Below are 57,671 nucleotides of genomic sequence, written 5' to 3'. Positions count from 1 at the left end.
TATTTCACGGTGCTCACCCACGCCGGCCTTGACCATTTCGGCCGGTACCGCGACACGCTGGTGCCCGACGGCGACGCCTGGCTGATCAGGCATCGCAAGGTGTCAACCGACTGGGCCGCGCCCGACTCGGCCATGGCGAGGCGGACGGCGCGGGGCTGAGTCCTGCGCGCCGGTGAACGCCGGTGGCGATTTCGTTAAATGTCTCGCTCACATGTTTGCCCGAGACGGCGAAACGGCTACAGATAGAGATCACACCTAGAGATTGCGGTCGACCCTGATTGCGTTCGCCGGTGGCACCCGGCGCTGACCAGAGGTCATGTGACCAGCGGTCAGAGCGCACAAAAGATACGAGCGGATATGCAACGACTCAGTGGGTTAGACGCGTTCTTCCTCTACCTCGAATCTCCGACACAGCCGCTGAATGTTTGCTGCGTGTTGGAGCTCGACCCGAGTGACATGCCGGGCGGCTACACCTTCAGCCAGTTCCGGAGGGCGCTGGCGGCGCGAGTGGACGCGGTGCCCGAATTCCGTCTCAAGCTGGCGGACAATCAGCTGAACTTCGACCATCCGGTCTGGGTCGACGACGATCGTTTCGACCTCGCGCGGCACCTCCAACGAGTCGCGCTGCCGGCACCGGGCGGGTCGAGGGAGTTAGCGGAGATCTGCGGGCACGTCGCCGGGCTGGCACTGGATCGCGATCGTCCGCTGTGGGAGATGTGGGTGATCGAAGGCCTGCACGGCGGCGACGCGCTTGCCGTCGTCCTCAAGGCCCACCATGCGGTGATCGACGGGGTGGGCGGCGCCAATCTCCTGGCCCAGTTGTGCAGCACCGCGCCGGACGCCCCAGCCCCCAAGCCCGCCGCCCGGTCCGGCGGGGCGAATCCCCTGCAGATCGCCGCGTCCGGACTCATCGGCGCCGGGTTGCGGCCGTGGCGCCTGGCCAAGGTGTTGCCGGCAACCGCGCTGACGCTGGCGCAAACGCTGTTGCGGGCCCGCGGTGGCGGGCAGACCATGGCCGCCCCGTTCGCGGCGCCGCCGACGGCGTTCAACGGCCCATTCACGCGGCGCCGCAACGTCGCCCTGACCACCCTTGATCTCGACGACGTCAAAAAGGTGAAGAACAGGTTCGGAGTCACCGTCAACGACGTGGTGACCGCCCTATGCGCCGGCGCGTTGCGGCAGTTCTTGGTGGACCGCGACGAACTGTCGGACAGCCCGATGGTGGCCAGTGTGCCGGTCTCGGTGCGGGGCAAATCAGACCGGCCGGGCCGCAACCAAACCACGTGGATGCTGTGCCGGCTGGAGACCCATATCGAGGATCCGGCCGAACGGCTGAGTAGCATCGCGCGGGGCAACGCCGCGGCCAAGGACCACGCCGCCGCCATGGGGTCCAGCCTGCTGCAGGACTGGACGCAGGTCGCCGGACAGACCATGTTCGGCACGGCGATGAAGCTACTGCCCCGGATACCGCTGCCTGATAAGCCGCCGCACAACCTGGTGCTGTCCAACGTGCCCGGACCACAGGAACAGCTTTACTTCATGGGCTGCCGGGTCGACGCCATGTATCCGCTCGGTCCGATCATCGCCGGCGCCGCACTCAACATCACGGTCATGTCGCTCAACGGCCGCCTGGGCATCGGCCTCATCTCCTGCCCCGACCTCGTTGCCGACCTCTGGGACCTCGCCGACACCTTTCCCGCAGCGCTCAAAGAGCTCCTGAATTGCAGTGAATCGAGCCACCAGCAGAGCTGACCGCCACGGCATGGCAAGGTGACACCCGTGGCCGACACCGTTACCCAGCAAGACCTGCGCGAAATCAGCACTCCCAAGGGCGCTTTGCGCTACTACGACTGCGGCCCGGAATCCGCCCCGGTGTTGCTGTTCCTGCACGGCTCCGGACCGGGCGTCACGGGGTGGCGCAACTTCCGCGGCATACTCCCCTCGTTCGCCGCGCGATTCCGCTGCCTGATCCTGGAGTTTCCCGGGTTCGGCGTCAGCGACGATTTCGGCGGTCACCCGATGGTGACCGCGTTCGGCACCGTGCCGCCCTTCCTGGACGCGCTCGGCGTCCAACGCGCGCACATCGTCGGGAACTCGATGGGCGGCGGCGTCGGCATCAACTTCGCCACCAATAACCCGGACCGCGTCCACCGATTGGTGACCATCGGCGGCATCGGGACGAACATCTTCAGCCCCAGCCCCAGCGAGGGCATCCGGCTGCTGCAGGAGTTCGTCGAGGATCCCACGCGGCAGCGGCTGGTCGACTGGCTGAAATCGATGGTCTACGACCAGGCGCTGATCACCGAGGAGCTGGTCGAGGAACGCTGGGAGCTGGCCACCGACCCGGACACGCTGGCCGCCGCGCGCCGCATGTACGGGAAAGCGGCCTTCGGCGCGATGAACGCCGCCATGGCCGCGTCCGACCGGCCGATGCCGTGGGCCGTCATGCACAAGCTGACCGCGCCCACCCTGCTGACCTGGGGGCGCGACGATCGCGTGAGCCCGCCGGACATGGCGCTGATCCCGATGCGCACCATCCCCAATGCGGAGCTGCACATCTTCCCGAACTCCGGGCACTGGGCGATGATCGAGGCCAAGGAGGCGTTCGAGAGCACCGTGCTGGCGTTTCTTACCAGGGACTAGCGGCGATCGCGAGCGCGGGCGAATCTCACTCCGCCGCGACCGACCCCGCCAGGCCCGCGGTCAGCAACTCGTGGGCGGCGGGATTGCCGTCCAGGATTCGGCTGGTGCGCGCACCGATCCGCCATTGCCCCTCGACCCGGACCATCACGAAATGGTTTGCGGTACAACGCCATACGCGATATCCGTCGCCGTCGCGGATCAGCACCAGGGACTCACATAGCGCCACCGCCGAATCGCCGGTGACGGTGACGACGCATGGCCCCAAGAAATGACAGCACCCCTTGGCCACCAGGTTCTGGTGGGCCGACGACTCGACCATGGCGTGCACGGCGGTCCGGCCCTCCATGCGCCAGCCATCGACGTCGTAGCTGCCGTCGCTCGCCCACAGGCGCGCAGTGGCCTCGGCATCCCCGGCATCCACCGCAGGACCGTACGAGGCGATGAGACGGGCGATGTCGCGCTCGTCCTCGAGTCGGCGCAGCCGCGCGGACAGGTCGTCGATGTCACTCATGGTTGCTCCTCGTCGCCGGGATCGCGGCAGCGGACCACCGCTGATCCCCACACGTTAGGACGCACGGCACGACCATCGAGGGCGTGCCGGCTTCCTTCCGGAGCGGGCGTAACCACCTCGGCCTATGGGGGTTTGCTCAATCTGCGAATCAGGTGGCCCGAACATTTTGATCGAGCGGCCCTAACAGCCGCGATCACTTGTTACATGTTCTTTACCAGTACCCGTCTCAAGTTGCTGGGTCCCTGACCCCGAGTTAGGTTGGTCGGGTTTGCAGTCGTCGGCCAGCGTCGGTCGGCGGCCTTCCCTCGCGGAGAACCGCGAAGCAACCATTCGTCATGTGCGTGAAAGGGGTTGCGCGTGCGACAGCTTTCGCCGCTGCGGGTGGTGTCGACGGGGCTCGGCGCCGCCGCGGGACTTGGCGACGCGGTCGGCAGGCTGGCGACCGCCGGTCTCGAGGCTGTCGCGCTGCCGGTCCGGGTCGGCGCAAAAGTGGTCTCGGGTGAGGTATCTCGCTCCACGCTGACCCGACGGTGCGGGCGCGGTGACGGGCGGCTGTGGATCGAGGTACGCGGCCTCGACGGCACGGGCGGGGCGACACGTGGCCGCGCCGCCGTCGATGCGCTGCGGGCACAGCCCGGTGTCACCAAGGTCAGCCTGAACCGTCCGCTGTCGCGGGTGGTTGTTGAGATCGACGACGGCGGGGCGTCGCTCGACGAGCTTTGCTCCGCGCTTGACAGCGCTGAAACAGCCTACGGTGCAGGCGATTCCACGCGCGCCGAAAGCCTGCCCGGCGACGGGCTGCTGTTGGTCACCCGCGGCGCGATGGTGGCCGTGAACGCCGCCGGGTTCGCGGTCGCGGTCGCCGGCCGGGCGTTGCGATTGCCGGCTGCCCCGATCGCCGTCGAGGCGGTGTCGGCGATCGCGAATCACCAACCGTGGCTGCGCCGCGCGCTCGAGAGCGGCATCGGCCCCGGTGCGACGGACACCGCATTGTCGGTGTTCGGCACCGCCGCGCATGTCGTCACGTTGTCACCGGCGAAGCTGTCCGTCGACCTGGCGATGCAAGGTTTCAAGGCCGCGGAGTCCCGGGCCGCCGCGCGGGCATGGGCCCGCTATGAGCCGGAATTGGCCCGGCACGCCGACGAGCCGGAGATGCAGCGGTTGGCGCGCCCGGTTCCCGCGCCGGCCGGTCCGATCGACCGTCACGGGAAGCGCGCAGCGTGGGTTCAGCTGATTGGCGTCGGGCTGACGGGAGCCCTCACCCGCAACGTGACGATGGCGTCGAACGCGGCGCTGGCGGCCTCGCCCAAGGCCATGCGCACCTCGCACGAGGCGTTTGCGGCCACGCTGGGCAGGGGCTTGGCGGATAAGCACGGGGTGCTGCCGCTGCGGCCGGAGGGTTTGCGCCGACTCGACAGAGTCGACGCGCTGCTCATCGATCCGCGCGTGTTGTGCGACCAGAGGATGCGGGTGGTGCGGGTGCGCGGCGCCCGCGACGGCGAGTTGCTCGGCGCCTGGACCCGCGCCCAGGACCTGCTCGACGACGGTGCGGCCCCGGGCTGGCACCCGATTCCCGCGGCCGCAACCGACGAGCAGGGGGCCAGCGATACGGTCGAGGCGCTCGTCGCACCGGCCCCTCACCCGCTCGCGCCGGCTCTGATCACCCGGGCGCGTGACTCAGGCGCGCGCCTGGTGTCGGTCGACACCGACCTGCTCGGCGACTTGCGTCCCGCTTTCGACGATGTCCTGCCAGTCCGTGACGGCGGCATCGATCATGCACTCGCCGATGCGGTTTCGCGCCTGCAGCATGACGGGCACACCGTCGCGGTGCTGTCCTCGCTTGGCGCACAAGCGCTTTCGGGCGCCGACCTGGCGTTGGGAATCAAGCCCAGTGCCGACGGCCCGCCGCCTTGGACTGCGGACCTGATGCTCGACGACCTGGCCGGAGCGTGGCGGGTGTTGCATGCGTTGCCCGCGGCCCGGTCGGCAAGTCAGCAGGGTATCGCGATATCGGTGGGAGCTTCGGCGCTGGGCGCGGTGTTCATGGTGCCCGGGGTGCGCCGGTTGCGCGGGCCCGGCCCGGTGACCATCGGTGCCGTCGCGGGGATCCTGTCCGGATACCTGTTGGCCCGCGGCGCGATTCACACTTCGACACCCCGGCCGGCCCCGGCCTACGAGTGGCACGCGATGTCGGCTGAGCAGGCCCGCGAGGTGCTGGCGGCATTGCGCGACCCCGAGGAGCCCGCTGCCGCAACCGAACCCACACCGGGCGGCACGCGGTTCCCGGCCGCGGCGTGGGAGTTCGCCAGGGCCGCCGCCGCCGAACTAACCGGTGATCCGTTGACGCCGATCCTCGGGCTGTGTTCGGCGGCAACAGCCCTGCTGGGCTCACCGGCCGACGCGATCATGGTCGGGGCCGTGCTGACCGGAAATGCCTTGCTGTCGACCGCCCAACAGCTACGGGCCGAGAACCGGTTGAACCGCCTGCTGGCCCAGCAGGCCCCGCCGGCCCGCGTCGTCACCCCGGGGACCGATGCCGCGCGGGGCTACCGCGAAGTCCTCGTCGAGCAACTGCGGCCCGGCGACGTGATCGAGGTGCGCAGCGACGAGGTGGTGCCCGCCGACGCTCGGGTGATCGAGGCGCACGACCTCGAGGTCGACGAGTCGTCCCTGACCGGTGAATCCCTGTCGGTGCAGAAGCAGGTCGAGGCCACGCCCGGGGCCGAACTGGCCGAGCGCCGCTGCATGATCTACGCCGGAACCACCGTGGTGGCCGGCACCGCGGTGGCGCTGGTGACCGCCGTCGGGGCCGACACCCAGACCCGCCGCGCGGCCGAACTGGCCTCCGGTGACCTGCCGACCGTCGGCCTGCACCATCAACTCAGCCAGCTGATGCGCCGCGCGTTCCCGTTCAGCGCGGGCGGCGGCGTTGTGGTCGGCGGGCTCGGCCTGTTCCGCGCAGGCGGGCTGCGCCAAGCGCTGGGCAGCGCCATCGCGGTCGCCGTGGCGGCCATCCCCGAGGGCATGCCGCTGATGGCCACCCTCGCCCAATCGGCGTCGGCGCAGCGGCTGGGCGAATGCGGGGCGCTGGTCCGGGTCCCGCGGGCGACCGAGGCGCTCGGTCGCGTCGAGGTGGTCTGCTTCGACAAGACCGGAACGCTGAGCGAGAACCGCCTTCGCGTCGCCGAGGTCCACCCCATGGCGGGCCATTCCCGCGAGGACGTTTTGCGGTGCGCCGCCCAGGCCGCGCCGGCCGACGACGGCAACCCGCACGTGCACGCCACCGACGAGGCCATCATCAAGGCGGCGGACGCGGTGCCGGACTCCGGTTCGCGCCCCGACCCCGACGCGCATCTGCCGTTCCGGTCCGGCCGGGCGTTCTCGGCCTCGGTGACCGGCACCCAGTTGACCGTCAAGGGCGCACCCGAGGTGGTCTTGGCGGCGTGCGGTGAGGTCGGCGCAGTCGTGGACGACGCCGTCGCCGCGCTGACGACCGCGGGACTGCGAACGATCGCGGTGGCCCAGCGGCGCCTGACCGCGGCACAGGCGCGAGCGTTGCGCAAAGACCCGGACGCCATCACCGGATTGTGCGAGACGGGCTTGGCGCTCACCGGATTTCTGGGCCTCTCGGACACCCCGCGCCCCCAGGCGCCGCAGCTGCTGGCGGACCTGGCCGACCGGGGCGTCGCGATCCGGCTGATCACCGGCGACCATCCCGTCACCGCCACCGCCATCGCCCGCGAGCTGGGGGTCACGGTGAGCGCCGACGAGGTGATCACTGGGTCGGAATGGAACGCCCTGTCCCGGCAGGATCAGCAGCGCGCGGTGACCGAGCGGGTGATCTTCGCCCGAATGTCGCCGGAGAACAAGGTGCAGGTCGTTCAGACGCTCGAGCGCGCCGGGCGGGTGTGCGCCATGGTCGGCGACGGCGCCAACGACGCCGCCGCGATCCGGGCGGCAAGCGTCGGTGTCGGTGTGGTCGCGCGCGGCAGCGACTCCGCGCACACGACCGCCGACCTGGTGCTCACCGACGGCCGCATCGAGACGCTCGTCGCCGCCATCGACGAAGGCCGCCGACTCTGGCGTGGAGTCCAGGCGGCCGTGGCCGGCCTGCTCGGCGGCAATGCCGGCGAGGTGATCTTCTCCGTCATCGGCACGGCGATCGCCGGGACCTCGCCGCTGAACACCCGCCAGTTGCTGCTGATCAATACGCTCACCGACGCGCTACCCGCGACCGCTGTCGCCGTCAGCACGCCCGCGGGGCCCGTACAGCGCGTCGGGAGCGGCATCGACGAACGCGCGCTCCTGCGAGCCGTGGCCGCGCGCGGAGCACTCACCGCCACCGCCGCCACGTCGGCGTGGGCGATGGCCTCGGTCACCGGGCTGCCGCAGCGGGCCGCCACCGTCGCGCTGATCTCGTTGGTCGCGGTCGAGTTGGGCCAGACGGTGGTCGACTCGCACGCGCCGCTGGTGCTGCTTACCGCGGCCGGCTCGTTCGCAGCATTCACCGCGATGATCAGCACCCCGGGGATCAGCCAACTCCTGGGCTGCACACCGGTCGGCCCTGTGGGCTGGGCACAGGGGCTGGGCACCGCCGCGGCCGCCGTCCTCGCCGTTGCCGTCATGAATCAGTTGCGGTCGGGCCGCCGAGGCGATGAGCCTCCACTCACCGCTGCCACGGAACACGACGAGCCCGCAAACTCAGACCCGCATTTATCGCAGCACCGCGGCCCGCGGGCGCCGCATACCGCATTCCTGCAAGCTCCCGCGAAGGCCGCGCGTGCGCTGAGATTGGTGGACCGAGAACAGCATCGGATTCCGGCGGAGGCCGTCACCGATCGGCCGTGAGTCACTCAGTCACGGTCACCGCGCGGCTTGATGAACACGCCTTCCGCACCGACCGTGATCCCCTGGCTATCGGTGATCTGCCCCTTCGCGAAGGTTTTCACGCCCTCGACGCGGTCGACCCACGCTTGTACCCGCACCGGACCCAGCGGGGTCCCCCGGACATAGCGCAGCGTGAGCGTGCCGGTGTAGGCCGGTCGACCGGGTTCGTGCGCGGTCGCGCCCAGGACGTGGTCGAGGACCAACGCGCACACTCCGCCATGGACGTGTCCCGGTGGGCCTTCGTAAGCGGCGCCCAGTGTGATCTCCGTCCAGACGACACCACCGGCGTCGCGGTGAATGACCAGCGGAGGGGCGACCGGGTTGCGCGCGCCGATCATCACATTGCCGGAGGTGACCGGTTGTCCGTCGGAGGGATGGCGAACACCGAACGAGCCCGGCATGAGAGTTTCGCTCAATTGCTCCACGGCGCAATCGATGTGCCTCTTCGCGGCCGCAACGGTACCCGCGCCGGCCTCGGTGCGGATCGTCGCGTCGATCAGCCGGCGGACGGACTGGGCGAGCGGTTCATATGCCGGCGCGCCGCCGCCGTCGTCTTCCATCATCCCCACCGCCCGATCATGTCGCCTTCTGCGAGAGGCCGGCGTCGACGACGAGCTGGGTGGCCGTGATGTAGCGGGCCTCCTCGGAGGCCAAGAACACCACCGCATTGGCCACGTCGACGGGCTCTACCCAGGGCACCGGCAGCAGGTTGCGCGCCCGCAACACTTCCGCGACATCCGCGGCGGTCGGGTTCTCGAGGTCCGGGCGTAAGCGTCGAAACGTCCCCTCGTTGAGAATCATCGGGGTCGCGACCGGCCCCGGATGAACCGTGTTGACCCGGATGCCGGTAGGGCCGAGCTCGTTCGCGAGAGTGCGCGCCAGCCCGACCACCGCGTGCTTGCTCGCCGTGTACGCCGCGGAATTGGGCGTCCCGCGAAGACCATTGGTGGAACTGATGATGACAATGGCGCCGCCGTCGCCCATGCGCGGTACGCCGGCCTTGACCGTGTGCCACACGCCGGTCAGGTTGATGTCGAGCGTGCGATGCCAATCCCGGGAGTCAAGTTCCCATGTCCGTCCGCCCGCAATGTGGATTCCGGCGTTCGCGACGACGATGTCGAGGCGCCCCAGTGCCGTGACGCCGGCCGCTACGGCGTCGGTGACGGCCTCCAAGTCACTCACGTCGGCAACGCCCGTCACGCAGCGTCGACCGCGGCTTTCGACATCCCTTGCAGTGTCGAGCAACTCGTCGCTCGCCGCGGCGGCATCGAGCGCGATCACATCTGCACCCTCGTCGGCGAGGCGCTGACAATGCACCCGTCCCGTGCCCTTGCCTGCGCCGGTGACCAGCGCGACCTTGCCAACCAGTCTCTTCATCGTCACCTCTCGACCAGATCGAAGGCCGGGTAACCGGCCCCGGCAACCTCGGCGCAGATGTCGTTATAGGCGGCGAAGCCGCCGACGAATAGCATGAATCCCCTTGGCTTTCCGGGCACGTTGGCTCCCATGTACCAGGACTCCGCCTTGGTGAACAACGTGGCGTCGGCGAGGCGGGCGCATTCGGCTCCCCAGCCGTCGACCGCGTCGCGGGTCGCTTCGATCGCGGCCAGCCCGTGGTCATCGAGGTAGGCAATGGCCGCGGCTATCCAATTCACCTGCGCCTCGGCGTGCAGCACCATGTTCGCCAGCACGGCCGGTGCCCCTGGACCGGAGATCAGGAACAGGTTGGGGAATCCGTCGATACCCAGCCCCAGGTAGGTACGCGGCCCGTGCGACCAGTCGTCCCGCAACCGACGACCGCCGCGCCCGATGATGTCCATCTTGGCCAGCGCACCGGTGAGCGCGTCGAAACCCGTTGCGAGCACGATCATGTCGACGTCATAGTGCACGCCAGCGGTGCTGATCCCGGTGGCGTCCACGGATTCGATCGGTGTGTCGCGCACGCTGATCAGCGACACGTTCGGCCGGTTGAAGGTGCTGAAGTAGTTGCTGTCGGTGCAGATCCGCTTCGTGCCTATCGGGTGGTCATTGGGTATGAGCAGCTCGGCCAGGGCAGGGTCGTCGATGACCGCGCGCACCTTCTCCTCGTAGAACTTTCGGGCCTCTTCGTTGGCGGTCAGGTCGGTCATCTGGTCAGGGAACGTTTTCGAGAACAGCACACCACCCAGCTGCCAACGCTTCTCGAACGCGGCCCGACGTTCCTCCGGCGTGAACTCCATCGTCGGCTTGGGCGCCGTGATGTGCGGTGACCCGCCGCCGCTGCGCCACGACAACCGACGCCTTTCGGCATAGTTCGCCTTGATGTCGTCGAGTTCGCGTTCGCTCAACGGCTTGTTGCCGGCGGGGACACTGTAATTGGGCGTGCGCTGGAAGACGAACAGATGCCTGGCGTGTTCGGCGATGATCGGAATCGATTGAATGCCAGACGAACCGGTGCCGATGACGGCGACGCGCTTACCCGTGAAATCGACGGCATGCTGGGGCCACGCGGCGGTGTGGTAGATCTCGCCCGCGAACGACTCGAGTCCGTGGAAGTCAGGCGTCAAAGCCGCCGAGAGCGGGCCCGTCGCCATCAGGCAGAAACGGGCGGACAGGACGTCACCGCCGTCTGTGGTGACCACCCAGCGCAGCGTTGTTTCGTCCAGTGCCGAGGACACGACGCGGGCGCGAAATGTGATGTCGCGGCGCAGGTCGAGTTTGTCGGCCACCCAGTTCAGATAGGCGAGGATCTCGGCCTGGGTGGCGTACTTCTCGGTCCAGTTCCACTCTTGCTGAAGTTCATCGGAGAAGGAATAGCAGTAGTCGACGCTTTCGACGTCACAGCGCGCCCCCGGATAGCGGTTGTAATACCAGGTGCCGCCGAGCTCCGGCGCCGCCTCCAGGACCCGCACCGACAGTCCCTGACCGCGGAGCTTGTGCAGGGCGTAGAGGCCGGCGAACCCGGCGCCGACCACGACGACATCGACCAGCTCCGCGCCACTCACAAGCACGCACGGTATGTCCTATCGCCCGTCGACCGCCGGGCCGGTTCCCGGTCACCGGACACGGCGGTGACGTTGTCCCGGCTATCGGGCGCGCGCACCTTCGGAGGCGGACCGGCCCTGCGACCGGCTGGAGGGCGTCATCCTGGCGTGCCAGGCCCGGCGCGTGCGCGCCGCGTTGTGCAGTCGATTCCGGCCGCATTTTCTTCCGCTCATCGGGAACGGCTTCGGCTGGGGCACGAACTGCGGTAGACCATTACTAAGCCCCCCAGACGTAAGGACACCAACATGAGCGAACGGGTACTCGACCGGGTCGTGGCGATGGCGGATCAGTTGCGCGACCAGGCCCCCGAGGCCGAGCGGATCGGCCGGCTCACCGACGACACGGTCAAGCTGATGAAGGGCGCCGGCCTGATCCGGCTGCTGCAAACCAAGCAGTATCAGGGTTTCGAGGCCCACCCCCGCGAATTCGCCGAGACGACGATGGCGACCGCGGCGCTGGACCCGGCGGCCGGCTGGATCGTCGGCGTGGTCGGAGTGCACCCCTATCAGTTGGCGTACGCGGACCCGAGGGTCGCCGCCGAGATCTGGGCCGAGGACGTCGACACCTGGATGGCCTCGCCGTACGCGCCGCAGGGGGTGGCCAAGCCCGTCGACGGTGGCTACCTCTTCAACGGCCGCTGGCAGTTCAGCTCGGGCACCGACCACTGTGACTGGATCATCCTGGGCGCGATGCTGGGCGACGACAAGGGTGTTCCGATCATGCCGCCGCAGATGCTGCACATGATCCTGCCGCGCAAGGATTACGAGATCGTCGAGGACTCGTGGAACGTGGTGGGACTGCGCGGGACCGGCTCCAAGGACGTCATCGTCAAGGACGCGTTCGTCCCGTCCTACCGGACGATGGACGCGACGAAGGTGATGGACGGCACCGCCCAGCGCGAGGCCGGCATGACCGAACCGCTGTACCTGATGCCGTGGTCGACGATGTTTCCGCTGGGCATCTCGGCGGCCACGATCGGCATCGCCGAGGGGGCCCTGGCCGCGCATCTGGACTACCAGCGCGAGCGCGTCGGCGCCACCGGAACCGCGATCAAGGACGACCCCTACGTGATGTTCGCGATCGGCGAGGCGGCCGCCGACATCAACGCCGCCCGCCAGGAACTGCTGGCCAACGCCGACCGCATCTACGACATGGTCGCCGCCGGCAAGGAGGTGTCGTTCGCCGACCGCGCGGCGGGCCGGCGCACCCAGATCCGCGCGGTGTGGCGCGCGGTGTCGGCGGTCGACGAGATCTTCGCCCGCTCGGGGGGCAACGCGGCCCGCATGGACAAGCCGCTGCAACGGTATTGGCGCGACGTGCACGTCGGGCAACTGCACGCCATCCACATGCCGGGCACCACCTATCACGCGTCGGCGCTGAGTTCGCTGGGCATCGATCCGCCCGAGGGCCCCCTGCGGGCGCTGATCTAGGAGAGCACGTGACCGACCTGAAAAGCCTGGGCTACATCACGATTTCGACGAACGACATCGACCGCTGGCGGCAATTCGCCTTCGGTGTCCTGGGTTTCGCCGAGGGTAAGGGCCCCGACCCCGAGGCGCTGTACCTGCGGATGGACGAGCGCGCCGCCCGGCTCATCGTGGTGCCCGGCGAGACCGACCGGGTGCTCACCATCGGCTGGGAGGTACGCGACCACCCGGCGCTGCAACGGGTCAAGGCGACCCTGGACGCCGCCGGCACCCCGTTCAAGCAGCTGTCCCCCGACGAGGCCGAGGCCCGACGCGTGGAAGAGGTCATCACCTTCGAAGACCCGGCCGGCACCACGCTCGAGGTGTTCCATGGCGCGGTGCTCGACCACAGCCCGGTCATCACCCCGTTCGGCGCCAAATTCGTCACCGGTGACCAGGGCATGGGCCATGTCGTCGTGCCCGCGATGGACCCGGGCGGGCTGTTCGACTTCTACACCGAGGTGCTGGGGTTCCGCTCCCGGGGAGCGTTCCGGGTGCCGCTGCCGAAAGAGTTTGGGCCCGTGCGGGTTCGCTTCCTGGGCATCAACGAACGGCACCACAGCCTGGCGATCGTGCCGGCCGCACATCAGCGCGACCCGCGCCTGGTGCACATCATGGTGGAGGTCGACACCCTCGACGCGGTGGGCCAGGCGCTGGACCGCGTGAACGCCGAGGGCTTCCAGCTGTCCTCCACGCTGGGCCGGCACACGAACGACAAGATGGTGTCGTTCTACGTCCGGGCTCCCGGCGACTGGGACATCGAGTTCGGCACCGACGGCATGCGCGTCGACGAAACCTATTACACCGCAGAGGAAATCACCGCCGACAGCTACTGGGGTCACCAGTGGATCGGCGAAATGCCCGCGGCCATGCGGCTATGACGCCGGATACCGACGTCACGCCGGTCCCGGCCGCGTCGATCACGTCGTGGGACGACGAGGCCGACGTGGTCATCGCCGGCTACGGGGTGGCTGGCGCCGCCGCGGCGGTGGAGGCGGCGCGCTCCGGCGCCGAGGTTCTTGTCCTGGAGCGGACCGGATCCTGGGGCGGGGCGGCGGCGATGGCCGGCGGGTTCATCTACCTCGGCGGCGGCACCCCGCTGCAGAAAGCCTGCGGCTTCGACGATTCCGTCGACAACATGGCGGCCTTCCTCAACGTCGCGATGGGGCCCGGCGCCGACCCGGAGCGGGTCGCCGACTACTGCGCCGGCAGCGTGGCCCACTTCGACTGGCTGGTCGGCTGCGGCGTTCCGTTCAAGGCGGAATTCTTCTCCGAACCGGGCTGGGAACCGATGGGTGACCAGGGCCTGATGTACAGCGGCGGCGAAAACGCCTACCCCTTCAACACGATCGCCTCCCCCGCCCCGCGCGGGCACGTCCCGCAGATGTCCAACAAGAAGCAGGGCGAGGCCAGCGCGGGCTACATGCTGATGAAGCCGCTCGTCGAGACCGCCACCGCCGTCGGCGCACGCGCACTCTTCGACGTGCGGGTGCAACGCCTCATCGTCGAAGCCGACGGCCGGGTGGTCGGGATCCGGGCGCGCCAGTACGGCAACGACATTGCGGTGCGTGCCCGCAAGGGCGTGGTGCTCGCGACCGGCAGCTTCGCCTACAACGACGCGATGGTGGCTCGTTACGCCCCGCGAATCGCGGGCCGCCCGGCCGCGTCCATCGAGCAGCACGACGGGCAGGCGATCCGCATGGCCCAGGCGTTGGGCGCCGATCTGGCGCACATGGACGCCACCGAGGTCGCGATCTTCATCGACCCCCAGCAACTGGTGCGCGGCATCCTGGTCAACGGCCGCGGCCAGCGCTACGTTGCCGAGGACACCTATCCGGGCCGCATCGGCCAGCTCACGCTCTACCAGCAGGACAACATCGCCTTCCTGATCATCGACGACGACGCCCAGCAAGAGGCGATGGCGTCGTGGTCCCCGAAATTCATGCTGCGCCCGGCGACCTGGGTGGCCGACACCGTCGCCGACCTGGAGCGCGAGATGGGCCTGGCGCCGGGTTCCCTGCAGGCGACCGTCGCCGCCTACAACGAGGGCGCCGCCCGCGGCGAGGACCCGCTGCTGCACAAGAAGCCGGAGTGGTTGAGGCCCATCGGTTCGCCGGTCGGCGCCGTCGACCTGCGGGAGAACACCGGCGGTTTCACCCTGGGCGGCCTGGCCACCACGCTGGACGCCGAGGTGCTGCACGTCAGCGGCGAACCCATACCCGGCCTCTTCGCCGCCGGCCGCTGCACGGCCGGGCTGGCCGCGTGGGGCTACGCCAGCGGCATCTCGCTCGGTGACGGCAGCTTCTACGGCCGCCGCGCGGGCCGATCCGCGGCCAAGGGCTGACCGGCCTGCACTGATCCCTACATCCCGCACCCGACACAGCTGTGGCCGGTGGCGCTTTTGGCATGCCATGTGACAACGCGCACATGACTATGGTACAAACTGAGTTATCTCTAATAGTCATATCGCAGCCAGATGCAATGGAGCTTCGGAGGACCGATGTCAGCGCCCCTGGAAACAGCAACTCCCACCGCCGTCATCGACCGCGTCTCCTTGGTGCTGGACGCCTTCGAAGGACCGGGACGGCTAACGCTGGCCCAGATCGTGCGTCGCACCGGCCTGCCGCGCTCGTCGGCGCACCGGATGCTCGAGCGGTTGGTTCAGCTGCGCTGGTTACGCCGCAACGGCCGCGACTACGAGCTCGGCATGCGGCTGGTGGAGTTGGGCTCACTGGCCGTGCACCAAGACCGCCTGGTGCGCGCGGCCGCCCCCTTGCTGGGCGAATTGCACCGCGCCACCGGCCTTGTCGTCCATCTAGCGGTGCTGGACGGGCCGGACGTTGTCTACCTCGACAAGATCGGTGACCGACTGATCAATGCGATCCCCACCCGGGTCGGGGGTCGGCAACCCGCGCACTGTACCGCGGTCGGCAAAGCCATCCTGGCTTATGGCGACCAGCAGGCCGACGTTGATCTGCAGGCCCGCAAGACGAAGTTTTCCATTTGCACCGGCTCGCAACTCGCCGCTGAGTTAGCCAAGGTGCGGGCCCACGGCGTCGCCTTCGAGCGCGAGGAGTCGCTGCTGGGTTTTGGCTGCGTGGCAGCCCCCATCGGCAACCCCGGCGAGGCGATTGCCGCGGTGTCGGTGTGCGCACCGATGAATCGCATGGTGTTCGATCAGCGACTAACCACCCCGGTCCGCGTGACCGCGGTGAACATCTGGCGCAACATCGAAGACGGCGCTCACCGGGTGGCGCCCACGCTGCAAACAATGCGACCGCTGCTGCCCCACCGCCCGATTCCGGCGCCGCAGCCCACCTTGCAGTACGCGTGAACCTCGACCCCCAGGTCGCCGAGCTGATTGAGGGGCTGGACGCGGGCTTTCCGCCGGTGCACACCATGACGGGCGCCCAGGCCAGGGCGGCCATCCGCGAGCGGTTGGTATCGCCCGCCCAGCCCGAGCCGGTCGCCGCAGTCCGAGATCACACCATTTCGGGCGCCGGTGCGGACATCCCGATACGGATCTACCGGCCCCGCGGCCATGCCGACGACGGCGGCCTGCCGATCCTGGTATACGCGCACGGCGGCGGATTCGTGTTTTGCGACCTCGACAGCCACGATGGCCTGTGCCGCAGTCTGGCCAACCTCGTTCCCGCCGTGGTGGTTTCCGTCGGGTACCGGCTGGCTCCAGAAAATCCGTGGCCTGCCGCGGCCGAGGACCTGTACGCCGCCACGCGATGGGCCGCCGACCTCGACGGCGTCGGCCGCCGAGGTTCGCGCGCGGTTGTGGTGGGCGGTGACAGCGCGGGCGGCAACCTGGCCGCCGTCGTGGCGTTGATGGCGCGCGATCGTGGTGGCCCGGCGATTGCCGCGCAGTTGCTGCTCTACCCGATGCTCGCGGCCGGCTTCGACACCGAGTCATATCGACTGTTCGGCAAGGGTTTCTACAATCCGACGGCTGCTCTGCAATGGTATTGGGACCAGTATGTGCCCGCATCCGCCGACCGCGACCATCCTTACGCCTCACCGCTCCGAGCGGACCTACATGGGCTACCGCCCGCGGTAATGGTCACGGCCGGGCACGATCCGCTTCGGGACGAAGCCATCGCCTACGCCGACGCGCTGCAATCCGCGGGGGTAGTCGCCGTGCGGTGCGGCTTCGAAGGTGGCATCCACGGGTTCATGACGATGCCGATGCTCGACATCGCTCACGAAGCCCGGCGGCAGGCGTGCCGCGAGTTGGCCGCGCTGCTGGGGTGATTACCGTGCTGCGTGCTGGGCGGGCTGCTCGTCGATCTTGGTAGGTGGTCCGTAGCGCTGGTCGGGATCGAGCACGCAGTGGGTGCGACCGAAAACGGTGACCATGCACTTGTTGTTGTGGTTGCATCGGCTGCGACTGGCCGGGTCGGCGATCATCTTGTTGACCAGGTCGGGTTCCCGCAGCAGCGCCCGACCCATCGCCACGAAGTCAAATCCCTCCTCTCGTGCGGTCTCGACGTGGTCGCGGCGGGTGATACCGCCCAGCAGGATCAGTTTGGTGTTGCGCATCACCGGCACGAATTGGCGTGCGGCTTCGAGCATGTAGAGGTCGCTGTACGGGTAGCTGCCCATCACGCGCTTGCCGGCCAGCCTGATGGCAGGCCGTAGCGCAGCCGGCATGACGCGGGCGAATTCGCGCACCGGGACGTCGCCCCGGAACAGGTACATCGGCTTGAAGACCGAGGACCCTTGGGTCAGTTCGAGCGCGTCGAGGGTGCCGTCGGTGTCGAGGAGTTGCGCGGTGCGCAACGCCTCATCGATCCAGATGCTGCCGGGCAGTCCGTCGTCCATATTCAGTTTGGCGATGACGGCGATCCGGCCCCCGGCCATCTCGCGGACGCGTTCGGCGATCTCCCGTGACAGGCGGGAACGGTTGTCGATGGAGCCGCCGTACTCGTCCTTGCGGCGGTTGATGAGTGGGCTCAAAAACGAGCTCGGCAGATACAAGTGTCCGAAATGCAGTTCAACTGCGTCGAATCCGGCATCGATGGCTACCTGGGTTGCCGCGCCGAACTGGTCGATGACGGTTGCTATCTCGTCGCGGGTGATCGCCCGGCAGTAGGCCAACGATGTCGGGTTGACGAACCGGCTCGGCGACAGGGCGGTCACCCCGGTCAGCGCCCTAGGGGCCACCACCCCGGCGTGGCCCAGCTGGGCCGAGATGGCCGCACCCGCCCCATGCACGGCATCGGTAAGTCTGCGCAGGCCGGGCAGCGCCTGCGAGCTCATGACGATCTGACCCGGGGCGCTCGCGCCCTCGGGCGCGACACAGCAGTAGGCCACCGTCGTCATGCCCACTCCCCCATCGGCGAACGCCCGGTGAAACGCGATGAGATCATCGGTGACCAGTCCCTGGGGCGATCGGCCTTCGGAGGTCGCGGCCTTGATGATCGGGTTGCGCAAGGTGGCCGGACCGAGCTGCACGGGACTGAAGGAAGCGCTCATCCCCCCACCGTGGTGCCCAACCGGATGGGGGGCAATGAGGTCCTCCCGATGGCCGGGACTGAACCTGTCCGGGGGTTGCCCACGATCTGTACGGTCACGCCCATGGCCGACGGTCGGATTTTCGTGATCGACAGGGTGGTGACGCGGCCTGGCTGCGCACGGAAATTCGTGGAGACCTACCTCGCCGAGTACGCGCCCGGCGCCCGCTCCCGCGGAATGACGCTGCGCGATGTCCTGGTCAGCCCCCCGATCTGGTTCACGGATCGATCCAACACCGTCACCATCACCTGGACCCTGCCCAGCGCCCAGGCATGGTGGGAGATGACCTGGAAGGGCCGCCCCGACCCGACGCTGGGCCAGTGGTGGGACCAGATCGAGGAACTCGTCGCCGAGCGGTCCCGCTCGGTCGCCGCGGCCGCCGACGACGTCGACGGGCTCTGCGGTGTATAACGTCACCCGCCTCCTCGACGTCGCAGACGAACACCGCGACCGGATACTCACGCTGGTGCGCGCGAGCGCTGAGGCGACCGGCGCCCGTCACCGGCTCGTCGAACCGACGCTGCCCGGGGCGCGCAACGGCGGTGACGTCCTAGTCCACTTGAGGTTCGATTCCCCGAGTCAATGGCTCAGCGCCGCAGACGATTTCACCGCGATTTTGGGCGATCCCGCGATCACCCATGTCAACGGGGTCACCTACGGGGGTACTCCAACGCCCAATGGTGGCGGCCCGGGCACGGTCTACCGAGCCTTGCTTTTACGGGTGCTGCCCGACACCGACGTCGACACCGTTGCGCGTTTCGAGGACGAGTTGACCTCGATGCCGCGCTTCATACCGACGATCAGGGCATGGCAGCTCAGCCGGGTCGACGATGCGGTCGGAGCATCACGATGGACCCACGTGTTCGAGCAAGAGTTCAGCGACGTCGATGCGCTGATGGGCCCCTACCTGATGCATCCGATCCACTGGGCGGTCGTGGACCGCTGGTTTGATCCCGAATGCCCCGACGTCATCATCCGAGACCGGGTGTGCCACAGCTTCTGTCGATGCGATCACCCCGTCTTGACCACGTCACCCGCCTAGTCGATCTCGGGCTGATCCGCCCTATCCGCCGAGGGACTCACATCCCGGCGGGCAGGATGTTCGGATTGGCGTTCGCGGGCGGTTCGAGTGGCGGCAGTTCGGTTTTGCCGTCCAGGCTGTGCACCCGCAGCCGCTGTGACCACGGGTAGTGCAAGCTAAACGCGACTAGGCCGGTGCGTTCTGCCGCCGGTAGATGACACATCGCCAGCACGGTTTCGGCCAGATACTCCACCGGCTCGGTCGGAAAGCCCTCCGGGATAAGCGCGGATGCGCCGGGAGTGCGCACAGCGGTCGACGGGCCAACACAATTCACCGCGATGTTCGCGTCGAGCAGCTCGGCGGCCACCCCCTGGGTGAACCGGTGCAGTGCTGCTTTGCACGACGCGTAAATCACGTCGCCGGAGGTCTTGTTGTATTCGCGGTACGGCCGCACCGGTGCCACACCGGTAACCGAGCCGATGTTGACGATCCACCCGCCGCCCAGTTTGCGCATGTGCGGAACCGCGGCCTTGGTCAGCACGAAGGGCGTGCGTAGATAGTGCTCGACGGTGCGGTCGAAGGTCTGCAGCGGCATGTCCTCGATGACCGAGTAGTCGGCGAAGCCGGCGTTGTTGACCAGGATGTCGATGCGGCCCGTGCGGTCGAGCACCTGGTCGACCAGGGTCTCACGCGCCTGGGCGTCTTCGAGGTCGGCGACCACCCCGAACGCCGACCCGCCGGCATCTTCGATCAGGGCGATGGTCTCCTCGATCGTGCCGGGTAGCGTGCGATCGGACCCGGCGCGCTGCGAGCGTGAGGGCGCGTGAGCGCGCGCCGTCACCGCGACGGTGGCCCCCTCGGCGGCCAGCCGCTGGGCCACCGCACGACCGATGCCGCGGCTGCTGCCTGTTACCAAAGCCGTCCTGCCAGTGAGCAACTCGTTCACCGCAGCGCAAAGTCCTGCTCGATCGGCGCTCGGTGCTGATGCCAGACGTCGACCAGTCGGTACGGGGTGGCCACCACCACCCGGCCCGAACCGGACCGGTAGTAGGTGTGAGCGTTGGGTGTGTGGCACCACACCGTGCCGAGCATCGCCTCGTCGATCGCGGCAACGTAATCTTCGTACGCCTGCTGGGTGACCTCGATCGTGGTGGCGCCGCGCAGCGCCATCAACTGCAAGCATTCGACGATGTAGTGCGCGAGCACCTCCATGGAGAAGTTCGCTCCCGCACCGTGTCCCGGGCTGTAGTTGGGTGCCGACATGATGAACAGGTTGGGAAAGCCGGGCACCGTGCCACCACGGTACGCACGGGGGTTGTCACCCCACTCGTCAGCCAGCTTCTTGCCGCCGCGACCGCGAATGTCCACGGTGGATAAGAAGTCCAGATAGTAGCCGGTCGCGTAGATGATGACGTCGAGGTCGATCTGCCGGCCGTATTGGGTGACAATGCCTTTCGGGTTGACCTCGGCCGGTTCGCTGGCCTCCACGTCGACATGGTCGCGGGTCAGCGCCGCGTAGTAGCCGCCCGGGTCTCGGATGATCCGCTTGCCGTAGGGTGCGAAGTCCGGGGTGACCTTCTTGGCCAGCTCGGTGTCTTTCCCGAAGGTGTCCTCGATGTAGCGCAGGCACATCTGCAAAAGGACGTCATTCGCCGGCGAGATCGACAGGTGGTCCTTGTTCCAGTCCGGGTCTTGCAGGATGATCGGGTAGTTGTTGTCCGCGGTGGCCCAATAGGACTTGAGCCGGTGCCACTTCGCGTAGTAGGGCAGGTTCCGTCCCAGGTAACGCCGGAACGGCGGCACCTCATCTGTCAGCCGCTTACGCGGCGCCACCCAGTGTGGTTGCCGCTGGAACACCGTCAGGTGCTCGACCTGGTCAACGCACGCGTCGACGATCTGTACGGCGGTGCAGCCCGCCCCGATCACAGCCACCTTCTTGCCGGTGAGATCGAGTGAAGAATCCCACAGCGCCGAGTGAATGCTGATGCCCGCGAAAGTGTCTCGACCCTTGACGTCCGGCCACCGCGGGCGGTTGAGGTAACCCGCCGCGGCGACCACGACGCTGGCGTAGCTGATCGTGCGGTGCCCCTGGGTGTCTACCGCATGGAGTTGCCATTGGTTGCGTTCCTCGTCCCACCACAACGCCTCGATCTCGGTGCCGAACCGAATGTGGTCGCGCAGCTGGTGTTTATCGGCCAGCGTCACCAAATAGTTCTGATATTCGCCACCCTGTGGGTAGTAGCTGCTCCAGTCCGGGTTCACCTCCCACGACAGCGAGTAATAGGCCGACGGCGTATCGACACCGATGCCTGGATAGGTGGTGGTCAGCCAGGTGCCGCCGACCTCGTCGTGGCGGTCAAAGATCTCAAACGCCACTCCCTCGGCTGCGGCGGCCAACGCCATGCTGATCCCGGCCAGGCCGGCACCGATGATGGCGATGTTGATCGTCTCGGGGATCGGCACGGTGCGTGGCAGGGTTGGCTGTGACCGCTGGAAGCCGCCCTGTTCGAGCAACAGGTCCACCTGCTCGTCGTCGACCGGCGAACCCAGCGCTACAGGTAGCAGCCGGGCGAAGAAGTCCCGGTCCACGGGTGCCGTCGCGTCGGCGCAACGTGGGCGTCCCAGCGCGTCAACGAGGGCCTCGACCAGCGATTCGGCCGTGTCGGGGTCTGTGACGCCGGCCCGTTCGGGCGGGTCGGCAACATAGGAGATCTTGGGCGCGTAGGTGTCGATCACCGACACGTCGCCGGTAAGCTGCGCCAGCACCGCGAGCAGCACACCCGGGTCAGCCTGACGCAGGTTGGTGCGCAGCTCGTCGGGGTCAGGAGCGGCCGGTCCGGTGGGCGACGTCGATTCGGTAGCGGCGGTCATGCCATCGAGTCTGAGGCCCGCGGTCACCCCGGGCACCGCTGTTGTCTACTCAGCGGGATGCCAGCATCACCGAAGCGGCATCGGGACCTAGTGTTCGTCGCATGCAACCGGCGCACCACGACGAGCGAGTGACACTCGAGCTCGACGCCACGATCGCCCAGGCGCGCAGTCAGTCGCTAGGAGATATTCCCCGCCGGTCAGCCCGCCGACACCCGGACAAAACCGCGATCATCGACGGTGATGTCGTGCTGACCTTCGCCGACTTCGACCAGCTGGTGGACAAAGCCGCAGCCGCGCTGCGCGACAACGGCTTTGCCCCCGGCGATCGCGTGGCGCTGCTGTCCCACAACTGCTGGCAGTTCGCGGTTTTGGCATTCGCGACCGCGCGCGCGGGCGTGGTCCTGGTGCCCATCAATTTCATGCTCACGGCCGAGGAGATCGCCTATATCCTCGGTCATAGCCGGGTCATTGGATTCATCGTCGAATCCGCCCTGGCGACGATAGCCGAAGATGCGATGCGTCTGGGCGGGGCGGTCACGACAAAGATTGCGCTGACGGCCGACGGGGCCATCCCTCCTGCCGGCTGGCACGACTTCGCTCAGTGGCTCACGACGACCACGGCCGCACCGAACCCGCCCATCGGCGATGAGCAACTCGTGCGGCTGATGTACACCAGTGGCACCGAATCACGGCCCAAGGCCGTGATGCACACCAGTCGCAGCCTGATGTGGCAGTACGTTAGCACCATTGTGGCCGGTGCGATGTCACCGGACGACGTCGAAATCCACTCACTGCCGCTTTACCACTGTGCGCAGTTGGACAACTTCTTGGCCACCGACCTCTATCTGGGAGCGACCAGCATTATCCTGTCGCGGCCGGACCCCGAATTGGTCCTGCGCACCATCGCGCGGTACGGGGTGACGAATTACTTTGCGCCACCGACGGTGTGGATTTCGCTGCTGCGTTGCCCGATCTTCGACGACGTCGACCTGTCCAGCCTACGCAAGGGCTACTACGGCGCCTCACCGATGCCCGCCGAGGTACTGCACGAAATACGCAGACGGCTGCCGAATCTGAGACTGTGGAACTTCTACGGTCAAACCGAGATGGCGCCGCTGGCCTCGGCGTTGGGACCTGACGAGCAGGACGCGCACGCCGGCGCGGCCGGACGCCCAGTGGTCAATGTCGAAACCACCATCCTCGATGACCACGATTGCCCCGCAGCGCCCGGCATTGTGGGTGAAATCGCCCATCGCAGCCCGCATCTGATGGTCGGCTATCTGGACGACCCTGCCAAAACCGCGGAGGCCTTCCGCGGCGGCTGGTTTCATTCCGGCGACCTGGGTTACTACGACGAGCACGGGCTGTTGCATGTCGTGGACCGCAAGAAAGACATGATAAAGACCGGCGGCGAGAACGTCGCCAGCCGCGAGGTCGAAGAAATTCTCTACCGCCACAACGGGATCCAGGAGGCCGCCGTATTCGGCCTGCCGCATCCGGTCTGGGTGGAAGCCGTGGTCGCCGCGGTAGTACCCCGCGACGGGGTCACCCTCACCGAGGACGACGTCGTCGTGCACTGCCGGCAGCACCTCGCGGGCTTCAAGACGCCCAAACGGGTCTTCTTCGTCGAATCACTGCCGAAAAACCCCAGCGGCAAACTTCTCAAGCGGCAATTGCGAGACGCTTTCACCCTCGAATTCACCAGCCAATGAAGGGACCACTCTGCCGTGTTTAAAGGCCGAATCGCGCGATTCGACGAACCGGGTAAGCCGTTCGACATCGAAACGGTGGGCCTCCCGGAGGTGGGGCCCGGTCAGATCCTGATCAAGGTGAGTCGTGCCAACATCTGCGGCTCTGACCTACACGCCTGGCACGGGACGTTCGCTACCGGCGGCCTGGGAGGTCAACTTCCCACCGTGTTGGGCCATGAAATGGTAGGCGCGATCGAAGCGCTCGGCGCTGGGGTCACCACCGATTCTGATGGCGCGCCGCTGACGGAGGGCACGCGAGTGGTCTTTCCCTACTTCTTCTCGTGTCACAAGTGCCGAAACTGCCTGGCGGGCAGGCGCAACGCGTGTCTGAAGCTGACGATGGCCATGCTCGGCCGCGCCGACGAGCCGCCCTATTTCGTGGGTGGCTACGCCGACTACTTCCTGCTGCCCGCCGGGGCGGTGGTCTACACGGTCCCCGATTCGGTATCCGATGACATCGCCGCAGGAGCCAATTGCGCTCTGTCACAGGTCATGTACGGTCTCGAGCGCGTCGATCTGCAGCTCGGCGAATCGATGGTGGTGCAGGGTGCGGGGGCATTGGGTCTGTATGCAGTGGCGGTGGCAAAAGCGCGCGGGGCTGCCCAGGTGATCACCATCGACGGTGTGGCTGAGCGCCTAGAGCTGGCGACCGCGTTCGGCGCCGACACGGTCATCGACATCAATGACGTCGCGACGGTCAAAGACCGGACCAAGCTCGTGCGACAACTGACTGACGGCCAGGGCGCCGATGTCGTCGTCGAGGTGGTGGGCCACCCCTCGGCCATCGACGAAGGCCTCAAGATGCTGGGCCAGTTCGGCCGCTACGTGGAGATCGGAAACATCAACATTGGCAAGACCTTCGAATTCGATCCGTCCCGTTTTGTCTTCGGCAACAAGATGATGGTCGGGGTCTCGTTGTACGACCCCATCGTATTGTCGCGGGCGCTGATGTTTCTCGACCAGCATCAGGCGCGGCTTCCGTTGCACCGACTGGCGGCGGCCTGTTACCCGCTCGACGACATCAACGACGCCTTCGCCGCGGCTGAGAGCAAGCGCGACGTTCGCGCGAGCATCGTGCCCTAATGACAGAAAGCAGACCACAACCAATGCATGACTACGCCAGGAAGACATTGTTCATCGGCGGCGAGTGGATCACGCCGCCCGGCGGGGACCTCATCGAGGTGATCGACCCCTCGACAGAACAGGTCATCGGCACAGTTCCCGCAGGTACCGAGGCCGACGTCGATGCGGCGGTGTCCGCAGCACGGCGCGCCTTTGACCCGCTGATCAGCGTCGCCGAGCGCCGCCAGCGCGTCGCGGCGGTGATCGCCGCCCTGGAAAAGCGTCTGCCCGACATCGCCGAGACGATCACCCGGGAAATGGGTGCGCCGGTGCGCATCGCGCAGACCGTGCAGACCCAGGTCCCGCTGGCGGTGGCCCGTGGCTTCGCTGCCGTTCTTGATGGTTTCGAATTCGAAGAACGAGTGGGGAACTCGCTGATCCTGCGCGAACCCTACGGCGTGGTCGGCGCAATCACCCCCTGGAACTATCCGCTGTATCAGGTGGTCGCCAAGGTGGTCCCGGCGATCGCAGCCGGTTGCACGGTGGTTCTCAAACCCAGCAATGAAGCACCGTTGTCGGTGTTCGAGTTCGTCGAGGCCCTCGAGGAGGCCGGCCTGCCCGCCGGTGTGGTGAACCTGGTTTCGGGGCGCGGTGCGCGGATCGGCGAGCGCATCGCCGCCCATCCCGAAATCGACTTCGTCTCGTTCACCGGTTCCACGGGCGTCGGAGCCCGCGTCGGGGAGTTGGCCGGGCGGTCGGTGAAGAAGGTCGCACTTGAACTTGGCGGCAAGTCAGCCAACGTCATCCTCGACGACGCCGACCTGGCGACCGCGGTCAAAGTCGGAGTCGGTAACGCGTTCCTCAACGGTGGCCAGACCTGCATGGCCTGGACACGGATGCTGGTGCCCCAGTCCCGTTACGGCGAGGCCCTGGAACTGATCGAGGCCGCCGTGTCGAAATACACCGTGGGCGATCCACTCGACCCGGCGACCCGAATCGGACCCTCGGCTTCGGCGGGCCAGTTCGAAACCGTGCGGGGTCTCATCGAACGCGGCCAACGCGACGGTGCGCGCCTGCTCACCGGGGGCGCCGAGCCGATCCGCGAGGTCGGCTACTACGTCGCACCCACGGTGTTCGCCGACGTCGACCCGGACTCCGAACTCGGCCAAGAAGAGGTCTTCGGTCCCGTCCTGGCGGTCATCCCGTTTACCGACGAGGCCGACGCCCTGCGCATCGCCAACGGCACCCCATACGGCCTCTCGGGCGCGGTGTGGGCGGCCGACACCGACCGGGCCATCGCCTTTGCGCGCGGCGTGCAGACCGGCCAGCTCGACATCAACGGCGGCAAGTACAACCCGGTGGCACCGTTCGGCGGCTACAAGAAATCCGGCATCGGACGTGAACTCGGCCGCGCCGGATTCGAAGAGTACTTGCAGACCAAGTCCCTGCAGCTGCCGGCATGAGCGGGCCTCTCGACATCGCGACCAGCGGACCCACGCAGGTGTGGACGATCGACCTGCCGCACCTCGGCAACGCGATCACCGACAAAGCGTTCATCTCCGCGTTCGAGGCCGCAGTCGATAATGCCAACGCCGACACCGACATTCGTGCGCTGATCCTCACCGGGCGCGGCAAGATCTTCTCCGCCGGCGGCAACGTCAAGGAGATGGCCGACCGAGAGGGCATGTTCGGCCTGGACGCTCGGGCCCAACGGCACGCCTACATCGACGGCATCCAACGGATCCCGCGGGCACTGGCCCGCCTCGAGGTTCCACTGATCGCAGCGGTCAATGGGCCGGCCGTCGGCGCCGGCTGTGATCTGGCGATGATGTGCGACATCCGGGTGGCCTCCGAGCGGGCGTCCTTCGCCGAGAGCTTCGTACAGCTCGGCCTGATCCCCGGCGACGGGGGCAGCTGGTTTCTACCACGGGCGGTGGGCTACGAGCGCGCCGCCGAGATGACCTTCACCGGTGACCGCATCGACGCCGCGACCGCCCTGCAGTGGGGGATGGTCAGCCGGGTGGTGCCCCACGACGACCTGCTCTCCCACGCGCACGCGCTGGCCGAGCGCATCGTCAAGAACCCGCCGCACGCGCTGCGGATGGCCAAACGGTTGCTGCGGGAATCGCAGACGGCATCACTGGAAACCACCCTGGGGATGGCCGCGGCCATGCAGCCGCTGGCACACCGCGATCCCGAACATGAACGCCGTATCGCCAAGTGGAAGACGACCTGATGGCGCTACCGCGGTTGGTGCCCCCGGCTGCCGTGGGCCCCTCGACGCAGGCGCTACGCGCGGAGGTCCGCCAGTTTCTCGCCGACCAACGCGCCGCAGGCGCCTACACCCCGTCGGTGGATGCCTGGCTCACGGGGTGGGACGAGACTTTCACTGCCGCCCTGGCGGCGCGTGGCTGGATCGGTATGACGGTCCCCGTCGAGTACGGCGGACACGGGCGCTCATTTCTGGAACGGTTCGCGGTCACCGAGGAGCTGCTGGCCGCCGGCGCGCCGGTCGCCGCGCACTGGATCGCCGACCGTCAGATCGTGCCTTCGCTGCTGAAATACGGCACCGAACTGCAGAAGTCGCAATTCCTGCCGCGGATCGTACGGGGCGGCTGCTTCTTCGCCATCGGTATGAGCGAGCCCGATACCGGTTCCGATCTGGCCAGCGTGCGCACCCGCGCCGTGCGTGTGCAGGGCGGTTGGTCGCTGTCGGGCACGAAGGTTTGGACATCGGGCGCCCACCGCGCCCACGCGTTCATCGTTCTTGCCCGCACCGCACCGGTGGATCCAGGCCAGCGCCATGCCGGGCTCAGCCAATTCATCGTCGATTTAAGGGGTTCGGGGGTGCAGGTGCGTCCGATCATTTCGATGAACGGAGCCCATCACTTCAACGAGGTGATCCTCGACCAGGCATTCGTGCCCGACGCCATGGTGTTCGGTGACATCGGTGCCGGCTGGACGCAGGTGACGTCCGAGCTGAGTTTCGAGCGCAGCGGACCCGAACGCTTCCTGTCCACATTCGTTCTGCTCGCAGCGACCACCGCCAACATGGCCAACCAGCGCATTTCGCGAGATGAGAGCCTCGGACGCCTGGTGGCCCGCGTCGCGGGCCTGCACCAGATGTCGACCGCAGTCGCGGGCGCCCTGGAGCGCCATGAGCCCGCTGACGTGGCCGCGGCTGTGGTCAAGGTGCTGGGCACCACCGTCGAAGGTGACATCGCCGACCTCGCTGAGCGGCATGGCGGCGTCGATGCGGCGTCCTCGGAGCTGATAACCGCCGCGGTGGACCAGCGCCCCGGTTTTACCCTGCGTGGCGGAACCAACGAGGTGTTGCGCGGTGTAATTGCCCGCGGATTGGGGATCCGGTGACAACCTCACCGATCGACGCGGCCCCGGTGGACCCGGCCCTGATCGACATGATGCGCGCGGTGTTCGGCGCGTACCGAACAATGCAATCACCCGCCGCTGTCGATCGTGACGCGCAGCTATGGCACCAGCTTGACGAGCTCGGGCTGGTGCGCCTGACCGGCCCCGAGCACTCCGGTGGCAGCGGCGCCGGCTGGCATGAGGCGGCCCAGCTGCTGACCGTCGCCGTTCAGCACGGCGCGCGAATCCCTCTGGCTGAGCATGATTTATTGGCATGCTGGCTGCTGGAGGCCAGCGGATCGCCATGCGACGACGCGGTGCGGACCGTGTGCCTGCTCGATGCCCAGGGCGCCGCGAGGGGCGTGCCCTGGGCGTCTCGCGCCCAACAGATCGTGGTCATCTGGCAGCGGGGCGGCGAGTATCACGCCGCCGACGTCAATGCCGAGTCGTTGGATATCACGCCCGGCGCCAATGCGATTGGCGAGCCACGGGATATCGTCGTCGCCGACCCCGCCGGCTTGTGCGGTGTTCCCCTCGAGGCGAGTGTGGTCGACCAGCTGCGGCTGAAATCGGCCTTGGTGCGCGGGGTGCAAGTGTGTGCGGCGCTGGACCGGATTCTGGAGCTTTCGATCGAGCACGCGAGCTCACGCGTCCAGTTCGGTCGACCCCTTTCGCGATTTCAGGCCGTGCAGAACATGATCGCCGACATCGCCGCGCAGGCGGCTCTGGCGCGATCGGCCACCGAGGCGGCGCTGACGGCGGCGGTCACTAGCGCGTGGTCGGCTTCCAACCTCGCCTTCCTTGTCTCGGTGGCACGTTCGTGTGTGGGCCAGGCCGCCTCCGTGGTGGTGCGTAACGCTCACCAGGTTCATGGCGCGATCGGCACCACACGGGAGCACCGGCTACACGAGTTCACCCGGCCTGCCCTGGTGTGGCGGGGGGAGTTCGGATCCGTGCAATATTGGGACGAACAGGTCACGTCGGCCGCGCTTGGGGCGGGAGCCGCCGGGCTATGGAGCCTGATCGGCGGCTGAGCCATGGACGGTGTTCCACTCAACGGGCGCCGGGGTGTTAGCGGGGCCACAGCCGGGATTGACTGTGGGCATGAGCAACGACATCACGCTGTCGGAACTGCAGGAGTTCATCGCCGCCTTCTGGTACCACTACGACGAAGCCAACTATGACGAGCTGGCCGCCAGCTACGCCCACGATGTGCACTACCTGACCCGAAGCGACAGTGGCGCAAGTCCTTTCGAGGAGCTGATGTCGCCCCAACTCGACAGTCGTGACGCGGTCATCGAGTGGCTGTCCGAGCATCGCAAACAAAGCCCCTACCCGCTGCGTCACCACGCCACCAACGTGCACCGCACCGGCACCGATAGCGGCGTAACCCGCGCCCGCTTTTACATCTTCGTCAATCAGATCGCCAACTTCGTGCCGTTCGCGGTGTCCAGCGGGGTGGTCAACGTCGGCGTGCGCCGAGGCCCCAATGGGCTGGAGTTCACCGATATGGACGTCGTACTGGATGCCACCAACTCCGTGCTGCTATCCGAACTGCACAGCGACACCGCCACCGCGTCGCAACCATGACCGTTCAAGAGCTCTTCTCTGGCGGCGTCGCCGTCATCACCGGTGCCGGCTCGGGCTTTGGTGCCGGCATGGCCCGATACGCCGGCAAATTGGGCATGACCGTGGTGCTCACCGATGTCGATGCGTACAGCATCGCCGCCCTGCGCCAGGAGCTCACCGCCGCGGGAAGCACCGCGGTCGATATGGTCTGCGACGTAAGGGATCCCGTCGCCATGCAAGAACTCGCCGACAAGACCTATCGCGATGTCGGGCCGGTGCGGTTGCTGGTGAACAATGCCGGAATTGAACAGTTCGGCTACCTGTGGGACACCCCGGTGGTCAACTGGCAGCGGGTCGTCGACATCAACATCAGCGGGGTCTTCTACGGCATCCGCGCGTTTCTGCCGCGAATGATGGCGAGCCCTGAGCAGGCGTGGGTGTGGAATGTGTCGTCTGTTGGTGGGGTCGTCGCGATGCCATTGCAAACGCCCTACATTGTGAGCAAGCATGCGGTGCTGGCGATGACCGAGTGTCTCGACCTAGAAGTACAGTCCAGCGGGCACGACCACCACATTCATGTCCAGGCGGTGCTGCCCGGCCCGGTGCTGTCCAACATTTTCGAATCAGCCGGCGGCGTCGACGGCAATGAGGCAACCGACGTCGCGGCTGCCGAGGCACACCGTACGGCCATGCTCGACCTGAAGGCCGACGCGATGGACCCGCTGACAGCTGCCGCGGTGGTGTTCGAGCAAGCCGCAAAGGGCGGTTTCTATCTGCTCACCCATCCAGACTACGTTCGGTCGGCGATGCAAGAGCGTGCCAATATCCTTGCGTCCCAACAGGCGCCGGTATTGCGCACCGAGCGCCGGTTCGACCCCGCGCGGCATTAACGTGCCGACTCCCCCGCTGGATCCCGACGCCGCCGCCCGAGTCGCGTCGTTCGGTACGATCCCGCCGATGCGCCAACGCGGCCTAGCCGCGGTGCGAGCCGCGATCGAATCCGCGCCGCTGCCCGAGGCAATGCCACAGATGGACAGCGTCACCGACGTCACCATCCCGGGGCCAGCCGGGCCGATACCCGCGCGGATCTACCGTCCCACCAAGGATTCCCACACACCCGTGCTGGTGTATTTCCACGGCGGCGGCCTGGTCATGGGATCCAACCACTCGTTCGAACCGCTGGCCCGCGCGCTCGCCTCGGCGTCGATGTCCACCGTTGTCGCCGTCGACTACCGCCTGGCCCCGGAAGCGGCACCCCCGGCGCAGTTCGACGACGCCTACGCCGCCACTGAATGGGTATCACGCCGAGCCGCGGAGCTACGCGTCGACGCCAACCGGCTCGCAGTGGTCGGCGACAGCGCCGGAGGTTCGTTGGCGGCCGCGGTTGCACTGGCCGCACGTGACCGCCGCGGTCCGGCGATCTGCGCGCAGGTGCTGCTGTACCCGGGCCTGGATCGCGACATGACGGCCCCGTCGGTCGCTTCGACGGCCGACGCGCCGCTCCTCACCCGCGACGACATCGACTACATGCACGCACTTGCCGACGGAGATGCCGGGCCGCCCGAGGACCCGTACCTGGTTCCCGCCTACGCCTCCGACCTTTCTGGGCTGCCGTCCGCGATCGTGGTCACCGGTAGCTGCGATCCAATCCGGGACTGGGGTGAGCGATACGCGGCCCGGCTGCGGGACGCCGAAGTTCAGACCACCCTCACCCGCTATCCGGGTACCTACCACGGCTTTCTGATGTACCCCGACGCGACCGCCCGCGGCCGGCTCGCCATCGCCGAAATCGGCGCGGCATTGGACGCCAAGTTCGCCAATCCGCTCCCATTTTGACGTCCCGATCACCGGACACGCGTCGACCGTACGACGACGGTGCCGGAGACAATCCCACCAATCCAAACATGCAGAAGGAGACCGCTGATGCTTACGGATGAGCGCCGGATGGAGCTTTCCAACGTTTTGCGGCCCGCCGCCCCGCCGCGCGAAATCGACAACGTCTACACCACCGACCAACGCGAGCGGCTGCTCAATGTCGTACACGCGCACGGCCCTTGGAAGCTGATCATCGCCCAACACTTCGCGTCGGCCGACGAATTGATGGCCACCATGAGCGGTGCCTTCCCCGAGGGATTCACTCCGTCGCTGGACCTCTTTCTGACGCCGACGTTCCGTGGCTACCTGGCCAACTACGGGGCCATCCTCTTCCCTGAGCTGCACGACTGCTTCTACAACGCCACGTTCCTCGAGCACGCCAAGAGCTACTGGAACGCCGAGTACGCCAAGCCTGAGATGATGCTGTTCAACATCAACGGCCCCTGCGCCAACCGCGATCCCGGCCATCTGGACTCGCCGAGCTTTCGCGGTGTACGCCACGAGAACGCCCCCACCTGGCTGTGCAGCGTGATGGGCAAGTCCGGTCTGTTCACCGACTACCTCATCAAAATGGCTCAGGTCATCACCTGGTTCTCCCTCGACGAGGGGTCCGGTTTTACCTATTGGCCCGACGGCCCACTCAAGCCCCCCTCCCGGGTCTTGCCGCCGATCAATAACCGCGGAGTGGTCGTTCAGAACGAGATGATGGTGCACCGCGGAGAAGCCAACGGGCCGCTGGAACAACAGATTCCGCCGGGGCTGGCCTTCGACACCGTCTTCGCCGGCGACCCGGCCGACCCCGACCACTGGCTTCTGAAGAACGGCGACGACGTCATCGCCCGCCACCACACCGACGAGTTGCGTTTCCTGGTCCACTGGTCCGCCGAAGTGTTCTCCGACTTCGAGGAACTCAAAAAGAACATGGACGGCTCCGACGACATCACGATCGAACGGGCCATCGGCATCATGATCGACGACCTCAAGGGCAAGGGCATCAAGCTCGACACTCCCAGCGATCCCCTGCACGACCCTGGATTCATTGCCGCGCTTAATGCTGCCTACGACCTCGGCGGACCCACTACCTATCCAGAAGAAGCGCCACTGAGTGCGTTCCAATTGGCTTAAGCACAGAAAGCGCAGCATCAAGGATCATTTCGGCGAATCCGGGGCATCCCGACTTGGCCGGCTTCGGGACGTGCGGTGACGTTTAGCCCGCCACCGCCCGATGAAGGCGCTCTCGTGGTGGGGCAACGAAATGCCTAAGAGAGCTACACGACGTTGGATCTATCGTGATCGACCGACCGTGAGCTGCGGCTCAGACACCCGGACACGCTAGCGTTCCTACGATCATCTGCATGGCGGATCGCAACGCGGATTGCAGGGCGGCGAAATCGCCGTGCTGGACCCAGTGGACGTAGGCGTGCCGACACGCTTGAACCACCAGCTGGGCAGGCAGCTCTCGGGTGAATGGGTCATCGCCTAGATCGAACCGGGCGGCAAGGAACTCGGTGATGGAAGCGATAAGGTCTTGTCCCCAGTCCAGCCACCGCAATCGGTATTGGGGATCGCTGATCATCATCGCCATGAACCTGCGATCGATCTCCATCCGGCCCCGCCGGGGAACTTCGGTGCTAAATGCCGCAACGAGGACCTCGACGGTGTCGCTGTCCGGTGCTGCGTCACGCAGGGTCTCGATGCTCAGCCTGCCGAATTCACGGAATAGCGGCATAACGACGTCTTCTTTGACCGGGAAGTACCGGTGAAACGTACGCGGCGCAATGCCCACCGCTTCGCAGATCCGCTCGACGGTCGCCGAGGTAGACCCGTCGGCGAGAAAAGTGTCGCGGGCAGCTAGCGCGATGTGCATCCGAAGATCCTCGGCGCGGCGCTCCGCGTGCGTCGCCGGACTGCTCACCAGCCTTGCCTCACTTCCTCGCCACACGAACTGCACGTCAATCCTAACCGCGGCAATCCCTTGACTGATGTGCTCGGACTCGCGACGGCATCCCGCTGAGCGGGATCGCGATGGTGACCCGCACCCCTGCGGACTAACATCGTGTTGTCAGATTCTGCCATTCATGTCGCAATCTGACACGCCAGCGCAGTGACGTGCCGCCCAACAGTGGCCCTTTGACAGGTATGCGATGGCCCGCCCCCAGGCGGGCTGAACCACCCAGCCAACGAGGTCACGACACCAGCCGAGCCCAATTGAGGAGAAACCCCGATGACCACTGAGACCGAAGAACTCAACTATGACGACTACACCCATGACTTCATGGGGAAGGTCGGCAACGTCCAAGACTTTTCCCGCGATTTCCTCATGGGCCTAGCGCGAGTGTTCGAAGACGTCTTGAACTTCATGCCCTACGCCCACGTCAAGATCTATTCGGAGAAGGTCGGCATTAGCGCGGCCATGGATGTCGCCGCGGAGCTGTCGCGGGCGGGGATGCGCCAAGTGATGCCGATGGGGCGCTACATCGCCCCTCCGGGTTGGGACTGGAAAAACGCTCAATACCAAGCGATTCCCTTTGATGTTCAGACTGAGGACCTGACCAAGCCGGCCCTGATACGTCTGATCAAAACCTATTGGGACCAGTACCTCAAAGGACACAACTATTTCATCGACCAGTGGACCAAGATCCTCCCTGAGGAGGAGGTCTGGCTCGGGCTTCCCGACATGTATCAACTCATCATCGATTACCAATACCCCAAGCTGGCCAGAGTGTTCAAGATCGAGCCAGTGCACGTAGTGGACTTTCTCAAGTTGGCCTGCCTGAGCATCGATGGCACGCTCGGGTACGGCGGCGAGTACATCGTGTACAACCCCGATCACGTGGTGCTCAACATGCGTCGGTGCGAAGTGCTGCAGAAGTACACCGACGAAGGCCTCTACCCACCGGCACGGGCCTGGATGAACTGCACTTTTGAGCAGCGAATCTCAGCCCCGTTCTTTCCTGGGTGCAAACTCGACATCAACTTGCCGCCAAAGGATTTCAAGTTTGCCCAAGGAGAACCATTCTGCGTGTGGACGTACACGCGCGGTGAAGCAAACCATCAAGCGGCCGCGGCCGCCCCTGATCCCAGAGCCAGCGCGATGAAGAAGATCCCCATCATGCCGGTGTCATCCACCTAGGAAGCGGCGTGGCCGCGGATCCTCGGCCAAGAGCTGCGGGGCCCGGCCGTCATGCCGACGTCCCGGCGCTTCCATCGACGATCGTAAGCGTGCCGGCACGCACGGCATCCGTGATCGACTCGGTAAGAGCCGAACATGACAGGAACAGATCACAACGTCCATATGGCGCTAGCTGTGCAGCAGCGGAACGCTCCTCACAGCGGGCCAGGGCCGAGGCTGTCCACTGCACGCTCGTCTGGCTCCAGCTGCTTTTACGAACCTGCACTCGCGCTCGACAGCGCCGACATACCACGGGCAACATGGGCATGTCGGCGAGGCGCTCGTCCTCTCTCACAGGCGAAGCCACCGTCATCACACCGAGTCTTTGGCGGTAGCCTGCGCAGCGATATTGGACTCGACCACCTTCATCCACGCCTCGTACGGACGGGTGGTGTCGAGCTCAAACTCGAAGCGGTCCACCATATCCGGTTGGACATCGGCGACATCGACGTAGAACTGTTCGTACCATCGACGTAGTTGGTAAACCGGGCCGTCTTCTTCGACCAAGAGCGGATTATCGATGCGCGCCTTGTGCCGCCAGATCTGCACATCTTGTTCGAAACCGAGTTTGACGAAGTCGCCCAGGGCGACCGCAGTCTGCACCGCGACATCATCGGGTAGCGCCTCGGATTTCTTGACGATGATGCCGTACTGCAGCACAAAGGAATTCGCGTCAACTGGGTAATGACAATTGATCAAGACGGTGTGGTGGTCACCATCCGCGTAGTGATAAGTCAGGTCGTCGACCATGAAAGACGGGCCGTAGTAGGAAGCCACCGATGTCGTGCCGAGCAACTGCGGACCTTCTGTGCCACCCAGGTCCGGTCGGCCCGCACTGTTCATGTACTGGGTAGCCACGTGCCCTTCGAAGATGTTCTTGAAATGAGTGGGCAGGGAGCCGTGGATGTAGAAGAAGTGGGCCATGTCCACGACGTTGTCGATGATTTCACGGCAGTTGGTGTTCACGACGGTCGTGTACCAGTGCCAATCGGTCCACTCGTCGCTGGTGGCGCCTTCGATGCGTGGGATCGCGACCTCAGGTGGGGGCGGTTTGCGCTCGGGATCGTTCCACACAAACAACATGCCGTCCTGCTGCAGGGTGGTCCACGCTTGCGTGCGGGCCAGCTTGGGTGTGCGCTTGCTGTAGGGCACCAGCTTGCAGCGTCCGTCACCACCCCAGCGCCAGTCATGGAACGGGCACGCCACCTCGTTGCCCTTGACCTCACCTTGCGACAGGTCACCGCCCATGTGGCGGCAGTAGCCGTCGAGGACATTGACCTGTCCATCACCGCCGCGAAACACCACCAGCTTCTGGCCGAAGGCATTGATCGCGTGCGGTTTGCCGTCACTGAAGTCTTTGATGAGACCTAGGCAATGCCAGCCGCGGGCGAATCGCGTTGGGGCAGCATCGGCCTCGATCAGCCGAACTTCGCCGGCTTCGGACTGCGAATTCATGGGCGCCATTCAACCCCGACTGACCGGCAGGTGTAGGGCACGTGTTCCACTGATCAGGACGCCTCTTCCCGCCAAGCGGCCCGGCCGCTTACCGTTACCAGGCGTGACAACGCACAGCGCGACGATTCCTGCTGGACTTCCCGTGTCCGACACGACGGTGGACCTACTCGTGGTCGGTTCGGGAACCGGCATGGCCGCAGCACTCGCCGCCCACGACCGAGGGCTCTCCGTGCTGATTGTCGAGAAGTCCTCGTACGTGGGTGGTTCGACGGCACGTTCCGGTGGGGCGCTGTGGCTGCCCGCGGGCCCGGTGTTGCAGCGGGCCGGTGCCAACGACACCGCCGAGCGCGCCGCCACCTATCTTGACTCCGTGGTTGCGGGCTCAGCGCCGCCTCCGCGTTCCGCGGGGTTTTTGACACATCTCTCCGCGACCGTCGAGCTGCTCGAGCGAACGACTCCGATGCGGCTCTTTTGGGCCCGGGAATACTCCGACTACCACCCCGAAGAGCCCGGTGGCAGCGCAGCCGGGCGTACCTGCGAGTGCCGGCCTCTAGACACTGCCGTCCTGGGCGAATATCGCAGCCGGCTACGGCCAGGAGTCATGGAGGCCGGCTTCACCATCCCTACGACGGGCGCCGACTACCGTTGGCTCAATCTGGTGGCGCGGGTGCCGCGCAAGGGGATTCCGACCCTGGCGAAACGATTGGCCCAAGGTCTCGGTGGCCGGCTGCTGGGCCGGCACTATGCCGCGGGCGGCCAAGCCCTGGCCGCCGCCCTGTTCGCCGGTGTGTTGCGCGCTCAGATCCCGATCTGGACCGACACCAGCTTGGTGCGCCTGGTCGGCAGCGGTGACCGCGTCAGCGGTGCGGTTGTCGGCCATGGCGGCCGTGAAGTGACCATCACGGCCCGGCAAGGGGTGGTGCTGGCCACCGGCGGCTTTGACCACTGCATGGAGATGCGCTGGAAATTTCAGTCCGAGTCACTGGACCCCAACGTCAGCCTGGGCGCCGACTCAAATACCGGCGAGGGGATCCGCGTCGCCCAAGAACTCAGCGCAGACATCGATCTGATGGACCAGGCTTGGTGGTTTCCCGCGATCGCGCCGCTGCCGGGCAAGGCGCCCGCTGTCATGCTCGCGGAGCGATCACTTCCGGGCTGCCTCATCGTCAACCAAAATGGGCATCGCTTCGCCAACGAGTCGGCCGACTACATGTCGTTCGGTCAGCGATTGCTCGAACTCGAGCAGTCCGGGCAACCGGTAGAAGCAATGTGGATCATCTTCGATCAGCAATACCGCAACAGCTATGTCTTTGGCGCCGAACTGTTTCCGCGCATGCCCATTCCACAGACCTGGTATGACGCGGGTATCGCGGTGCGCGCCGACAGCCTGCGCGAACTCGGCGCTCGGATCGGCACTCCCCCGTCAGAGTTCAACCAGACGATGACGCGTTTCAACGAAAGCGCTGCTCTTGGCGAGGATCCCGACTTCGGTCGCGGCCGCAGCGCCTATGACCGCTACTACGGTGACCCGACGATAACGCCGAATCCCAATCTGCGACCGTTGACCAAGGGCCCGTTCTACGCTGTGAAGATGGTGCTCAGCGACCTGGGTACCTGCGGTGGACTCAAGGCCGACGAGCGGGCACGGGTGCTGCGCGAAGACGGCACTGTCATCACCGGGTTGTACGCCATCGGTAACACCGCCGCCAACGCGTTCGGAGCCACATATCCCGGCGCGGGCGCAACGATCGCCCAAGGGTTGGTATACGGCTACATCGCCGCCAGAGACGCCGCCGGCGGCGGTTAGTCGTCTCGGCGCTTGGCTTGGACCTGCTTTTCCACCTCACGCCAGTACCCGGGCGTGGGGCGTAATTTGCCCGATCCGCCTTTCGCCTTCTGCATGGAGCCGTCGGCCTCGTCGATTTCCTTCATCAGTTCCAGCGCAAACTCGCGCTCGGCGGCGTAGTACTTGGCCGCCCAGCGCAGCGCGAGCACTGAGTAGGCCCAAGCGGGCTCGTCCTCGGCGCCTTCGGCGTCCTCGACAGCTTTGCGATGCCTGGCTTCGGCGTAGGCCACGTGGTCCTGCAACATTTCCTTGAGCCGAGCGGGGGTCGTCAGATGACCGAACGTCACGCGCATCAGCACGCTGTGTTTGAGCACCGGCGGATCCACTGGGGCATTGTTGGTCCAGTCGGTGACGGCGTCCAACCCGGCCGCGGTGATCTTGTAGAGCCGGCGGCTGCGGGTGCCCTCGTCACGTTCGATGCGTGATGTCACCAGCCCCAAGCTTTGGAGCTTCTTCAGCTCGGTATAGATCTGGCTGTTCGACGGGCTCCAGTAGTAGAGGTCAACGCTCCAGTCGATCCATTTTTTCAGGTCGTAGCCGGAAACTTCCTCTTCATAAGAGAGCATGCCCAGCAACGCCCAACTGGTGGCGGCAAGTGCCGACTTCACCGGCTTATCGCTGGGCTCGGCCATTTTGCCAGATTAACAGCACAGCCGAGATGTCCCTGTGCTATGCCCGCTGGACGGGACGCCACCTTCCGGACCGCGACCGCTCACTTCACGCTGGTAGGCGATGACCACCGAAGTCGCCAAGCGTCGACTCCATGTGCAGCGTCCCCCGGTTCTGCAGCGTGCGGCCCGCACCACGCCCGCTGCAACGCCAACAGTCGGCGTGCCACGCCTGAGGGACGCCGCGCCCCGGCTCGCGGTTCGCTGTCAGCGAGGGCGAGGACCTTGCCAGCGACACCGCCGACACCGGGGATTTGGGTATACCGATGACTGACCCCTCGTCTACATACGAGCTACTGGCCATTTCCGTTCGCAAACTCATCGACGCAACAATCCGAACGGAGTTGGAGCCCAACGCTATTGCCTCCACAACGGCCGAGATAGACGCAATCACAGGCCGACTGAGCGCCGAGCAGATACCTGGATCGTTCGGCGAGCGCACCCGCGCCGACGGGCAAAACGCGGCTTCAGGTAATGCGGTGATCGGAGTCCGCAACCCGTTGGCTCCCCCACTCGTGATTCACGAGGGAAACGGATTGGTTTGGTCGGAACTCGTCCTCGGTGCAGCCTATGAAGGACCGGCGGGTTACGCGCACGGCGGTGTCTGCGCGATGGTGTTGGACCATGTACTGGGCGCTACCGCCCACAAGCCAGGGCGGCCGGCCTACACCGGGACGCTGACCCTGCGCTACCACCGAGGAACCTCGCTACGAAAGCCTCTTCGCGCCGAGGCCTGGGTCGACCGCGTCGAAGGGGTCAAGACCTTCGCCGCTGGACAGCTCAGCGACAGCGATGGCGTAACCGTTTCAGCAGAAGGGGTTTTCATTCATCCGCGGGAGTAAGCAAAACATCGCCGATAGAGCACGCCTACGACCCATCCCAGACATCGCGTGTTGGAAAGTGCCGAGCCGGGCTGCCCCCATCATCATCTCTGACCGCGGATCTGACGAAACAAACCACCGCATAAGGCCTGAAAAGTTGCGCTTGAGTCAAGCACTGGGGTGCGTCTGAACAGCGCGCTGCGGAAGACCGCTCTCTTCAGTGGCCGGGGGCCTAACCCCGGGCAACTTTATGAACCGGCTTTTGGAGACTCTCGTATCAGGGCGCGATTACCGGCGTTGGGGAGCGAGGCGCTTCAACGCGAGTCCCCCCTCGAAGGGGCGGTAGCCGAACGCGGCCGGGGCACGGTACCCGGTGTCCTCAAGGGGGGTATGCACTTCAGCCACGGTCGGCCCGATCTCGGCTGCAATCGGCGCCAGTGCATCGAGGTCGAATCGGTACAGCCGGGCCGCGTTCTCCGCCAGAATTTTTCGGCACTCGCTTTCCGATCTGTTCTGTAGCGCCCACCGGATGGCCAGCCTGGATTGAGGAGTGAAGCCCTCCTCGTGCGGATAGTCGCTTCCCCATAGAATGTGGTCTGCACCCATGAAATCAATCATCACTGATTCAAAGGGCGCCAATTCGCTGGCCAGGTAGCAGTTCCGCTGGGCGTACTGACTCGGCGTGAGGGTAAGCCCATCGACCGAGGAACCACCGAACATGCCGTACGTGCGGTTGCCGGCTTCGGACTTCATCGTCGGGACCATCGCATCGAGCGTCATCAGTTGCTGCTGTACCCACAGTGTGCCCTGCTCTGTAGGGGCGAACCGTAGCGTGGGGTAACGCTCGAAAACCCCGGCCAGGATGAGATGGCCCAGGCTGCGCTGGGCCCACAGCGCCATTTCCGTGATGAGCACGGCGTTGGATGCCGGCTGATCCATGGGCATTGCCGGACTTCCCGGACCGCCGTGCTGCACGATCGTCAGATCCAGTTGGCTGCACAACTGCCAAATCGGCTCATACCGAGTGTGGAACAGCGGGGCGACATTGGGGTCGCCCGGCGATACTGGGGGCAGCAGCACTCCACCGAAGCAGCCTTGCTCGTTGCCCCAACGAATTTCGTCCAGCGCGGCGTCGACGTCGTTGGGGAATACCTGGATCAGTCCTCGCCGGCGTGCGGGTGCCAGCGAACAAAAATCGACCTGCCATCGGTTGTGCGCCTGCACGCCCGCCCAGCGGTGTTCGAACTCTGCTCGGTTCTGGGGCAACGAGATGGTGATGTTGGGAGACGTCGGAAAGAAGGGAGGAACAGTGTTGGGCAGCAACAGCTCTGCCGCAACCCCGTCAGCGTCCATCTCGGAAATACGCAACTCATGGTCCCAGTTGCGCTTTGCGGTAGCGATGATCAAGTCATCGAAAGGACTGGCATACGTCGTGGCCCACGCGTCGAAGTCGTCGTGGAACGCCTTCGGGAGGTACGGCTTGTATTCGAGGAGGTCGGCGCCGGCGTGGGTATCCGCAGAAATGACAGTGTAGCGGGACGGGGTCTCAGGGGTGGCCATCAATCATCTCCTCAATGAGAATGCGACACCGGTCATTGTCTCGTGGCCGATAACTATGCATGATGAATGTTTCGTTCGGCGGATTCAACCCCGTCCCGGAGCCAGGGCAGTTCTAGATGGGATCGAACGCCGAGATAAGCCATGCGCCATGGACTTTGATCAAGCTGACCATGACGCTGCTGGCGGTCTGGACCGGCTCAGGTTGATCCTTGCTCGTTGTGGTCTGATCGAGGAAGACCAGCACCCTGGCCGTTTCTGGGTGCAGCTCGCTGATGACCGCGCGCTTGACCGCTGCTTGGGTATTGACGGCTTTCTGCTTGGCTGCGGGCGCCACGATTTGGTCGGCAAATTTGCCGTAGTACGTCAAGAAGTCACCGGTCAGGTGTGACTTTGCACCGGCCAGGTCGCTTTCCAGTTTGTCGGGTGTGTAGGACAGCAGCGCGACGGTCCCCTCGGTTGCGGCACCGATCACCGCCTTTGCCGCAGCGTCGTTGGTCTGCTGGTCGTGTCGATATTGGCCAAAGTACAGTGTGGCGGTTGCGGCGGCGGCCGCTACCAACAGCAGACCGATGATGAGTAGCGGCCAGTGCGATAGTGCGGTTCGTATCCGGGTGCGGCGCGTCTCGCTGGCGGCGTCTGCGGTCGTCCTTTGATCGTCACCGGTAGTGTCGTCGCGCTGGTCGTCGCTGGCCCCTGCGAGGGCGAGTTCAACGTTGGTGAGGTTGTCGTTTTCGAGCTGCCCGATGGTCATGGGATGAACTCCATGCTTGACATCTTGATTTTCCCGCCGTCTCGGGCCAGTTTGACGCTGAGCCGCCAAGAACGCGGCTGCTCGGGGGCGCCGGTGGTATTGGAGAGCGTGGAGCTGGCGGCAACGGCCACGACTGCGGTGTCCTCGGTCATGGATTCCAGGCACGCGGCTTGCACGGTCGTCTTGGCCGAGACCTTCGCGGTCTGAGCGGCTTTGACGAACTCCGCGGCCGCGCCGCGGAAGTCATCTCTGAACTGCCCGGTCGAGCTGTCGATGATGCGCTGTACGTCGTCTTTGGCGCTGTCCGCGCTAATCGACATCAGGGTGACCACGACTTGTCGTGCGGCCGCTGTGAATTCCGCGGCACGCTGTTGCTTGTCTAGCAGCTGATTGTGGTGTCGGACCATGACAGCACTCGCGACGAGAAGCGCTGCGGTGCAGAGCATCCCGACGGACGCGACCATCGTGGTTCGTTTCGGGCGGTGGAAGTATGTCTTTCTCTGCCGCCGGGGCGCCTTGCCGCCTTGATCGGGCAGTTCAGTGGCATCGGTGATGTCCCGATCGGTGACGTCATCCGCGGGAGTTGCCGACGCATCGTCGGCTGGGGTCTCAGCGATTTCTGCCGATGCGGTGTCGGTTGCTTCTGACTGTTGGTGTTGCCGCATGGACTGGACGCGGGCCCGGGCAGCGGCGGCGAGCGCTTCGGCTTCGGCAGCTTCTGCCTCCGCTGCCTCGAGAAGCTGAGCATCGACGGGCCGCTCGGAGGTGACATCGAGAGGACTCGCGTCCCGTTTCGGGAACGAACTGGCGGCGGGCATTGCCGTGCTCTCTCCGTTTCCGCCGCGTGCGAGCGAAGCTGGCCGGGCGATTGGTTGATACAAGCGGCTAGTAGCGCACAAGGTAGCGTCGTGCGGCGCAGTCTTGGACTGCAGTTCCCGCTGAGTGAGCATTCACCTCGGCGCCTGCCGAGCACCGAATTACCAGTGGCGCACCGAACACAATGCGCCTTTGACGCCGTTGTTGGTGGCCACGACTGCCCCGTCTATGGCGAGTTCGCAGTGAAAGTCCGGCGTGGCCGGCGACATCCCGCTGGTGGCGACGACCATGGCCCATTCATCGGGAGCTGCCAACCAGACGTCCCGGGTCCACCGTGTGGCTGGCCCCACGTCGGCCTCGACCTTAGGGCTGAATTGGTACGGGTCGTGGCTGTATTCGGCCCAGCCGGGCGGATCGGCGTCCCGGAAGTAGATGTCTGCGGTGACGCGGCGCTGCGCGGTGACGGTGTAGGTGACGTGGTGCAGCACCGGCTCGTCAGCACGGGCAACGGGCGTCGCGGATGCGGCCGTCGCAACGAGGATTGCAACCGCCAGCCCGGCTAGGGACTGCGCGGGACGCCCGAGCATATTGTTCGCCACCGGCATATGGGGTGATTTAGGTGTCGCCACGAACCCAGCGGGGTGCACCGTCGACAGACAGGCATGTGAGGAACAAGCCATCGGGGGCTTGTGCGACCGAGTTTTCGAAGCCCTCGCAGTTGGAGTTCTCCTCTTTGATTCCCCACATCGAGGGGGAACGGAAGTACCGGGGTTCATAACGCCGCGGAGATCCGCAGAAGACCAACCGGCCCCACGAGGTGGTGCCGAACACGAAGTGGGTGGTATCCGGGCACGGCGCGCCCAGCACGACACCTCCGGTGATACCCGGGACGCAGGTTGGGTTGTCACACGTGGACGGTCCAGCCCACCCGTGGACGGGTGTGCACGCCAGGAGGGCCGTCACCGCCATGGCCACGGGCAGGATCGCTCGCGTCGCGCGTCTTTTGAGGCGTAGGTCTGCGAGACGACCCGAATGCTGCGAGGTGATGGATGGTTTCATTCTCGGCCCTCACCCACTCTTGACGAGCTTGAACGGCATGCTGATGAACAACGTCTTACTTCGCCCGCAGGCGCCGCTGACGCCGGTCGTCTCGTCGGCGCCGGTGAGAACGGCCGAGGTTGGATCGACGGCATCTCCGTCGGGGTTGGTGGGGACGAACCTGAAGACCTGGAATCCCTGAGCCGCGGTTCCATCCGGGCAGGGCTGCCAGTTGTCGACGATGTGCTTGACGAACCACACACCGCCGGTTTGATAGATCGGGGCGCGCCAACCCCAGTCGCTGACTACCGTGCCGGTGCATTCGGTGGGATAACTGCAGGTCGTGTTGATCGTCCAGATACTTCGGATGCTGGCCTCGTTGTGAAAGATCTCGTTGGTCTTGGTCCACTCCCCGTTGGATGTCGCCGTGTAGGTGCCGTTCAGGCCCCAGTCGCCGGCCGCGCTGCCGAGGGGCGCGGTGCTTAGCGACATGACCACGACGGCGCCGATGAGGGCTGCGGTCCGAAGACGTCGGCGTGAGCGGCCGCTCATGTGGGGAAGAGGTCTTTCCAGGACCTCGTACCGGCGCGGGGGACCAGGTCCGATTGGCGATACACGGTGCCGTCGGGGGTGGCGTACCGGCCGGTTCGTGGGTCATAGGTTGCGACGGCAACCGATGGGCCGGACCGCCGAGGTGTGTATGCACTCGGCGCGGCAGCCGGGGCGGGCCCCTCGGAACCGTCAGGTGGCGGCGCTGCGGCCGGGGCGGGCGGCGGCGAATCCGGCGGGGGCCCGGGCGCGGGGCCGGCCGCTGGCGGCAGCGGTCCCGGCGGCGGGGTGCCCTCGAGTGGTCCGAAGATTTGGTCACCGAAGCTGACGCGGTCATCGGGCGGGACGCCCTGCGCGACGAGGTTCGGATCGAGGGGGTAGGGACCCAGGACGTGTTGGCGGATCGCCAACGGCTCGAAAGGTTTGTCGCTGTTGCAGATTTCGACCGTGGGCGCGCGCTTGCCGGGATGGCCCATGCACGGGTAGTTCCGGGCGCCGCGTACCCCAATGGGTGAATCCTGCGGCAGTTTGCAGTACAGCCCGTCGGGAGTGTCGATCACCGTCGTGTCCTCTGGTGACCGCCACGACGACGGCGGCAAGAACCCTACCGTGCATGCGGGCGGGTCGCCGATGGTAAGGGTGAAGTCGCCCAGGGAGTATCCGGTGGGATTGTTCTTGGGTGCGCCGTAGGACTGAGTGGCGGCGATGGTGGGCGGCAGCAACACCAGCAGCTGCTCGAGGGAGGGGTGATAGGTGACACCGACCTGGCCCAGCGTGGTGAGGTTCGCCAAGAGCATCGGCAGCGTCGGCTTGACCTGATTGAACAGGCGTGACGCCTCATCGGCGGCCCCTGGAGCCCCGTGCAGCAGCGTCCGTGTCTGGTGGTCGTCGGTGACGAGTTGTTGGCTGACGCCGGCGAGGCTGCGTGCCCACGTGCGGATGGCGCCGCCCGATTGCGCCTGGCCGTCGAGCAGGGGCCGGCTGTCGTCGATGAGGGTGCGTGACCGCTCGGCGTTGGTGTTGGCGTCGCCGACGAGTTGTGACGAGGAGTCCAGCAGCGACCCGACGTCGTACCCGGATCCGTTGAAGACCTTGAACGTTTCGTCGAGCAGACCGCTGATCTTGGTCTTGGGGACGCTGTTGATCAGCGTGCTGACTTGATCCAGCATCGGTCCGACGGCCTGTGGGATCGAGGTGTGTGCCGCGGGGATGATGGAGCCGTCATGTAGGTAAGGTCCTGCCGCCGTCGCTGGCTGCAGGTCCACATATTGCTCTCCGACCGCCGACACGCTGAGCACCTCCGCGCGCAGACCCGCCGGGATTTGCGGGCTGGTGTTCAACGACAGTGTGGCCTCGGCGCCGGCGCGGGTGGGCCGCACGTCGGTGACTTTTCCGACCTCCACTCCTCGATAGGTCACGTTGGAAAACCGGTAAAGTCCGCCGGTGCCCGGCAATTCCAGCGTGACCCGCATGCGGCCGACGCCCAGCAGGGTGGGCACTTGCAGGTATTCGACGATCATCACGGTCATCCCGATGACCGACGCGATGGTGAAGATGGTCAGCTGAATTCGGACGAAGCGCGTCAACATCAGCGGTCCCCCACATCCTGTGGCACGAAATCGGTCGGCGCCGGGATCGGTGGCTGGCTGAGCTGCTGGGTGGTCACCGGGGCGCCGGCCGGCGTTGGCGGACCGGCCATGGGCGGCGTGGCCACCGCGTTCGGCGGGGCCGTGAGGGGCGCGGTGAGCGGGTCCTTGGTGAAGGTGGCATACCAGGGGTCTCCCGGGGCGGGCACCAGCGTGGCTCCCTCCTGCCCCCATCGTGTGCCCAGCAACAGTCCCCTCTTGAGCCGCGGGATCGTGAAGTCGAAAGTGATGAACTCGTTCAAATAGTCGCCCCGGATCGCGCGGTCGATGAAGTTCTGCGGGTAGGGATATGCCGGCGCGAAGGCCAGGACGGTGTCGAGGCTCGGGCCGACGTCGGCGAGTGCGCGCACGGTCGGCTCCAGATTTTTCAGGTTGGCGACCAGATCGTCGTGCGTGGCGTTGATCAATCCGGTGGCCGTGTTGCTGAACACCCGGAATTTATCCAGCGCGGTCGTGATCCTTGGCCGCTCTTTGATCAGAACGTCCAGTGCGGGCGGAATCCGTTGCAGCGCTTCGGTTATGACACCGCTTTGTCCGGCAAGGGTGCCGGCCAGGGCGTTCAATGCCGTGATGGATGCGTTGATGTTGTCACGCTGGGAATCCAAAACACCGACGAAGTCGTTCAAATGCGTCAGCAGATCGCGGATCTTGTCCTCGCGCCCGCCCAGTGCCGCGTTGAACTCGTTGATGAGGCCTCCGACCTTGCCCAGTCCCCCGCCGTTGACGACAACTGACAGCGAGGACAGGGTCTGCTCGGTGGACGGATAGGTCGAGGAGCGTTGCAGACCGATGGTCGCCCCGGGTGCGAGCCTGCCGGCCGCGGGCACGCCCGGTGGGGGGTTCAGTTCCAGGTGCATCGAGCCCAACAGGCTTGTCTGGCCGATCCTGGCGAGAGCGTTGGCCGGCACCACGGCGTCTGGACGCACCGAGATATCCACGTCGGCATGCCAATCGCGCAGCGTCATCTTGCCCACGCTGCCAACGACGACGTCGTTGATCATCACCGGCGAATTAGATTCCAGCGTACCGACATTAGCGATTTGGACGTGGTAAGTCACCGCGTCCTGGCCTCGTCCGACGGTGCCAGGTAGAGGCAGTGAATTGAGGCCATCGAAAGCGCATCCGGTTGCCGTCAACACCACCCATGACGCGATCGCTGCGAGACGCCGCGTTGATCGCGATCCGGTCACGGTGTGCCTCCGGGCTGGGATGCGGTCGGCAGCGGTGGTTGCGGACCAGCCGGCAGCAGCATGTCCTGCAGGCTGGCCGGGCCGGGGGCCGCTGGGGCCGGCCGGGGCACTCCCGGTGGGATTGGCGCACGGGGGAACAGCGCTGGCGAAGGGTCAGCGGGTAATCCGTTAGGGGCGTAGATCCCCGGGGGACCCGGCGGCAATTCCCATCCCGGAGGGGGTGGTATGTCGCCCGCGCCGGTGTAGGCCGACACTGCGGGTGGATCGGTTGGGATGGGGGGGACTCCGCCCGGCCCGCCGGGCATCAGGTTCGGATCCGAATAGACGAGGTTGTCCGGGCTCGGCGATTTGGCCAGATAGGCGTTGAACGGGATCGGTAGGTAGTTGAAGTTGATCAAACGCAGTGCGGGGCCCAAGTATTGGGCGCACAGCTTCGCCGTCTCGGCCGCGGTGGCATTCTTCACCGCGCCGATCGCCGAGCACACCAGTGCCACCGGATTGGCGAAGTTCGACATGGCGAAGGCTCCCCGTGCCGTTCCGGAGTCCGGGCTATAGATGTTGTAGCCGTTGGCGATTGCGTTGGGCGCCACGTGCAGAAGGTTTTCCACCGCCATGCGGTTGTCGGCCAGGTTTTTCGTCACGTTGGCCAGTCGTTGAATTTGTTCTGCGGTCTGGTCTCGGCTTCCGGCGATGAATCGGCGCACCTCACCGACCGCCGAGGATAGGTTGGTCAGCGCGGCATCCAAGTCTGACCGGTTGCCGTCCACGACGCTGCTCACCGTTGCGAGGCGGTCCTGGAATTCGACGATCTGGACGTTGCTGTCGCGCAGGGCGGTAACGAAGATCTGAAGATTCTTGATGATGTCGACGATGTTGCCGCTACCGCCGGCGAGGATGCGCCCGACCTGAGACAGCTCGGTGATCGTCCGCCGAAGCTTGTCGCCGTTGCCGTCCATGGCATTGGCCGCGCTGTCGATAAAGTGCCCGAGCGAACTGGTGGAAAGGCCGCTTGCGGGACCCAATTCGGTGGCCAGCCGCATCAGTTGCGTTTTGACCTGATCCCACTCGACGGGTACCGCGGTTCGCTCCACGCCGATCACCGCCCCATCGGCCATCGTCGGACCGCCGGTTCCCGTGGCTTCGTAAGCCGGGGTCAGCTGCACATACCGGGCCGCCACCAGGTTCTGTGCCACGATCACGGCCTTGGCGTCGGCCGGGATCGGCACATCACGGTCGACGGCCAGTGTCATCTTGGCCTGGGTCCCCTGGGGTTCGATGGACTTGATGGTGCCAACCTTGACCCCCACCACGCGCACCTCGTCGCCGGGGTAGATGGCGGTCGCGGAGCGGAAATATGCGGTAATCACCATGGGCCCGAACACTTCGGCGTGTACCACGAAAGCCGTTCCCGCAGCGATAAGTCCCACCAATGTCACCAGCAGCGCCTTGGTGTACCACGCCTTGTTCACCCCGGTCGCCATCATCGTCCTCCCGGAATGCCGTTGTGCGGCCAGGGGAATTCCGCGCGCGGTCCGGCATTGTCGGGTGGTTGACCCGCATTGACGCCCCGCCGGAATCCGAACGCGTAGTCCAGGAACGGTTGCAGGGCCTGCGCCGGGATCAGATTGCCGACGAATGCGTTGTAATAAAAGCCGTTGTTGACCGATTCGCCCTGGGTTACTTGGTATTTGGCTAATCCGACGATCGCCTTGGCGATGTTATCGCGGTTCTTTTCCAGCATCGCGGTGACCGAGTTGAGTTTGGCCAGTGTCGGCGCGAGTTCTTTTTCGTTGTCCGCCACCATGCCCGAGAGTTGCTGGGCCAGCGCCGAGGTGTTGGCCAGCAGGTTGACGATCGAGTAACGACGCTGATTCAGGACTCCGAGCAGGTCGTTGGCATTGAGCAACATGGTGTTGACCTGCTGGCTGCGTTCCGACAGGATGCCGGTGACATCGGCGGCGCTTTTGAGAAGATGGGCCAGCGATTCATTCCTGCTGTTCAACGATTGCGACAGTCTGCTCAGGCCGTCGAACGTGGGCCCCAGTCGTGGTGTGATCCGCTCGATCGTTTCGGCCAATGTGTCCAAGGATGCGTTGAGCGCGCCGGTGTCGGTGGCGGCGGTGTTGGCGGTGAAGTCGCTGACGGCGTCGGTCAGGGAGTATGGCGATGTCGTCCGATGTACCGGGATGACATCGGAGGAGTGCATGCTGCCGGCGCCTGCGGGCTCTAAGGCCAGCATCCGCGCACCCAGCAGGGTGCCCGTCCTGATGTGGGCTGTCGTGCTCGATCCCAGGTGCACATTGGCGTCGAGGCTAAAGGTCACCAATGCTTTGCCATGGCTGAGCGTGACGTCGGAGACCGTTCCCATTTTCACGCCCGACACTCGGACGTCGTTGCCTGCAGTTAGGCCCCCGGCCTCGGTGAACAGCGCCTGGTACCGGATGGAGGTAGCCATCGACCACAGCTGTTGGGGGTGCAGGCCGATGATGATGACTAGCACGATCAGCACGAACGCGATGAAGCCGGCCCGGATGAGTTGTGTGCCGCGATATTTCAGCATCAGGGTTCCCCGCATCGTCCGGTGTTTTGGGTGATCCACGGGAAGACGGCCGTGCGGCCCTGAAGGTCGGTGACGCGAATGGAGATGCCACACAGGTACTGGTTGATGAAACTTCCGTAGGCGCCCAACCGCACGAGTTTGCGGTAGTTTTCGGGGGCTTTCTGCAAAGCGAGGTCCAGCCGCGCCTTGTCATTGTCGAGCAACGGAGCCAGCCGATTGAGTTGGTCGACGGTACCGGCCAGCGGCGGACGGGCCTGGGTAAGCAGGTCGGCCAATGACGCGGTTCCCTTGTCGAGCGCGGTGATGGCGTCGCCTATCAGATCACGGTCAGCCGACAAGTCCGTGATGAGCCGCTCGAGGCGTCCGACCGTCGCCGAGAATTTGCCGCCGTCCTTGGCCACCGTGGCGACCACCTCGTTGAGATTGTCGATCAACTGCTGCACCACTTGCCCGTTGTCGGCCAGGGCGTTGGAGAAGGACGAGGTCTTGGCGAACAACGACTCCACATCGCCGCTGCTGCCTTGCAGAATCTGGATCAACGAGTTGGTCAGCGCATTCACCGATTGAGGGTTGAGCCCCTGAATCACCGGTTTGAGCCCACCCAACAACAAATCGAGGTCCAGCGCCGGCTCGGTGCGGTTTATCGGAATCCGCGATCCGGGCGGCTGAATCCCGGCAGAACCGGGGGCGTCGAGCAGGTCAAGGTAGCGATCCCCGACCAGGTTGAGGTAACGCACCGCGACTCGCGTGCTGGTAGTGAGCCTGACCTCGCGGTTCGCGTCGAAACTCACCAGCACGGTGTTATTCGATTGCAGCGCAACATGATTGACCGTGCCGACCCGGATCCCGGCGGCACGCACCGAATCACCGGCCTTAAGGCTGGAGGCATCGCTCAACACCGCGGAATAGCCATATGTCGAACCTGTGCGGTACTGGCCGAGGATGGCGAACAGGGCAGCCGTCAGCACAATAGTCACCACCGCGAACAGCCCGAACTTGACGGTCGTCCCGACCGAGCCCGTCATCCCGGCATCCCGATCTGTGGGGTGTTGCGCGGCGGCCCGTCGATCGGCCCGAACAGCCACTGCTTAAGACGATTGGAGTTCAACAGGATTCCCTGGTTTCCGTACTGCGCCTGGTTGGCGTCAATGTCGGTGACCAGGTAGGGCGGGCGGTGCCCGAAGCCCACGTCTGGTAGGCCCATGCATTGCGGACCGCCCGTCGCCGCGACCTTGGGGAGGTTCTGCGGGTACCGGTAACGTTCGGTGCCCAGCAGAAACGAATCCAGCAACAGGACACCCGGTACGGGCAGGGGCGGACCGGTGGCCAGCGGCTTGAGGCCGGCCAGCGCGCAGGTGATGGCTTGGTTGTATTTGTTGGTCAGGTTCGTGGTGGGGACCAGCAGATGAAGGACGGCAGTGAACGCCTGCGCGTTGTCCGCCAGCACGTCGTTTCCGATGTCGGCCAGCGCAATCGCGCTGATGAGCGCGGTGTCGAGATCACGCTGCCGGTCGACCACGGTGTCGCTCAGCCGGGTCGCGTTTTGAACCGTCTTAACCAGTTCGGGGGCCACGTCGGCGTAGGCGTTGAGCACCTGTGGGGCCACCGAGAGTTCGTGCCTCAGGGAGGTCAGGCTCGGGTCGATCTTGGTCAACAGGGCGTCCAGATCGGCCAGGGTGTGGCCGAGTTTGTCACCGCGGCCGCTGAACGCTTGCGCGAGAGCGCCAAGGGTCTCATTGAGCTTTTCCGGTTCGATCTGCGACAACACCGACACCAATTGCTCGAACACGGTGTCGATTTCGACGGTGACATGCTCAGAGTCAAGGATTTGGCCCGCCTTCAGCGACTGGGGGGAGGGATCGGGCGGTGGGATGAGTTGCACGAATTTCGACCCGAAGACGGTCGTTGATTCGATGTCGACGCCGGTATTGGCGGGAATCAGATTCAGCCAGGAGGGATTGATCGCCAGGTGAATCGCGGCCCGGCCGTCGGGCAGGTTGTCGATCGAGGAGACCTTGCCCACTTGTGCACCATGCAGCTTCACCTTGGCGTCCGGGTTCATCACCAGTCCCGCCCGGGGCGATAGCACCGTGACCGGCACCGATTCGATGGCACCGCCTTCGAACAACACGATGGTGGCAGCGACGATCGCGCCGATCACACCGACGGTGGCCAGACCCAGCAAGGGGCGAACAGTGTTGTTCCACATCAGCTTTCTTCCCCTAGCCCGACAAGTTGAAGTTGCCGTTGGCGCCGTAAATGGCCAGCGAAACCAGCAGGGTGACCGACACGATGATGATCAGGGAAGTGCGCACCGCAGTACCCACCGCGACCCCGACACCCGAGGGTCCCCCGCTGGCGAAGTAGCCGTAGTAGGTGTGGGTGAACAGGATGGCCAAGGCCATCAGGATCGCCTGCAGAAATGACCACAATAGGTCGGTTGGGTTCAGAAACGTCGAGAAGTAGTGACCATAGAGCCCACCGGATTGCCCCAGCACGACCACGGTGGTGAATTGGCTGGCCACGAACGACAAGATGACCGCGATCGAGTACAGCGGCGTGATCGCCAGCATACCGGCGACGATCCGTGTGCTCACTAGGTAGGAAACGGGCCGGATCCCCATACTTTCGAGCGCATCGATTTCCTCATTGATGCGCATGGCGCCCAGTTGGGCGGTCACGCCGGCGCCGAAGGTGGCCGCCAAGCCGATGCCGGCGACAATCGGCGCCGAGATACGGACGTTGATGAACGCGGCCAAAAAGCCGGTCAACGCCTCGATGCCAATGTTGCCCAGCGAGCTGTATCCCTGGATGGCCAGCGTCCCACCCGTCGCCAAGGTGAGAAATCCGACGATGACCACTGTCCCGCCGATCATCGCCAAGGTGCCAGCGCCCATGCTGATTTCGGCGATCAAGCGGATGATTTCTCGCCGGTAGCGGGTGGCCGCAAACGGGGCCCCGGCGATCGCCTTCCCGTAGAACGCGACGTGGTCACCGATGCCGGTCAGCGCGCTGATCGGTCTGTTGATTTCTCGGGCCAGACCCGGATATGCCGCTCGCAGCGTCACCGTCTGCCTACTTCGCCGTCATCTGGATGCCGATAGCCGTCACCACGACGTTGATGACAAACAGCGACATGAACGCGTATACCACCGTCTCGTTGACGGCGTTGCCCACAGCTTTGGCGCCGCCACCGGTGATCGTCAGCCCGCGGTAGCAGGCCACCAGGCCGGCGATGAGACCGAACAACAGCGCTTTGACCGAGGAAATGATCAATTCGGGCACCCCGGTCAGCAGGGTGATGCCCGCCGCGAATGCACCCGGGTTGACGTCCTGGACGAACACCGAGAACGTGTAGCCGCCCAGGATGCCGATGATGCAGACGACGCTGTTGAGCAGCAGTGCCACCAGTCCCGATGCCAGCATGCGCGGGGTGACCAATCGTTGAACGGGATTGATTCCCAACACTTCCAACGCGTCGATCTCTTCACGGATGGTGCGCGAGCCCAGATCGGCGCACATCGCCGTGGCGCCGGCGCCCGCCACGATCAGCACCGTGACCAGGGGGCCGACCTGGGTGACCGCCCCGAAGGCTGCACCCGCCCCCGAAAGGTCGGCCGCACCCAGTTCGCGCAGCAGGATATTGAGCGTGAAGCTGACCAGCACGGTAAATGGAATGGCTACCAGCAGCGTGGGCATCAGCGAGACGCGTGCGACAAACCACGACTGATCCAGGAACTCTCGTCCCTGAAACGGCCTGCGGACAGCGAACTTCGCCGCATCGGCCGCCATCGCGGCCAGTCCCCCGATGGCCTGCATGGGCCCAGCCAGCTTGGCGCCAAACGACGAAAGCCCCGGCGACCAACGGTCGGGCGCCTTCGTGATCACCGGCTGTGGCTCCTTCACCTCGTCGACACCAGACATCGCAGCTCGGGTCACGCCCTGCACCACATCGGTCCGAGCTGCGTCGAGCAGAACCCTCCCAGTCGGGTGAGACGTGAACCACACGATGTCCCGCTTACCGGGACGCCTATCCATCGCTGCGGATCCCATGCGAGGGCACCCGAACCGGGTCCATACCGGGCCCCTCCCCGCCTAGGAGAGGACCACCCACCGGGACATGCGGCTGACATTGCCGATTCCGCGGAGCACCATCCCCGTTGTGAACAGTCCTCAGAGATATGCGAATCGCCGCGTTTTGATCAGCGGGGGTGGCTCGGGCATTGGACAAGCAACCGTGCTGCGCGTGCTGGAGGAAGGCGGACGAGTTGTGGCCGCCGACATCAGCGAGTCCGGGTTGAAGGACACGGTGGCCAAGGCCGACACGTACGCGTACCGGCTCGCCACGGTGACGTTGGACGTCGGCGACGAGCAGTCCGTCCGCGACGGTGTCGGCCGGGCGCTCGCGGCGCTGGGAGGTCTCGACACGTTGGTCAACGCGGCGGGGATTCTGCGCTCGGCCCATTTCCTGGACACCACCGTGGCCGATTTTGAGCAGGTACTCCGTATCAACCTGGTCGGCACCTTCCTGATGACCCGCGAGGCGATCCCGGCCCTACGCGAGGGCGTCGGTCCAGCCGTGGTCAACTTCAGCTCCACCTCGGCGGCCTTTGCTCACCCGTATATGTCCGCCTACGCCGCATCCAAGGGCGGAATTCAGTCGATGACACATGCGTTGGCAATGGAGTTCAGCAAAGAGGGAATCCGGTTCAACTCGGTGCAGCCGGGGTCAATTTCCTCCGGAATGACTGATGGCACAGGAGAATCGAAGCAGAGCGTAGGTCCGGGCCTACCTGCTGACGTCGACTTTTCCTTGTTCGGCAAGGTTCAGCCCGTACTTCCACTGGCTGACGGCGCGATCTTCGCCAGACCAGACGCTGTAGCCGCCGTAGTAGCCATGCTGGGCTGTCCCGACGCCTATTTCATCACCGGCACCGAAGTCCGTGTGGACGGCGGCTCGCATATGTGAGCCGCGACCAGCGGCCCCGCCGAGGGCAGTCCGCCATTGCGGTGGGTAACGGCATGTCGTCTGATCCTTCGGCCCAAACAGAATGGAGCGAACTTGAAGGCGCTCATACTGGGTATCTGCCTGGCGGCGGCGGCCTTCGGGCTCGTGCCCGTGGCCCACGCGGAGATGCGAACCGGCAATTACCAGCTTTTGATCACCGGCAGGTACGACTTCCATACCTGGATCTGGGCGATTTCGTCGTGCAGCGGTGACTGTGTCAGCGTGAGCGCGATACCCCAACCGGTAGCCAGGGCATTCGAGTACACCGGCACCGCTCGGTTCGCCGATGGCCGCTATACCTTGAGTGTCGACGTTCCCGACGGTCTGCGTTGTGGTGACATCTACTACGGCCCCGTGATACCCACGCACGACGTCTACGCATGGGATGCGTCCGCGCTTGCTGGCTCGTTGGACTCCTCGTTTTCCTCGGGTTGTAACGGGTCGCCGGCGGGAACCTACACGTATCCGTTCACCCTGGTCCGCATGTAGATCGTGCAGCCTAACCTTCTCCCCTGCGCGGCGAGTGGCTAACATCAACGACTTCCGGTCACCCGCCCGCACGTGTGGGTGGCGGTGATCGGCGATGCGAAGACAACGGCCTGGCTCCGGCCACCACGCGGGGCACCAAACCCAGCCCGCCATCGGGCCGCGTGTAATGACCAAGGAGGCTGACGGTAAATGGCTTTGGGCCATCTTGATCCTGTAGACGAGACCGGTGGCAATCCATGCTCACCGGCACGGTGGCTACGTCGGCTGCGCTTCGGCTCCCCGGGCGAGAGCGGTCACCATCGTGGGCATGCTCGCGCGCAGCATGAGCCAGATCAGCGGCCCTGTGAGCGGAATGCGGCTCCGAAACGTTGCCTTCCATACGATGTGAGATCCGCGAGACGTAGTGGATATATGAACATCGGCGCGGTGATCGGTGACGGGGATTCCCGAGAGGATGGTATAGGCGTGGTGGTAGGGGCGGTCAGCGATCAGAATTTTTTCGCGCATAGTCAAGCCGCTCATGGTGATTCGACGTATAGCCCCGGTACGGGAGTTGGCCGTTCCGGGGTACTCCCAGACCGCGGCCCGCACACCGCCTAGCCACTCAGGCCACCGCGTGACATCAGTGAGCAGGTCGTAAACGATCTGCGCTGGCGCGGCACATGTCCGCTCAAAGCGCAACGAGAAGCGCATAGCGTTGACGCTACGCGGAAACGGCGCATGTACCGGATCGGTAATCCCGACAGTCGGGATGCGCTGAGTAACGAGGCGGCGCCGCACGGATTGCCGGCACGCATCCCACCAGCTGTGATCGAGATGACTCCCAGTGTATGGAAACCGACTACTGCCTGCGGGTCGACTGCGCTGATGATGGTCAGAACCGGAATGCGTGATGACGGAAGGCATCAACATGGACACGCCAGATGTAGACGAAGTGGTCACCTATGCAGTGACCTCCGGAGTCGCTGTGGTCACCATGAACCGTCCGCGTTACCGCAATGCGCAGAACTCGGCGATGACCTACGCCCTGGATGCAGCGTTTAGGCGCGCAGTGGACGATGACGACATCAAGGTGATCGTGTTGGCGGGTGCCGGCGAGCACTTCAGCGCCGGTCACGATATCGGCACCCCCGAACGTGACCACAACGTGCGCTATGAGAATCGGGCGGTGTTGTGGTGGGACCACGTCGACAAGCCAGGCGGCGACCAACGTTTTGCGCGGGAGACAGAGGTCTATCTTGGGATGTGCCGAAGGTGGCGCGAAATCCCGAAGCCCACTATCGCGATGGTGCAAGGCGCGTGTGTGGCCGGTGGTCTGATGCTTGCCTGGGCCTGTGACCTGATCGTGGCCGCCGATGATGCCTTCTTCAGCGATCCCGTTGTGCGCATGGGCATTCCGGGCGTCGAATATTTCGCACACCCTTGGGTGCTCGGACCCCGGTTTGCCAAGGAGATCTTGTACACAGGTGAGAGGTTCAGCGCGCAGCGTGCCTACGAAATCGGTATGGTCAATCGAGTCGTCGCACGGCCGCAGCTACGCGATGAAACCTTCGGCCTTGCAACGCGTATCGCGGCGATGCCCCAATTCGGTCTCGCACTGGCCAAGCGGGCGGTCAACCACTGCGAAGACCACATGGGATTACGCAATGGCATGGACGCCGTCTTCGGTCTTCACCACTTCGCACATGCCCATAACGCCGAGATCGGGACCGGCCCACTCGGCGGGATGGACGCCAAGGCAATGACTTCACCTGCAAATGCTGAGGGAACCAATTCTCGTGCTTAGCAGGGAATTACACCACCAGCTAGCTGTCCAGTTGGCGCAGGCTGGGCGGAGCCGCTCACCGATCGCTCCGCTGACCGCTGTTCATCCGGAGATCGACGTCGTCGATGCCTATGAGATCCAGCTGATCAACATCCGGCAGCGGGTGGCCGAGGGGGCTCGGGTGCTGGGCCATAAGGTTGGCCTGTCGTCGAAGGCGATCCAGCAGATGATGGGGGTCGACGAGCCGGACTACGGGCATTTGCTCGACGAGATGCAATTGTTCGAAGACACCCCGGTTAAGGCGAGCCGTTACCTGTGGCCGCGGGTCGAGGTGGAGGTCGGGTTCATCCTGAATGCGGACCTGCCGGGAGCCGACTGCACGGAGGACGACGTGCTGGCGGCCACCGAGGCGCTGGTGCCGTCGATCGAGTTGATCGACACCCGGATCACCGACTGGAAGATCGAGTTGTGCGACACGATCGCCGACAACGCGTCGTCGGCGGGTTTCGTGCTGGGCAAGGCGCGCGTCTCCCCGGGCGACGTCGACATCAAAGGGATCGATGCGGTGCTCAGCTGCAACGGTGAGGTCGTCGCCAAGGGCCGCACCGACGCGGTGCTGGGCAACCCCCTTACCGCGGTGGCCTGGCTGGCCCGCAAGGTGGAGGGCTTCGGCGTGCGGTTGCGCAAGGGCGACTTGGTACTTCCGGGCTCGTGTATGCGCGCGATCGACGCGCACGCCGGCGACGATTTTGTGGCCGACTTCAC

At 65.6% G+C, this 57,671-nt stretch carries 53 protein-coding genes (1 of these 53 running past the window's edge); 28 read left to right on the top strand and 25 right to left on the bottom strand.

What is annotated here, in order from left to right; translation table 11 throughout:
* The 3 genes from A5691_RS15885 to A5691_RS15875 form a co-directional block, all read left to right on the top strand.
* Positions 1-159: the end of a nuclear transport factor 2 family protein gene (locus A5691_RS15885; RefSeq protein ID WP_067750121.1), read on the top strand. The gene continues 285 nt to the left of window position 1, outside the view; 159 of the gene's 444 nt are visible here — the last part of the coding sequence; its start codon lies beyond the left edge, outside the window; its stop codon occupies positions 157-159.
* 198 nt (positions 160-357) lie between these two features.
* Positions 358-1,752: a wax ester/triacylglycerol synthase family O-acyltransferase gene (locus A5691_RS15880; RefSeq protein ID WP_067750115.1), complete on the top strand. Its 1,395-nt coding sequence runs from the start codon at positions 358-360 to the stop codon at positions 1,750-1,752.
* An 18-nt stretch (positions 1,753-1,770) separates the two neighbouring features.
* Entirely contained in the window at positions 1,771-2,643 is an 873-nt protein-coding gene (locus A5691_RS15875; RefSeq protein ID WP_197498997.1) for an alpha/beta fold hydrolase, read from the top strand.
* A 25-nt stretch (positions 2,644-2,668) separates the two neighbouring features.
* Here the strand turns inward: A5691_RS15875 and A5691_RS15870 are convergent, their stop codons facing one another.
* Positions 2,669-3,154 (bottom strand): nuclear transport factor 2 family protein, encoded by a 486-nt coding sequence (locus A5691_RS15870; protein ID WP_067750113.1) that lies wholly within the window; start codon positions 3,152-3,154, stop codon positions 2,669-2,671.
* A 357-nt stretch (positions 3,155-3,511) separates the two neighbouring features.
* Between A5691_RS15870 and A5691_RS15865 the strand changes: the two genes are divergently transcribed.
* Positions 3,512-8,002, top strand: a complete 4,491-nt coding sequence (locus A5691_RS15865) for an HAD-IC family P-type ATPase (protein WP_068016531.1) — start codon at positions 3,512-3,514, stop codon at positions 8,000-8,002.
* 5 nt (positions 8,003-8,007) lie between these two features.
* Here the strand turns inward: A5691_RS15865 and A5691_RS15860 are convergent, their stop codons facing one another.
* From A5691_RS15860 to A5691_RS15850, 3 genes are read right to left on the bottom strand one after another with little or no spacing between them, the layout of a single operon-like run.
* Positions 8,008-8,601 (bottom strand): PaaI family thioesterase, encoded by a 594-nt coding sequence (locus tag A5691_RS15860; RefSeq protein ID WP_067750295.1) that lies wholly within the window; start codon positions 8,599-8,601, stop codon positions 8,008-8,010.
* 16 nt (positions 8,602-8,617) lie between these two features.
* A complete protein-coding gene (locus A5691_RS15855) occupies positions 8,618-9,418 on the bottom strand; it encodes a mycofactocin-coupled SDR family oxidoreductase (RefSeq protein ID WP_068016528.1) in 801 nt (266 codons plus the stop codon).
* Between the two features lie 2 nt (positions 9,419-9,420).
* A complete protein-coding gene (locus A5691_RS15850; RefSeq protein WP_068016526.1) occupies positions 9,421-11,031 on the bottom strand; it encodes an NAD(P)/FAD-dependent oxidoreductase in 1,611 nt (536 codons plus the stop codon).
* A gap of 279 nt (positions 11,032-11,310) precedes the next feature.
* Here A5691_RS15850 and A5691_RS15845 point away from each other — a divergent pair, with 279 nt between their 5' ends.
* The 5 genes from A5691_RS15845 (at position 11,311) to A5691_RS15825 (ending at position 16,791) form a co-directional block, all read left to right on the top strand.
* Positions 11,311-12,495 carry an acyl-CoA dehydrogenase family protein gene (locus A5691_RS15845; protein WP_068016523.1) on the top strand — a complete coding sequence of 395 codons (1,185 nt, stop codon included), beginning with the start codon at positions 11,311-11,313 and terminating at the stop codon, positions 12,493-12,495.
* 8 nt (positions 12,496-12,503) lie between these two features.
* Entirely contained in the window at positions 12,504-13,412 is a 909-nt protein-coding gene (gene bphC / locus A5691_RS15840; RefSeq protein ID WP_068016519.1) for a biphenyl-2,3-diol 1,2-dioxygenase, read from the top strand.
* A complete protein-coding gene (locus tag A5691_RS15835; RefSeq protein ID WP_068016516.1) occupies positions 13,409-14,875 on the top strand; it encodes an FAD-dependent oxidoreductase in 1,467 nt (488 codons plus the stop codon). The genes bphC and A5691_RS15835 overlap by 4 nt, the downstream gene beginning before the upstream one ends.
* A 156-nt stretch (positions 14,876-15,031) precedes the next feature.
* Positions 15,032-15,865: an IclR family transcriptional regulator gene (locus tag A5691_RS15830; protein ID WP_068016515.1), complete on the top strand. Its 834-nt coding sequence runs from the start codon at positions 15,032-15,034 to the stop codon at positions 15,863-15,865.
* On the top strand, positions 15,862-16,791 hold the full coding sequence (locus A5691_RS15825; RefSeq protein WP_068016512.1) for an alpha/beta hydrolase: 930 nt from the start codon (positions 15,862-15,864) through the stop codon (positions 16,789-16,791). Before A5691_RS15830 ends, A5691_RS15825 begins: the two co-directional genes overlap by 4 nt.
* Here the strand turns inward: A5691_RS15825 and A5691_RS15820 are convergent, their stop codons facing one another.
* The gene (locus A5691_RS15820) at positions 16,792-18,015 is read right to left on the bottom strand and encodes an NADH:flavin oxidoreductase (RefSeq protein WP_068016509.1); all 1,224 of its coding nucleotides are present in this window, start codon (positions 18,013-18,015) and stop codon (positions 16,792-16,794) included.
* Positions 18,016-18,117: 102 nt separating this feature from the next.
* Between A5691_RS15820 and A5691_RS28685 the strand changes: the two genes are divergently transcribed.
* Together A5691_RS28685 and A5691_RS15810 are read left to right on the top strand one after the other, a co-directional pair.
* Positions 18,118-18,465, top strand: a complete 348-nt coding sequence (locus A5691_RS28685) for a hypothetical protein (RefSeq protein ID WP_067752584.1) — start codon at positions 18,118-18,120, stop codon at positions 18,463-18,465.
* Positions 18,458-19,096, top strand: coding sequence for a Dabb family protein (locus A5691_RS15810; protein WP_067784084.1), 639 nt, complete (start codon positions 18,458-18,460; stop codon positions 19,094-19,096). The genes A5691_RS28685 and A5691_RS15810 overlap by 8 nt, the downstream gene beginning before the upstream one ends.
* 37 nt (positions 19,097-19,133) lie before the next feature.
* On the opposite strand, the gene A5691_RS15805 is transcribed toward A5691_RS15810, so the two are convergent.
* Together A5691_RS15805 and A5691_RS15800 are read right to left on the bottom strand one after the other, a co-directional pair.
* Positions 19,134-20,021, bottom strand: a complete 888-nt coding sequence (locus A5691_RS15805) for an SDR family NAD(P)-dependent oxidoreductase (protein WP_068016506.1) — start codon at positions 20,019-20,021, stop codon at positions 19,134-19,136.
* On the bottom strand, positions 20,018-21,946 hold the full coding sequence (locus A5691_RS15800; protein ID WP_068016503.1) for an NAD(P)/FAD-dependent oxidoreductase: 1,929 nt from the start codon (positions 21,944-21,946) through the stop codon (positions 20,018-20,020). Before A5691_RS15800 ends, A5691_RS15805 begins: the two co-directional genes overlap by 4 nt.
* A gap of 101 nt (positions 21,947-22,047) precedes the next feature.
* On the opposite strand from A5691_RS15800, the gene A5691_RS15795 reads away from it, so the two are divergent.
* The 10 genes from A5691_RS15795 (at position 22,048) to A5691_RS15750 (ending at position 32,697) form a co-directional block, all read left to right on the top strand.
* Positions 22,048-23,658 carry an acyl-CoA synthetase gene (locus A5691_RS15795; protein ID WP_068016501.1) on the top strand — a complete coding sequence of 537 codons (1,611 nt, stop codon included), beginning with the start codon at positions 22,048-22,050 and terminating at the stop codon, positions 23,656-23,658.
* Between the two features lie 15 nt (positions 23,659-23,673).
* Positions 23,674-24,780: a zinc-binding dehydrogenase gene (locus tag A5691_RS15790; RefSeq protein WP_068016498.1), complete on the top strand. Its 1,107-nt coding sequence runs from the start codon at positions 23,674-23,676 to the stop codon at positions 24,778-24,780.
* Between the two features lie 23 nt (positions 24,781-24,803).
* On the top strand, positions 24,804-26,222 hold the full coding sequence (locus A5691_RS15785; protein ID WP_068016495.1) for an aldehyde dehydrogenase family protein: 1,419 nt from the start codon (positions 24,804-24,806) through the stop codon (positions 26,220-26,222).
* Entirely contained in the window at positions 26,219-26,995 is a 777-nt protein-coding gene (locus A5691_RS15780) for a crotonase/enoyl-CoA hydratase family protein (protein WP_068016493.1), read from the top strand. The genes A5691_RS15785 and A5691_RS15780 overlap by 4 nt, the downstream gene beginning before the upstream one ends.
* Complete coding sequence (locus tag A5691_RS15775; RefSeq protein WP_068016562.1) at positions 26,995-28,131, top strand: acyl-CoA dehydrogenase family protein; 1,137 nt, start codon at positions 26,995-26,997, stop codon at positions 28,129-28,131. Before A5691_RS15780 ends, A5691_RS15775 begins: the two co-directional genes overlap by 1 nt.
* Before the next feature lie 47 nt (positions 28,132-28,178).
* Complete coding sequence (locus A5691_RS15770) at positions 28,179-29,162, top strand: acyl-CoA dehydrogenase family protein (protein WP_067752633.1); 984 nt, start codon at positions 28,179-28,181, stop codon at positions 29,160-29,162.
* Positions 29,163-29,232: 70 nt separating this feature from the next.
* Positions 29,233-29,718, top strand: coding sequence for a nuclear transport factor 2 family protein (locus A5691_RS15765; RefSeq protein WP_067752616.1), 486 nt, complete (start codon positions 29,233-29,235; stop codon positions 29,716-29,718).
* Positions 29,715-30,587 (top strand): SDR family oxidoreductase, encoded by an 873-nt coding sequence (locus tag A5691_RS15760; protein ID WP_068016490.1) that lies wholly within the window; start codon positions 29,715-29,717, stop codon positions 30,585-30,587. The genes A5691_RS15765 and A5691_RS15760 overlap by 4 nt, the downstream gene beginning before the upstream one ends.
* Position 30,588: 1 nt before the next feature.
* Positions 30,589-31,533 carry an alpha/beta hydrolase gene (locus A5691_RS15755; RefSeq protein ID WP_067752621.1) on the top strand — a complete coding sequence of 315 codons (945 nt, stop codon included), beginning with the start codon at positions 30,589-30,591 and terminating at the stop codon, positions 31,531-31,533.
* An 87-nt stretch (positions 31,534-31,620) separates the two neighbouring features.
* Positions 31,621-32,697, top strand: coding sequence for a hypothetical protein (locus A5691_RS15750; RefSeq protein ID WP_067752623.1), 1,077 nt, complete (start codon positions 31,621-31,623; stop codon positions 32,695-32,697).
* Positions 32,698-32,887: 190 nt separating this feature from the next.
* Here the strand turns inward: A5691_RS15750 and A5691_RS15745 are convergent, their stop codons facing one another.
* Positions 32,888-33,487 (bottom strand): TetR family transcriptional regulator, encoded by a 600-nt coding sequence (locus tag A5691_RS15745; RefSeq protein ID WP_231969376.1) that lies wholly within the window; start codon positions 33,485-33,487, stop codon positions 32,888-32,890.
* Positions 33,488-33,796: 309 nt separating this feature from the next.
* On the opposite strand from A5691_RS15745, the gene A5691_RS15740 reads away from it, so the two are divergent.
* The gene (locus tag A5691_RS15740; RefSeq protein ID WP_067752625.1) at positions 33,797-34,705 is read left to right on the top strand and encodes a hypothetical protein; all 909 of its coding nucleotides are present in this window, start codon (positions 33,797-33,799) and stop codon (positions 34,703-34,705) included.
* 351 nt (positions 34,706-35,056) lie between these two features.
* Here the strand turns inward: A5691_RS15740 and A5691_RS15735 are convergent, their stop codons facing one another.
* Positions 35,057-36,199: a Rieske 2Fe-2S domain-containing protein gene (locus A5691_RS15735; protein WP_067277067.1), complete on the bottom strand. Its 1,143-nt coding sequence runs from the start codon at positions 36,197-36,199 to the stop codon at positions 35,057-35,059.
* 103 nt (positions 36,200-36,302) lie between these two features.
* Here A5691_RS15735 and A5691_RS15730 point away from each other — a divergent pair, with 103 nt between their 5' ends.
* Positions 36,303-38,006, top strand: a complete 1,704-nt coding sequence (locus A5691_RS15730; RefSeq protein WP_197504964.1) for a 3-ketosteroid-delta-1-dehydrogenase — start codon at positions 36,303-36,305, stop codon at positions 38,004-38,006.
* Here the strand turns inward: A5691_RS15730 and A5691_RS15725 are convergent.
* The gene (locus A5691_RS15725; protein WP_067752631.1) at positions 38,003-38,677 is read right to left on the bottom strand and encodes a PadR family transcriptional regulator; all 675 of its coding nucleotides are present in this window, start codon (positions 38,675-38,677) and stop codon (positions 38,003-38,005) included. The genes A5691_RS15730 and A5691_RS15725 overlap by 4 nt on opposite strands.
* 302 nt (positions 38,678-38,979) lie before the next feature.
* On the opposite strand from A5691_RS15725, the gene A5691_RS27410 reads away from it, so the two are divergent.
* Positions 38,980-39,555 carry a PaaI family thioesterase gene (locus A5691_RS27410; protein ID WP_082950352.1) on the top strand — a complete coding sequence of 192 codons (576 nt, stop codon included), beginning with the start codon at positions 38,980-38,982 and terminating at the stop codon, positions 39,553-39,555.
* Between the two features lie 267 nt (positions 39,556-39,822).
* Here the strand turns inward: A5691_RS27410 and A5691_RS15720 are convergent, their stop codons facing one another.
* The 14 genes from A5691_RS15720 to A5691_RS15660 all read right to left on the bottom strand — a co-directional run bounded on the left by A5691_RS15720 (position 39,823) and on the right by A5691_RS15660 (position 53,568).
* Positions 39,823-41,094, bottom strand: coding sequence for an amidohydrolase family protein (locus tag A5691_RS15720; protein WP_082950351.1), 1,272 nt, complete (start codon positions 41,092-41,094; stop codon positions 39,823-39,825).
* Between the two features lie 112 nt (positions 41,095-41,206).
* A complete protein-coding gene (locus A5691_RS15715; protein ID WP_156670114.1) occupies positions 41,207-41,845 on the bottom strand; it encodes a twin-arginine translocation pathway signal in 639 nt (212 codons plus the stop codon).
* Entirely contained in the window at positions 41,842-42,663 is an 822-nt protein-coding gene (locus A5691_RS15710; RefSeq protein ID WP_067755493.1) for a hypothetical protein, read from the bottom strand. Before A5691_RS15710 ends, A5691_RS15715 begins: the two co-directional genes overlap by 4 nt.
* 159 nt (positions 42,664-42,822) lie before the next feature.
* On the bottom strand, positions 42,823-43,266 hold the full coding sequence (locus tag A5691_RS15705; RefSeq protein WP_231969374.1) for a hypothetical protein: 444 nt from the start codon (positions 43,264-43,266) through the stop codon (positions 42,823-42,825).
* 10 nt (positions 43,267-43,276) lie between these two features.
* Positions 43,277-43,630, bottom strand: coding sequence for a hypothetical protein (locus A5691_RS28675; RefSeq protein WP_082950350.1), 354 nt, complete (start codon positions 43,628-43,630; stop codon positions 43,277-43,279).
* 99 nt (positions 43,631-43,729) lie between these two features.
* Entirely contained in the window at positions 43,730-44,191 is a 462-nt protein-coding gene (locus A5691_RS15700) for a hypothetical protein (protein WP_067755530.1), read from the bottom strand.
* Between the two features lie 56 nt (positions 44,192-44,247).
* Entirely contained in the window at positions 44,248-45,837 is a 1,590-nt protein-coding gene (locus A5691_RS15695; protein ID WP_067891818.1) for an MCE family protein, read from the bottom strand.
* On the bottom strand, positions 45,837-47,084 hold the full coding sequence (locus A5691_RS15690; protein WP_082950348.1) for an MCE family protein: 1,248 nt from the start codon (positions 47,082-47,084) through the stop codon (positions 45,837-45,839). Before A5691_RS15690 ends, A5691_RS15695 begins: the two co-directional genes overlap by 1 nt.
* Positions 47,081-48,565: an MCE family protein gene (locus A5691_RS15685; RefSeq protein WP_082950347.1), complete on the bottom strand. Its 1,485-nt coding sequence runs from the start codon at positions 48,563-48,565 to the stop codon at positions 47,081-47,083. The genes A5691_RS15690 and A5691_RS15685 overlap by 4 nt, the downstream gene beginning before the upstream one ends.
* Complete coding sequence (locus A5691_RS15680; RefSeq protein ID WP_067755533.1) at positions 48,565-49,644, bottom strand: MCE family protein; 1,080 nt, start codon at positions 49,642-49,644, stop codon at positions 48,565-48,567. The genes A5691_RS15685 and A5691_RS15680 overlap by 1 nt, the downstream gene beginning before the upstream one ends.
* Positions 49,644-50,669 (bottom strand): MCE family protein, encoded by a 1,026-nt coding sequence (locus tag A5691_RS15675; RefSeq protein ID WP_067755505.1) that lies wholly within the window; start codon positions 50,667-50,669, stop codon positions 49,644-49,646. The genes A5691_RS15680 and A5691_RS15675 overlap by 1 nt, the downstream gene beginning before the upstream one ends.
* Positions 50,666-51,853, bottom strand: coding sequence for an MCE family protein (locus A5691_RS15670; RefSeq protein ID WP_067755508.1), 1,188 nt, complete (start codon positions 51,851-51,853; stop codon positions 50,666-50,668). Before A5691_RS15670 ends, A5691_RS15675 begins: the two co-directional genes overlap by 4 nt.
* 13 nt (positions 51,854-51,866) lie before the next feature.
* A complete protein-coding gene (locus tag A5691_RS15665) occupies positions 51,867-52,712 on the bottom strand; it encodes an ABC transporter permease (protein ID WP_067755511.1) in 846 nt (281 codons plus the stop codon).
* Between the two features lie 7 nt (positions 52,713-52,719).
* Complete coding sequence (locus A5691_RS15660) at positions 52,720-53,568, bottom strand: ABC transporter permease (protein ID WP_067755514.1); 849 nt, start codon at positions 53,566-53,568, stop codon at positions 52,720-52,722.
* Positions 53,569-53,806: 238 nt separating this feature from the next.
* Here A5691_RS15660 and A5691_RS15655 point away from each other — a divergent pair, with 238 nt between their 5' ends.
* Together A5691_RS15655 and A5691_RS15650 are read left to right on the top strand one after the other, a co-directional pair.
* Complete coding sequence (locus A5691_RS15655; protein ID WP_067755518.1) at positions 53,807-54,613, top strand: SDR family NAD(P)-dependent oxidoreductase; 807 nt, start codon at positions 53,807-53,809, stop codon at positions 54,611-54,613.
* A 165-nt stretch (positions 54,614-54,778) separates the two neighbouring features.
* A complete protein-coding gene (locus tag A5691_RS15650) occupies positions 54,779-55,141 on the top strand; it encodes a hypothetical protein (RefSeq protein WP_231969380.1) in 363 nt (120 codons plus the stop codon).
* 255 nt (positions 55,142-55,396) lie between these two features.
* Here A5691_RS15650 and A5691_RS15645 read toward each other — a convergent pair whose 3' ends face one another.
* A complete protein-coding gene (locus A5691_RS15645; protein WP_067755521.1) occupies positions 55,397-55,834 on the bottom strand; it encodes an SRPBCC family protein in 438 nt (145 codons plus the stop codon).
* Between the two features lie 217 nt (positions 55,835-56,051).
* Between A5691_RS15645 and A5691_RS15640 the strand changes: the two genes are divergently transcribed.
* Both A5691_RS15640 and A5691_RS15635 read left to right on the top strand, forming a co-directional pair.
* Positions 56,052-56,927, top strand: coding sequence for an enoyl-CoA hydratase (locus A5691_RS15640; RefSeq protein ID WP_067755539.1), 876 nt, complete (start codon positions 56,052-56,054; stop codon positions 56,925-56,927).
* Positions 56,899-57,671: 2-keto-4-pentenoate hydratase (locus tag A5691_RS15635; RefSeq protein WP_156734797.1), on the top strand; the 773-nt coding region annotated here is incomplete at its 3' end. The genes A5691_RS15640 and A5691_RS15635, both read left to right, overlap by 29 nt.

Origin of the sequence: Mycobacterium sp. E183 (genome assembly GCF_001667735.1) — a bacterium.
Lineage (GTDB): Bacteria > Actinomycetota > Actinomycetes > Mycobacteriales > Mycobacteriaceae > Mycobacterium.
The sequence above is the reverse complement of the archived record's forward strand: the minus strand, read 5'-3'. Positions and strand labels throughout refer to the sequence as shown.

Coding starts and splice junctions, on each gene's coding strand:
- A5691_RS15880 (WP_067750115.1), top strand. CDS start 358: ATGCAACGACTCAGTGGGTTAGACGCGTTCTTCCTCTACCTCGAATCT.
- A5691_RS15870 (WP_067750113.1), bottom strand. CDS start 3,154: ATGAGTGACATCGACGACCTGTCCGCGCGGCTGCGCCGACTCGAGGAC.
- A5691_RS15860 (WP_067750295.1), bottom strand. CDS start 8,601: ATGGAAGACGACGGCGGCGGCGCGCCGGCATATGAACCGCTCGCCCAG.
- A5691_RS15855 (WP_068016528.1), bottom strand. CDS start 9,418: ATGAAGAGACTGGTTGGCAAGGTCGCGCTGGTCACCGGCGCAGGCAAG.
- A5691_RS15845 (WP_068016523.1), top strand. CDS start 11,311: ATGAGCGAACGGGTACTCGACCGGGTCGTGGCGATGGCGGATCAGTTG.
- A5691_RS15835 (WP_068016516.1), top strand. CDS start 13,409: ATGACGCCGGATACCGACGTCACGCCGGTCCCGGCCGCGTCGATCACG.
- A5691_RS15830 (WP_068016515.1), top strand. CDS start 15,032: ATGTCAGCGCCCCTGGAAACAGCAACTCCCACCGCCGTCATCGACCGC.
- A5691_RS15820 (WP_068016509.1), bottom strand. CDS start 18,015: ATGAGCGCTTCCTTCAGTCCCGTGCAGCTCGGTCCGGCCACCTTGCGC.
- A5691_RS28685 (WP_067752584.1), top strand. CDS start 18,118: ATGGCCGACGGTCGGATTTTCGTGATCGACAGGGTGGTGACGCGGCCT.
- A5691_RS15800 (WP_068016503.1), bottom strand. CDS start 21,946: ATGACCGCCGCTACCGAATCGACGTCGCCCACCGGACCGGCCGCTCCT.
- A5691_RS15795 (WP_068016501.1), top strand. CDS start 22,048: ATGCAACCGGCGCACCACGACGAGCGAGTGACACTCGAGCTCGACGCC.
- A5691_RS15785 (WP_068016495.1), top strand. CDS start 24,804: ATGCATGACTACGCCAGGAAGACATTGTTCATCGGCGGCGAGTGGATC.
- A5691_RS15780 (WP_068016493.1), top strand. CDS start 26,219: ATGAGCGGGCCTCTCGACATCGCGACCAGCGGACCCACGCAGGTGTGG.
- A5691_RS15775 (WP_068016562.1), top strand. CDS start 26,995: ATGGCGCTACCGCGGTTGGTGCCCCCGGCTGCCGTGGGCCCCTCGACG.
- A5691_RS15770 (WP_067752633.1), top strand. CDS start 28,179: ATGATGCGCGCGGTGTTCGGCGCGTACCGAACAATGCAATCACCCGCC.
- A5691_RS15765 (WP_067752616.1), top strand. CDS start 29,233: ATGAGCAACGACATCACGCTGTCGGAACTGCAGGAGTTCATCGCCGCC.
- A5691_RS15760 (WP_068016490.1), top strand. CDS start 29,715: ATGACCGTTCAAGAGCTCTTCTCTGGCGGCGTCGCCGTCATCACCGGT.
- A5691_RS15750 (WP_067752623.1), top strand. CDS start 31,621: ATGCTTACGGATGAGCGCCGGATGGAGCTTTCCAACGTTTTGCGGCCC.
- A5691_RS15740 (WP_067752625.1), top strand. CDS start 33,797: ATGACCACTGAGACCGAAGAACTCAACTATGACGACTACACCCATGAC.
- A5691_RS15735 (WP_067277067.1), bottom strand. CDS start 36,199: ATGAATTCGCAGTCCGAAGCCGGCGAAGTTCGGCTGATCGAGGCCGAT.
- A5691_RS15725 (WP_067752631.1), bottom strand. CDS start 38,677: ATGGCCGAGCCCAGCGATAAGCCGGTGAAGTCGGCACTTGCCGCCACC.
- A5691_RS27410 (WP_082950352.1), top strand. CDS start 38,980: ATGACTGACCCCTCGTCTACATACGAGCTACTGGCCATTTCCGTTCGC.
- A5691_RS15720 (WP_082950351.1), bottom strand. CDS start 41,094: ATGGCCACCCCTGAGACCCCGTCCCGCTACACTGTCATTTCTGCGGAT.
- A5691_RS15715 (WP_156670114.1), bottom strand. CDS start 41,845: ATGACCATCGGGCAGCTCGAAAACGACAACCTCACCAACGTTGAACTC.
- A5691_RS15710 (WP_067755493.1), bottom strand. CDS start 42,663: ATGCCCGCCGCCAGTTCGTTCCCGAAACGGGACGCGAGTCCTCTCGAT.
- A5691_RS15705 (WP_231969374.1), bottom strand. CDS start 43,266: ATGCCGGTGGCGAACAATATGCTCGGGCGTCCCGCGCAGTCCCTAGCC.
- A5691_RS28675 (WP_082950350.1), bottom strand. CDS start 43,630: ATGGCGGTGACGGCCCTCCTGGCGTGCACACCCGTCCACGGGTGGGCT.
- A5691_RS15700 (WP_067755530.1), bottom strand. CDS start 44,191: ATGTCGCTAAGCACCGCGCCCCTCGGCAGCGCGGCCGGCGACTGGGGC.
- A5691_RS15695 (WP_067891818.1), bottom strand. CDS start 45,837: ATGTTGACGCGCTTCGTCCGAATTCAGCTGACCATCTTCACCATCGCG.
- A5691_RS15685 (WP_082950347.1), bottom strand. CDS start 48,565: ATGGCGACCGGGGTGAACAAGGCGTGGTACACCAAGGCGCTGCTGGTG.
- A5691_RS15680 (WP_067755533.1), bottom strand. CDS start 49,644: ATGCTGAAATATCGCGGCACACAACTCATCCGGGCCGGCTTCATCGCG.
- A5691_RS15675 (WP_067755505.1), bottom strand. CDS start 50,669: ATGACGGGCTCGGTCGGGACGACCGTCAAGTTCGGGCTGTTCGCGGTG.
- A5691_RS15670 (WP_067755508.1), bottom strand. CDS start 51,853: ATGTGGAACAACACTGTTCGCCCCTTGCTGGGTCTGGCCACCGTCGGT.
- A5691_RS15660 (WP_067755514.1), bottom strand. CDS start 53,568: ATGTCTGGTGTCGACGAGGTGAAGGAGCCACAGCCGGTGATCACGAAG.
- A5691_RS15650 (WP_231969380.1), top strand. CDS start 54,779: ATGCGAACCGGCAATTACCAGCTTTTGATCACCGGCAGGTACGACTTC.
- A5691_RS15645 (WP_067755521.1), bottom strand. CDS start 55,834: ATGCGCTTCTCGTTGCGCTTTGAGCGGACATGTGCCGCGCCAGCGCAG.
- A5691_RS15640 (WP_067755539.1), top strand. CDS start 56,052: ATGGACACGCCAGATGTAGACGAAGTGGTCACCTATGCAGTGACCTCC.